At 63.0% G+C, this 56,178-nt stretch carries 55 protein-coding genes (1 of these 55 cut by a window edge); 16 read left to right on the forward strand and 39 right to left on the reverse strand.

Features of this window, described 5'->3' with window-relative positions:
- Positions 1 to 85 precede the first annotated feature (85 nt).
- Positions 86 to 1,270, forward strand: a complete 1,185-nt coding sequence (locus C9427_RS03645) for an amino acid aminotransferase (protein ID WP_107647924.1) — start codon at positions 86 to 88, stop codon at positions 1,268 to 1,270.
- On the opposite strand, the gene C9427_RS03650 is transcribed toward C9427_RS03645, so the two are convergent.
- Positions 1,267 to 2,079: a class I SAM-dependent methyltransferase gene (locus C9427_RS03650; RefSeq protein ID WP_107647837.1), complete on the reverse strand. Its 813-nt coding sequence runs from the start codon at positions 2,077 to 2,079 to the stop codon at positions 1,267 to 1,269. The genes C9427_RS03645 and C9427_RS03650 overlap by 4 nt on opposite strands.
- Positions 2,080 to 2,350: 271 nt before the next feature.
- Between C9427_RS03650 and mazG the strand changes: the two genes are divergently transcribed.
- Positions 2,351 to 3,175 carry a nucleoside triphosphate pyrophosphohydrolase gene (gene mazG, locus C9427_RS03655; RefSeq protein WP_107647838.1) on the forward strand — a complete coding sequence of 275 codons (825 nt, stop codon included), beginning with the start codon at positions 2,351 to 2,353 and terminating at the stop codon, positions 3,173 to 3,175.
- Between the two features lie 6 nt (positions 3,176 to 3,181).
- On the opposite strand, the gene hflX is transcribed toward mazG, so the two are convergent.
- The 5 genes from hflX to C9427_RS03680 form a co-directional block, all read right to left on the reverse strand.
- A complete protein-coding gene (hflX, locus tag C9427_RS03660; RefSeq protein ID WP_107647839.1) occupies positions 3,182 to 4,576 on the reverse strand; it encodes a GTPase HflX in 1,395 nt (464 codons plus the stop codon).
- Positions 4,577 to 4,822, reverse strand: a complete 246-nt coding sequence (hfq, locus tag C9427_RS03665) for an RNA chaperone Hfq (RefSeq protein WP_006202172.1) — start codon at positions 4,820 to 4,822, stop codon at positions 4,577 to 4,579.
- A 146-nt stretch (positions 4,823 to 4,968) separates the two neighbouring features.
- On the reverse strand, positions 4,969 to 5,832 hold the full coding sequence (locus tag C9427_RS03670; protein WP_107647840.1) for a D-amino-acid transaminase: 864 nt from the start codon (positions 5,830 to 5,832) through the stop codon (positions 4,969 to 4,971).
- Between the two features lie 103 nt (positions 5,833 to 5,935).
- On the reverse strand, positions 5,936 to 7,297 hold the full coding sequence (gene ntrX / locus C9427_RS03675) for a nitrogen assimilation response regulator NtrX (protein WP_097576294.1): 1,362 nt from the start codon (positions 7,295 to 7,297) through the stop codon (positions 5,936 to 5,938).
- Positions 7,287 to 9,575 (reverse strand): sensor histidine kinase NtrY-like, encoded by a 2,289-nt coding sequence (locus tag C9427_RS03680; RefSeq protein WP_167434240.1) that lies wholly within the window; start codon positions 9,573 to 9,575, stop codon positions 7,287 to 7,289. The genes ntrX and C9427_RS03680 overlap by 11 nt, the downstream gene beginning before the upstream one ends.
- Positions 9,576 to 9,982: 407 nt before the next feature.
- On the opposite strand from C9427_RS03680, the gene C9427_RS03685 reads away from it, so the two are divergent.
- A complete protein-coding gene (locus C9427_RS03685) occupies positions 9,983 to 10,780 on the forward strand; it encodes an MBL fold metallo-hydrolase (protein WP_245436969.1) in 798 nt (265 codons plus the stop codon).
- A gap of 12 nt (positions 10,781 to 10,792) precedes the next feature.
- Here the strand turns inward: C9427_RS03685 and C9427_RS03690 are convergent, their stop codons facing one another.
- From C9427_RS03690 to dusB, 4 genes are all read right to left on the reverse strand, one after another.
- Entirely contained in the window at positions 10,793 to 12,385 is a 1,593-nt protein-coding gene (locus C9427_RS03690; RefSeq protein ID WP_107647842.1) for a gamma-glutamyltransferase family protein, read from the reverse strand.
- Between the two features lie 239 nt (positions 12,386 to 12,624).
- A complete protein-coding gene (gene ntrC, locus C9427_RS03695) occupies positions 12,625 to 14,085 on the reverse strand; it encodes a nitrogen regulation protein NR(I) (protein WP_107647843.1) in 1,461 nt (486 codons plus the stop codon).
- Entirely contained in the window at positions 14,082 to 15,224 is a 1,143-nt protein-coding gene (locus tag C9427_RS03700; RefSeq protein WP_107647844.1) for a two-component system sensor histidine kinase NtrB, read from the reverse strand. Before C9427_RS03700 ends, ntrC begins: the two co-directional genes overlap by 4 nt.
- Positions 15,221 to 16,264 carry a tRNA dihydrouridine synthase DusB gene (gene dusB / locus C9427_RS03705; protein WP_107647845.1) on the reverse strand — a complete coding sequence of 348 codons (1,044 nt, stop codon included), beginning with the start codon at positions 16,262 to 16,264 and terminating at the stop codon, positions 15,221 to 15,223. The genes C9427_RS03700 and dusB overlap by 4 nt, the downstream gene beginning before the upstream one ends.
- Positions 16,265 to 16,403: 139 nt before the next feature.
- Between dusB and C9427_RS03710 the strand changes: the two genes are divergently transcribed.
- On the forward strand, positions 16,404 to 17,633 hold the full coding sequence (locus C9427_RS03710; protein ID WP_107647846.1) for a bifunctional 2-C-methyl-D-erythritol 4-phosphate cytidylyltransferase/2-C-methyl-D-erythritol 2,4-cyclodiphosphate synthase: 1,230 nt from the start codon (positions 16,404 to 16,406) through the stop codon (positions 17,631 to 17,633).
- Complete coding sequence (locus C9427_RS03715) at positions 17,630 to 18,139, forward strand: CinA family protein (RefSeq protein WP_107647847.1); 510 nt, start codon at positions 17,630 to 17,632, stop codon at positions 18,137 to 18,139. The genes C9427_RS03710 and C9427_RS03715 overlap by 4 nt, the downstream gene beginning before the upstream one ends.
- Here C9427_RS03715 and C9427_RS03720 read toward each other — a convergent pair.
- The 17 genes from C9427_RS03720 to C9427_RS35205 all read right to left on the reverse strand — a co-directional run bounded on the left by C9427_RS03720 (position 18,115) and on the right by C9427_RS35205 (position 31,874).
- Positions 18,115 to 18,573, reverse strand: coding sequence for a type II toxin-antitoxin system RatA family toxin (locus C9427_RS03720; RefSeq protein WP_107647848.1), 459 nt, complete (start codon positions 18,571 to 18,573; stop codon positions 18,115 to 18,117). The two genes, C9427_RS03715 and C9427_RS03720, sit on opposite strands and share 25 nt — an antisense overlap.
- Positions 18,574 to 18,585: 12 nt before the next feature.
- On the reverse strand, positions 18,586 to 19,551 hold the full coding sequence (gene lipA / locus C9427_RS03725) for a lipoyl synthase (protein ID WP_107647849.1): 966 nt from the start codon (positions 19,549 to 19,551) through the stop codon (positions 18,586 to 18,588).
- Between the two features lie 136 nt (positions 19,552 to 19,687).
- Entirely contained in the window at positions 19,688 to 19,945 is a 258-nt protein-coding gene (locus C9427_RS03730; protein WP_107647850.1) for a GlsB/YeaQ/YmgE family stress response membrane protein, read from the reverse strand.
- A 101-nt stretch (positions 19,946 to 20,046) separates the two neighbouring features.
- A complete protein-coding gene (gene lpdA / locus C9427_RS03735) occupies positions 20,047 to 21,492 on the reverse strand; it encodes a dihydrolipoyl dehydrogenase (RefSeq protein ID WP_107647851.1) in 1,446 nt (481 codons plus the stop codon).
- 18 nt (positions 21,493 to 21,510) lie between these two features.
- Entirely contained in the window at positions 21,511 to 22,149 is a 639-nt protein-coding gene (locus tag C9427_RS03740) for an SGNH/GDSL hydrolase family protein (protein ID WP_097576307.1), read from the reverse strand.
- Between the two features lie 129 nt (positions 22,150 to 22,278).
- Entirely contained in the window at positions 22,279 to 23,664 is a 1,386-nt protein-coding gene (locus tag C9427_RS03745) for a pyruvate dehydrogenase complex dihydrolipoamide acetyltransferase (RefSeq protein WP_107647852.1), read from the reverse strand.
- Positions 23,665 to 23,681: 17 nt separating this feature from the next.
- Positions 23,682 to 25,067 carry a pyruvate dehydrogenase complex E1 component subunit beta gene (locus C9427_RS03750; RefSeq protein WP_107647853.1) on the reverse strand — a complete coding sequence of 462 codons (1,386 nt, stop codon included), beginning with the start codon at positions 25,065 to 25,067 and terminating at the stop codon, positions 23,682 to 23,684.
- Positions 25,068 to 25,082: 15 nt separating this feature from the next.
- The gene (pdhA, locus tag C9427_RS03755) at positions 25,083 to 26,123 is read right to left on the reverse strand and encodes a pyruvate dehydrogenase (acetyl-transferring) E1 component subunit alpha (RefSeq protein ID WP_107647854.1); all 1,041 of its coding nucleotides are present in this window, start codon (positions 26,121 to 26,123) and stop codon (positions 25,083 to 25,085) included.
- Between the two features lie 194 nt (positions 26,124 to 26,317).
- The gene (locus C9427_RS03760; protein WP_107647855.1) at positions 26,318 to 26,641 is read right to left on the reverse strand and encodes an FtsB family cell division protein; all 324 of its coding nucleotides are present in this window, start codon (positions 26,639 to 26,641) and stop codon (positions 26,318 to 26,320) included.
- 243 nt (positions 26,642 to 26,884) lie between these two features.
- Entirely contained in the window at positions 26,885 to 27,130 is a 246-nt protein-coding gene (locus tag C9427_RS03765) for a hypothetical protein (RefSeq protein WP_107647856.1), read from the reverse strand.
- 67 nt (positions 27,131 to 27,197) lie between these two features.
- Positions 27,198 to 28,472, reverse strand: coding sequence for a phosphopyruvate hydratase (gene eno, locus C9427_RS03770; protein ID WP_107647857.1), 1,275 nt, complete (start codon positions 28,470 to 28,472; stop codon positions 27,198 to 27,200).
- Between the two features lie 386 nt (positions 28,473 to 28,858).
- On the reverse strand, positions 28,859 to 29,224 hold the full coding sequence (locus C9427_RS03775) for a PRC-barrel domain-containing protein (protein ID WP_097575798.1): 366 nt from the start codon (positions 29,222 to 29,224) through the stop codon (positions 28,859 to 28,861).
- Between the two features lie 87 nt (positions 29,225 to 29,311).
- Entirely contained in the window at positions 29,312 to 29,515 is a 204-nt protein-coding gene (locus C9427_RS03780; RefSeq protein ID WP_107647926.1) for a dodecin family protein, read from the reverse strand.
- A gap of 73 nt (positions 29,516 to 29,588) precedes the next feature.
- Positions 29,589 to 30,431: a 3-deoxy-8-phosphooctulonate synthase gene (gene kdsA / locus C9427_RS03785; protein WP_107647858.1), complete on the reverse strand. Its 843-nt coding sequence runs from the start codon at positions 30,429 to 30,431 to the stop codon at positions 29,589 to 29,591.
- On the reverse strand, positions 30,428 to 31,300 hold the full coding sequence (locus tag C9427_RS03790) for a VOC family protein (protein ID WP_107647859.1): 873 nt from the start codon (positions 31,298 to 31,300) through the stop codon (positions 30,428 to 30,430). Before C9427_RS03790 ends, kdsA begins: the two co-directional genes overlap by 4 nt.
- A gap of 42 nt (positions 31,301 to 31,342) precedes the next feature.
- On the reverse strand, positions 31,343 to 31,639 hold the full coding sequence (locus C9427_RS03795) for a Dabb family protein (protein ID WP_107647860.1): 297 nt from the start codon (positions 31,637 to 31,639) through the stop codon (positions 31,343 to 31,345).
- 100 nt (positions 31,640 to 31,739) lie between these two features.
- A complete protein-coding gene (locus C9427_RS35205) occupies positions 31,740 to 31,874 on the reverse strand; it encodes a hypothetical protein (protein ID WP_280954045.1) in 135 nt (44 codons plus the stop codon).
- A gap of 216 nt (positions 31,875 to 32,090) precedes the next feature.
- Here C9427_RS35205 and C9427_RS03805 point away from each other — a divergent pair, with 216 nt between their 5' ends.
- Both C9427_RS03805 and C9427_RS03810 read left to right on the forward strand, forming a co-directional pair.
- Positions 32,091 to 33,362 (forward strand): SAM-dependent methyltransferase, encoded by a 1,272-nt coding sequence (locus tag C9427_RS03805; protein WP_107647862.1) that lies wholly within the window; start codon positions 32,091 to 32,093, stop codon positions 33,360 to 33,362.
- A gap of 183 nt (positions 33,363 to 33,545) precedes the next feature.
- On the forward strand, positions 33,546 to 34,535 hold the full coding sequence (locus C9427_RS03810; RefSeq protein ID WP_107647863.1) for a glycerophosphodiester phosphodiesterase family protein: 990 nt from the start codon (positions 33,546 to 33,548) through the stop codon (positions 34,533 to 34,535).
- A gap of 47 nt (positions 34,536 to 34,582) precedes the next feature.
- Here the strand turns inward: C9427_RS03810 and C9427_RS03815 are convergent, their stop codons facing one another.
- Both C9427_RS03815 and C9427_RS03820 read right to left on the reverse strand, forming a co-directional pair.
- On the reverse strand, positions 34,583 to 36,562 hold the full coding sequence (locus C9427_RS03815) for a bifunctional 2',3'-cyclic-nucleotide 2'-phosphodiesterase/3'-nucleotidase (protein WP_107647864.1): 1,980 nt from the start codon (positions 36,560 to 36,562) through the stop codon (positions 34,583 to 34,585).
- Positions 36,563 to 36,693: 131 nt separating this feature from the next.
- Positions 36,694 to 37,959, reverse strand: coding sequence for an NAD(P)/FAD-dependent oxidoreductase (locus C9427_RS03820; protein WP_107647865.1), 1,266 nt, complete (start codon positions 37,957 to 37,959; stop codon positions 36,694 to 36,696).
- Between the two features lie 185 nt (positions 37,960 to 38,144).
- Between C9427_RS03820 and C9427_RS03825 the strand changes: the two genes are divergently transcribed.
- The gene (locus C9427_RS03825; protein WP_107647866.1) at positions 38,145 to 38,804 is read left to right on the forward strand and encodes a 5-formyltetrahydrofolate cyclo-ligase; all 660 of its coding nucleotides are present in this window, start codon (positions 38,145 to 38,147) and stop codon (positions 38,802 to 38,804) included.
- Between the two features lie 6 nt (positions 38,805 to 38,810).
- Here C9427_RS03825 and C9427_RS03830 read toward each other — a convergent pair whose 3' ends face one another.
- The gene (locus C9427_RS03830; RefSeq protein WP_006333495.1) at positions 38,811 to 39,284 is read right to left on the reverse strand and encodes an Lrp/AsnC family transcriptional regulator; all 474 of its coding nucleotides are present in this window, start codon (positions 39,282 to 39,284) and stop codon (positions 38,811 to 38,813) included.
- 158 nt (positions 39,285 to 39,442) lie between these two features.
- Here C9427_RS03830 and ald point away from each other — a divergent pair, with 158 nt between their 5' ends.
- Both ald and C9427_RS03840 read left to right on the forward strand, forming a co-directional pair.
- Complete coding sequence (gene ald / locus C9427_RS03835) at positions 39,443 to 40,558, forward strand: alanine dehydrogenase (RefSeq protein WP_107647867.1); 1,116 nt, start codon at positions 39,443 to 39,445, stop codon at positions 40,556 to 40,558.
- 197 nt (positions 40,559 to 40,755) lie between these two features.
- On the forward strand, positions 40,756 to 42,054 hold the full coding sequence (locus C9427_RS03840) for an outer membrane protein (RefSeq protein ID WP_107647868.1): 1,299 nt from the start codon (positions 40,756 to 40,758) through the stop codon (positions 42,052 to 42,054).
- Between the two features lie 234 nt (positions 42,055 to 42,288).
- On the opposite strand, the gene C9427_RS03845 is transcribed toward C9427_RS03840, so the two are convergent.
- The 3 genes from C9427_RS03845 to C9427_RS03855 form a co-directional block, all read right to left on the reverse strand.
- Positions 42,289 to 42,756, reverse strand: coding sequence for a DUF1203 domain-containing protein (locus C9427_RS03845; RefSeq protein ID WP_107647869.1), 468 nt, complete (start codon positions 42,754 to 42,756; stop codon positions 42,289 to 42,291).
- A gap of 103 nt (positions 42,757 to 42,859) precedes the next feature.
- Positions 42,860 to 44,299 carry an ROK family protein gene (locus C9427_RS03850; RefSeq protein ID WP_107647870.1) on the reverse strand — a complete coding sequence of 480 codons (1,440 nt, stop codon included), beginning with the start codon at positions 44,297 to 44,299 and terminating at the stop codon, positions 42,860 to 42,862.
- Between the two features lie 29 nt (positions 44,300 to 44,328).
- Complete coding sequence (locus C9427_RS03855) at positions 44,329 to 45,237, reverse strand: tagatose-bisphosphate aldolase (RefSeq protein WP_107647927.1); 909 nt, start codon at positions 45,235 to 45,237, stop codon at positions 44,329 to 44,331.
- A gap of 286 nt (positions 45,238 to 45,523) precedes the next feature.
- Here C9427_RS03855 and C9427_RS03860 point away from each other — a divergent pair, with 286 nt between their 5' ends.
- The 4 genes from C9427_RS03860 to C9427_RS03875 all read left to right on the forward strand — a co-directional run bounded on the left by C9427_RS03860 (position 45,524) and on the right by C9427_RS03875 (position 49,757).
- A complete protein-coding gene (locus C9427_RS03860; protein ID WP_107647871.1) occupies positions 45,524 to 46,429 on the forward strand; it encodes a sugar-binding transcriptional regulator in 906 nt (301 codons plus the stop codon).
- Positions 46,430 to 46,865: 436 nt separating this feature from the next.
- On the forward strand, positions 46,866 to 47,846 hold the full coding sequence (locus C9427_RS03865; protein WP_107647872.1) for an ABC transporter substrate-binding protein: 981 nt from the start codon (positions 46,866 to 46,868) through the stop codon (positions 47,844 to 47,846).
- A 101-nt stretch (positions 47,847 to 47,947) separates the two neighbouring features.
- Entirely contained in the window at positions 47,948 to 49,009 is a 1,062-nt protein-coding gene (locus tag C9427_RS03870; protein ID WP_107647873.1) for an ABC transporter permease subunit, read from the forward strand.
- Positions 49,002 to 49,757 carry an ATP-binding cassette domain-containing protein gene (locus tag C9427_RS03875; protein ID WP_107647874.1) on the forward strand — a complete coding sequence of 252 codons (756 nt, stop codon included), beginning with the start codon at positions 49,002 to 49,004 and terminating at the stop codon, positions 49,755 to 49,757. The genes C9427_RS03870 and C9427_RS03875 overlap by 8 nt, the downstream gene beginning before the upstream one ends.
- 43 nt (positions 49,758 to 49,800) lie before the next feature.
- Here the strand turns inward: C9427_RS03875 and dapB are convergent, their stop codons facing one another.
- From dapB to C9427_RS03905, 6 genes are all read right to left on the reverse strand, one after another.
- Positions 49,801 to 50,607 (reverse strand): 4-hydroxy-tetrahydrodipicolinate reductase, encoded by an 807-nt coding sequence (dapB, locus tag C9427_RS03880; RefSeq protein ID WP_107647875.1) that lies wholly within the window; start codon positions 50,605 to 50,607, stop codon positions 49,801 to 49,803.
- Positions 50,608 to 50,738: 131 nt separating this feature from the next.
- Complete coding sequence (locus C9427_RS03885) at positions 50,739 to 51,296, reverse strand: OmpA family protein (RefSeq protein ID WP_107647876.1); 558 nt, start codon at positions 51,294 to 51,296, stop codon at positions 50,739 to 50,741.
- 97 nt (positions 51,297 to 51,393) lie between these two features.
- Positions 51,394 to 51,957: a GNAT family N-acetyltransferase gene (locus C9427_RS03890; RefSeq protein WP_107647928.1), complete on the reverse strand. Its 564-nt coding sequence runs from the start codon at positions 51,955 to 51,957 to the stop codon at positions 51,394 to 51,396.
- A 5-nt stretch (positions 51,958 to 51,962) separates the two neighbouring features.
- Complete coding sequence (sseA, locus tag C9427_RS03895; RefSeq protein WP_107647877.1) at positions 51,963 to 52,829, reverse strand: 3-mercaptopyruvate sulfurtransferase; 867 nt, start codon at positions 52,827 to 52,829, stop codon at positions 51,963 to 51,965.
- A gap of 43 nt (positions 52,830 to 52,872) precedes the next feature.
- A complete protein-coding gene (locus C9427_RS03900; protein WP_107647878.1) occupies positions 52,873 to 53,616 on the reverse strand; it encodes an alanyl-tRNA editing protein in 744 nt (247 codons plus the stop codon).
- A complete protein-coding gene (locus C9427_RS03905; protein WP_107647879.1) occupies positions 53,616 to 54,650 on the reverse strand; it encodes a cysteine synthase A in 1,035 nt (344 codons plus the stop codon). The genes C9427_RS03900 and C9427_RS03905 overlap by 1 nt, the downstream gene beginning before the upstream one ends.
- Before the next feature lie 216 nt (positions 54,651 to 54,866).
- On the opposite strand from C9427_RS03905, the gene C9427_RS03910 reads away from it, so the two are divergent.
- On the forward strand, positions 54,867 to 55,688 hold the full coding sequence (locus C9427_RS03910) for an SDR family oxidoreductase (protein ID WP_107647880.1): 822 nt from the start codon (positions 54,867 to 54,869) through the stop codon (positions 55,686 to 55,688).
- Positions 55,689 to 55,760: 72 nt separating this feature from the next.
- On the forward strand, positions 55,761 to 56,178 hold the 5' portion of the coding sequence (locus C9427_RS03915; RefSeq protein ID WP_107647881.1) for an alpha/beta hydrolase. 557 nt of this gene lie beyond the right edge of the window; 418 of the gene's 975 nt are visible here — the first part of the coding sequence; it begins with the start codon at positions 55,761 to 55,763; its stop codon lies off the right edge, out of view.

The raw sequence follows: 56,178 nt of genomic DNA on the forward strand, positions 1-56,178 counted from the left end.
CACGGCATTCGGTCTGGCGCACATGAAACCGCTGGCGCAAGGCGGGCGATTTGCGTATCACTCCGCCGCCATTGGGACGATGTTGATGTTCGAAAACCTGCAACCAGCCCCCGCCGACAAGATCATTGCCCTGATCGGCCTCTATCGCGCCGATCCGCGCCCCGACAAGGTCGACCTCGGGGTCGGCGTCTACAAGGACCGCGACGGCAAGACGCCGGTTATGCGCGCGGTGCGCGAAGCCGAAAAGCGCCTGCTGCAGAGCCAGGATACCAAGACCTATCTCGGCCTTGCCGGCGACACCGGCTTCAACGCCGCGATGGCGAAGCTCACCTTCGGTCCCGCGGCCGACCTGGGGCGCATCCGCGCCGCGCAGGCGCCCGGCGGCTCCGGCGCGCTGCGGCTGGTGGCCGAGTTGCTCAAGCGGACCCGCTCCGACGCGACGATCTGGCTGTCCGACCCGACATGGCCGAACCACCCACCTGTGATGCGCGCCGCCGGCCTGCAGATCCGCGAATACCCCTATTTCGACGCTGCTTCCGGTGCGGTGCGCTTCGCCGACATGCTGACGGCGCTACGCGCTGCAAAGAGCGGCGACGTGGTGCTGCTGCATGGCTGCTGCCATAACCCGACTGGCGCCAATCTCGATACCGCGCAATGGACCGAAATCACTGATCTTGTCGTCGAGCGCGGCCTGCTGCCTTTCGTCGACATCGCCTATCAGGGCTTTGGCGAAGGTCTCGATGCGGACGCCGCCGGCCTGCGCATCATGGCCTCAAAAGTCCCCGAAATGGTCGTCGCCTCGAGCTGCTCGAAGAACTTTGCCGTCTATCGCGACCGTGTCGGGGCGGCGATGATCCTGGCCAAGGACGGCGCCCAGGCGGATGTGGCGATGGGCCAGATGCTGTCGGCGGCGCGCGCCATGTATTCGATGCCGCCGGACCACGGCGCTGCCGCCGTGCGCATCGTGCTGGAAGATGCCGCCTTGCGCGCCGACTGGGAAGCGGAACTGGAAGACATGCGGCTGCGCATGCTCAGGCTTCGCGTCCAGTTCGCCGAGGCGCTGCGGCGGCAGTCCAATTCAGACCGCTTCGATTTCGTCGCCAGCCATCGCGGCATGTTTTCCCGCCTTGGCCTGTCCGAGGCGCAGGTCGAGCGGCTGCGCGCCGAGCACGGCGTCTACATGGTCGGCGACAGCCGCATCAACGTCGCGGGCCTGCCCGAGGACGGGATGGACGCACTCGCCAAGGCGATCGTCTCGGTGCTCGACTAGACCACAGCCACGATTACATGGGCTTGAATTTTGGCAGCAACCTCGCCGCTGCCATGTCTGTCTGCAATCGCGGATGCTGCGTAGTCGGTTGCAGCGTCGAGTTTTCCTGCGTCCTTGGCCTCGATTTCGTTGCGAAGGAGAGTTCCCTGGCAATAAGCAACCGCCGGAAGGCGCGGCGAGGATGCACGGCTTTGTTCGGCTCTTGTCTCGATCACCACGCGGGAGAAACCCGCGTCCTCCAACTCGCTGCGGATCAGCGCCGTGTCGTGGTAGCCGTGCGGTGTGCGTGCCAGAAAGCGCGGCGGATCGTTCGGAAAAATCCTTGCGAGAGCATTCGTGACGTCATCCGCAAATACATTCTCCTCGATGCGATCCCATACGTTGAACAAAAAATGTCCTCCGGGCTTCAGGACTCGCCTGGTTTCGCGGTAGGCAGATGAGCGGTCGGGAAAGAACATCACGCCGAACTGACAGCAAACGAGATCGAAGGCCGCATTTTCAAACGGCAGCGCCAGCGCATCCGCCTGGCGCCATTTGATGCGACTGTCGGGCGCTTGTCGCGAAGCGGCGTAGTCGAGCATCGGCTGGTTAAGGTCGGTTACGTCATAGCTTGCGCGGGGGGACAGTTTTGGCGCCAATGCCCGGGTCACAACCCCGGTGCCCGCGGCGATCTCCAAAACGGCGGCTGGCGACAAGGACGCTGCTCGTCGTGCAAGATCTGTGGCGTACGGCTCGAAAATCAACGGCACCATATAGCGGTCGTAGTTTTCCGGAATCGAGCCAGCGAACACCTTGTCCGTTTCCAACATTGCTATCACCCGCCGTCCGTTTGATGGCTCGCGAGATCAGCCTATGATTGTAAGCGCTGGGTCGTTTTCAACCGGAAGGCGCTCAACGGCATGCGGTCATGTCGGCCATGGCTCCGCGAAAGCGGAAGCAAGATCAGGCTATTGAAATCCATCATACCAGTCGGGGCGGGTTTGAGAATAGCGCCCGTTCCGCACCGGCACCTGTGGACAATACCCCCTCGCAGGCCGACGGCATTGGCCCTACGCCGGCGCTCAGGCTAGCATCCGCCCGATGAAGCCTTCGAAAGACATCTCCCGGCTGATCGAGATCATGGCGGCGCTGCGGGCGCCGAAAACCGGCTGCCCCTGGGACATCGAGCAGGATTTTTCGACCATAGCGCCTTACACGATCGAGGAAGCCTACGAGGTGGCGGACGCGATCGCGCGCGGCGATCTCGACGATCTGCGCGACGAACTCGGCGATCTCCTGCTGCAGGTCGTCTACCATGCGCAAATGGCCGAGGAAGCCGGCGAATTCGCCTTCGGCGACGTGGTCCAGGCCATCACCACGAAAATGATCCGTCGTCACCCGCATGTCTTCGGCGATGAGAAGGCCCGCAGCGCTGGCATGGCCAAGGGCATGTGGGAAAAGATCAAGGCCGAGGAGAAGGCTGAGAAACGCAGCGCCCGCCTCGCGCGTGGACTCGACCCCGAAGACAACGGCAAAGGCTTTCTCGATAGCGTGCCGGTCGCCCTGCCCGCGCTGACCCGGGCACTGAAGCTGCAGGAAAAAGCGGCCCGTGTCGGCTTCGACTGGAGCGAAGCCACGCCTATCCTCGACAAGATCGAGGAAGAGATCGGCGAATTGCGCGAGGCGCTGGCCAAGGGCGCCACGGCGTCGATCAAGGATGAGTTCGGCGACATGCTGTTTGCCGTCGTCAACCTCGGCCGTCATCTCAAGCTCGATTCCGAAGCCGCACTCAGCGGCACCAACGAGAAATTCCGCTCGCGCTTCCACTATGTCGAGCAAGCACTGGAAGCGTCCGGGAACACGCTCGAAAAGGCGACACTCGACGAGATGGAGGCGCTCTGGCAGCAGGCCAAAAGCGCGAAATAAGCTGAATTACCCGTTGTTTTTACGGTGCAATCGGCTTTCGATCTCTTCACGCGCGCTTTGCGTCGCCCTGAGTGAGACGGTCACGCTGCCATCCTCATTGTCGACCCGCGAAACGACGTCGCCATTGCGATAGAGCCAGTCGACAAGGCCAAATTGAGCCGGCGTAAGCGTGATTGTCAGCGTTGCCAGCTCGCCTGATACTCTTGTCTCGATGATCGCCTTCAGCGCATCGATGCCTTCACCGGTGGCGGCCGATATGGCGATCGGCGGCGCCTTGTTGCCGTCGACCCCGTCTGCAAGCAACCGCGCCCGGTTGCCCTCATCGAGCCGGTCGATCTTGTTCCACACTTCGATGACGCGCTTGGTGTCGCCGGCATCGACGCCGAGATCGGCGAGGATGCGCTCGACATCCTCGGCCTGTGCTGTCGTGTCGGGGTCCGAAATATCGCGCAGATGGATGACGAGATCGGCCTCGACCACCTCTTCCAGCGTCGCCCGAAAGGCTGCGATCAGATGTGTCGGCAGGTCTGAAATGAAGCCGACCGTATCCGACAGGATGACCGGCGTGCCGTGCGGCAGGCGCACGCGGCGCAGCGTTGGATCGAGCGTGGCAAACAGCATGTCCTCGGCCAGAACCCCTGCTCCGGTCAGCCTGTTGAACAGCGTCGACTTGCCGGCATTGGTGTAGCCGACGATCGCCACCACCGGGAACGGCACCTTCTTGCGCTTGGCGCGGTGAAGGTCGCGGGTGCGCCGCACGGTTTCCAGCTCGTGCTTCAGCTTGATGATCTTGTCCTGCAGGACACGCCGGTCCGATTCGATCTGCGTTTCGCCGGGACCGCCGAGAAAGCCGGCGCCGCCGCGCTGGCGTTCAAGGTGGGTCCAGCTGCGGACGAGCCGGCCCTTCTGATAGTTGAGATGGGCAAGCTCGACTTGCAGCGTGCCTTCCTTGGTCCGCGCACGCTCGCCGAAGATTTCCAGGATCAGTCCGGTGCGGTCCAGCACCTTGGCGTTCAATTCCTTTTCGAGATTGCGCTGCTGCACCGGCGTCAGCGGGTGGTCGACAATGACCAGCTCGGCATGACGCTCTTTGACGATCTCCGCGAATTCCGCCACCTTGCCGCTGCCGAGCAAGGTCGCCGGGCGCGGGTCGTTGACGGTCACGACTGCCGTGTGGACCGGGTCGAGATCGATGGCGCGGGCCAAGCCGACCGCCTCGTCGTGTCGGGCCTCGGCTGAACGCGTCAGGCGCGGACGGTTCGTCTCGTCGTCGCCGCGCGGCTGTCGGGTAAGCACCGGCACAATGACGACAGCCCGGGTTGGACCCTTGGCCTCGGTCCCGGGCTGATGTGACGATTTTTTTCCGCGGACGCTGCGATCCGCGTCTTTCTCACGTGCCAATCAGGCGCCCTGGCTTTCCTCGCCATCGAACATCTGAACCGGCTGGCTCGGCATGATCGTGGAAATGGCGTGCTTGTAGACGAGCTGGGAATGGCCGTCACGACGCAGCAAAACACAGAAATTATCGAATGAAGTGACCACGCCGGTCAGTTTCACGCCGTTGATGAGGAAGATGGTGAGCGGGTTCTTGCTCTTGCGAACTGAGTTCAGGAACAGGTCCTGAAGGTTTTGCGATCGTTCCGCCATTGTTCTTGTCTTTCCGCCGATCCCCTTCGGTTTGCAGGCCAATGCGCCAAATTAACCGGCCCATGTCAAGCGTACAAACACCCTCTTGCCGTCAGTAACGACAAGCAGAACGAGATATATTGATGTTCATTCCACCTGTGCGGTTATCAGGCCGGACTTTTTTCCGCAACGTCAAAAAAGGCCTGCCGCAAGGAAAGTGTTATTGAGCCGGGATGGCCATTGGCCACGGGAACCCCGTCGATCGCCACGATCGGCATGGCGATCGTCGTCGCGGAACTGATGAAAGCCTCGCGCGCGGCCTTGGCTTCGGCGACCGAAAACCCCCGCTCCTCAATCGTCAGCCCCAGCTTGGCGGCCACTTCGAACAGCGTGGTGCGGGTGATGCCGCGCAGGATGCCGTGCTCGGCCGGCCGCGTCACCAGCACGCCATCCCTGGTGATGATCCAGGCGTTCGACGAGCCGCCTTCCTTGACGGTGCCATCGGCATCGACGAACCACGCTTCCTGGGCGCCGGCCTCCCTGGCCTTCTGCTTGGCAAGCACGTTGGGCAGCAGGCCGACGGACTTGATGTCGACGCGGTCCCAGCGATTCTCCGGTACGGTGATGACCTTGATCCCGCTCTCGGCCCGCTTGGCGGCGACTGCGGGGTCGGCCTTCCGGGCCGTCACCACCAGCGATGGCTTGGTGCCGGCCGCCGGGAAGACAAAGTCGCGGCTGGCGACACCGCGCGTCACCTGGAGATAGACCAGGCCGTTGGCGACATGGTTGCGGCGCACCACTTCGCGCAGGATGAGCGGCAATACGCGCTGCGTCACCGGCCAGTCGATCGAGAGCTCGCGCAAGGAACGGTCCAGCCGGGCGAGATGACGTGGCATGTCGACGATGAAGCCGCGCGCCACCTCGCAGACCTCATAGACGCCGTCCGCGAACTGATAGCCGCGATCCTCAATGTGCACACAGGCGTCGGCGTGAGCGACATAGCGCCCGTTCACATAGGCAATGCGTGGCATCTGTAGTCCCCTGGATGGTCCCGGCTTTCTTAAGCGATTCCGCCACCGGCGTAACCGACAAATGCGTGGGCCAGAAGCGGCAAGGCCCGCGACAGGCCAGCCGTCAGACGCCGAGCGACTTCAGCTTGCGATGCAGCGCCGAGCGCTCCATGCCGATGAATTCGGCGGTCTTCGAGATGTTGCCGCCAAAACGGTTGATCTGGGCGATCAGGTAGTCCTTCTCGAACTGTTCGCGCGCTTCACGCAAGGGCAGCGCCATAATGTGCTGGTCGGACTGGTTTGGCGTGCGCGGCATGACGTCGCCGATCTCGGCGGGCAGAAGATCGGCGGTGATCGGCGCATCGACATCGTCGCCGCGCGCCAGGATCATCAACCGTTCGACATTGTTGCGCAACTGGCGGACGTTGCCTGGCCAGTTGTGGGCCTGCAGCACGGCCAGTGCGTCGTCGCCGATGCGCCGCGGCCGGATACCGGCCTGACGAGCGATCTGCTTCATGAAATTGTCGACCAGATAGGGAATGTCCTCCCGCCGCTCGGCCAGCCCCGGCACCATGACCGGAACCACCGCCAGGCGGTGGTAGAGATCCTCGCGGAAACGGCCGTCGGCGATCATGGCCTCCAGGTTCTGCGAGGTCGACGAGATGATGCGGACATCGACCTTGACCCGCTTGGTGCCCCCTACCCGTTCGAACTGCTGTTCGACCAGCACGCGCAGGATCTTGTTCTGCGTCTCGCGCGGCATGTCGGCCACTTCGTCGATGTAGAGAATGCCGCGGTGCGCCTCTTCCAGCGCGCCGACCTTGCGTTCGACACCGTTCGATTCGGTGCCGAACAGCTCGACCTCCATGCGTTCGGGCGTGATGTTGGCGGCGCTCAGCGTGACGAAAGGCGCGCCCTTGCGCGCCGACAACGTATGGATGGCGCGGGCCGCGAGCTCCTTGCCGGAACCGGACGGGCCGATGATCATTACGCGGCTGTTGGTCGGCGCGACGCGCTCGATGGTCTGGCGCAACTGGCTCATCGCCGACGACATGCCAATCAGGTCGAAGGTCTCGCCGCTGCGCTGCTTGAGATCCGAAACCTCCCGTCTCAGCTTAGAGGTCTCCAGCGCACGCTCGGCGATCAGGATCAGCCTGTCGGCCTTGAAGGGCTTTTCGATGAAGTCGTAGGCGCCGCGGCGGATGGCGGAGACCGCCGTTTCGATATTGCCGTGGCCGGAGATCATCACCACCGGCAGGTTGGGGTGCATCGTCTTGATCTCGTCGAGCAACGCCAGCCCGTCCAGCCGCGAGCCCTGCAGCCAGATGTCGAGGAAAATCAGCCTCGGCGCCCGGTCGGCGATCGCCGCCAGCGCGCTGTCGGCATCGAATGCCGTGCGGGTTTCGTGACCTTCGTCGCTCAAAATACCGGCGACAAGTTCGCGGATGTCTTCCTCGTCATCGACGATGAGAATGTCAGACGCCATTACCGACCTTTTCAGTTTCTCTCTCGTTTTCCGTCCTGCCCTCGCCGCGCGGTGGCGCGGCAACGGCGGCTGGCGGCAGGATGATGCTGATCATCGCACCCCGCCCACCGTGGAAGTCCGCCGGCGCATCATGCAGTTCGAGCCGGCCGCCATGGTCCTCCACGATCTTCTTGACGATAGCGAGGCCGAGCCCAGTGCCCTTCTCGCGCGTCGTCATATAGGGCTCGAGCAGCCGCTGGCGATTCTCGCGCGGCAAGCCTTTGCCATTGTCGATGACATCGATGCGAATCGCGCCATTCTGGCGCCCGGCCTGAATCCGGATTATGCCGTCCGAACGATCCTTTTGATCAAGTCCGTCAATGGCCTCGGCTGCGTTCTTGATGACATTGCCGAAAGCCTGCGCCATCAGCCGGCTGTCGAAAGTGCCTTTCAGCGGCTCGTTGCCGAACACGCGCTCGAAAGTGATGTCGGCGCGGCTCACCTCGACGAGGAACGAGGCCTCGCGCAATGATTCGCGCAAGTCGAGGGACTTCATTTCAGGCTTGGGCATGCGTGCGAAGGCGGAGAACTCGTCGACCATGCGGCCGATATCCTCGACCTGCCGGATGATCGTGTCGGTGCACTGATCGAAAACCTCGCGATCCTCGGTGATGACCTTGCCGTAGCGGCGCTTGATGCGCTCGGCGGAAAGCTGGATCGGTGTCAGCGGGTTCTTGATCTCGTGGGCGATGCGCCGCGCCACGTCGGCCCAGGCCGACGAGCGCTGTGCCTGCACCAGATCGGTGATGTCGTCGACCGTCACCACATAGGATTTCTCCTCCGAACCGTCATCGCCAGCCTCGATCGTGATCTGCACGTTGAAGGTCCGCTCCGTGCCGGCGCGGTAGAAGGTCACCTGCTCGCGATAGACCGGTTTTCCCGACTTGCGGCCGATCTCGAAGACGCGGCCGACATGCGGCAGCACCGCGGAAAGGTTCTGCCCGAGTGTGGCGGTGGCCGATATGGCCAGCATCGTCTCGGCCGAGCGGTTAACGATGGTAACGATGCCATAGGGATCGACGCCGATGACGCCGGCGGTGACGCCGGCAAGCACCGCTTCCGAAAATCGCCGCCGCTCGTCGATCAGATCCTTGGCGGACAGGATCTCGTTACGCTGCGATTTCAGCTCCAAGAGCATCTTGTTGAAGGTATCGCCGAGCGAGGCGACGTCGCCATCGGAGGGCCGAACGGGCACGGCAACGTCGAGATTGCCGGTCGCCACCTCGTCGGCCGCGCCGATGAGCTGACGGATGGGCCGCACCAGACGGTCGGCGACCGCAATACCGGTCCAGATGGCGGACAGGATGATGATCAGCGTCAGCGACAAATAGGGCAGCGCGAAGGCCACTTGCGAGGTGCGGCGATTGTCTTCGAGGCCACGATATTCGTCGGCGTTGGACCTGACGATCTGCCGCGCCTTGATCACTTCGGGATCGACGAGGCGGATGGTGTAGAGATAGAGCCCTTCGATTTCGCGCAGCTTGACGATGGCGCCCATGATGTTGCGCGTCTTCGGCTCGATCAGCACCGGCCTGCCATCGGTGGCACTGGCGACGGCGCCTTCCGGTGGCTCCGGCATGGCAAAGTTCGCATCGGTCTTGGCGCTCATGACGAAGGAACCGTCGGGTTTGATGAGTGCGGCATGGGCCAGCGAACGGCCAATGGCTTCCTTGTTCATGAGATCGAGGAAACCGGTCCGGTCGAGACCGTAGAGCGTGCGCGACGCATCGAGGTCATAGGCCATCGACAGCGTCGTCCCCTGGAGATTGCGCGCGTTCTCCTGCACATAGGCGTCCGCAATCGACAGCGACGAATTGACGATCGTCTTGGTGCGGATTTCGAACCAGCGGTCGAGGCCGATGTCCAGCGTGATCGAGGCGATGATCGCCACCATGATGGCGGGAATTGCGGCGACCAGGGCGAACATCGCGACGATGCGCACATGCAGCCGCGACGCCGCCTTGCCGTGCCGGCGCGCCATCACGATGCGATGCACTTCGCGCCCGACCAGCGCGATCAGGAACAGGACGAAGGCGGCGTTGAGCGCGATGAGCGCCAGCGTCGTCCTTTCGTCCGGAACGATCGGCGTGGCGCCGACGAGAATCGCAAAGGAGATCGCCGCCGTGATCAGCGCGCCGGCGATCGCCACCACGCCGGGCAGCGCAAGCAGCCGGCGCCCTTCCCTCGGGCCGGGCTTGTTGAAAAGCCGTTCGCTCAGTGTCGGTGCCTGTGAAGCCATGTCGCCGTGTGGAGCCAATGATTGCGTCGGATCTATGCAACGCATTGTGGCGATTATGCAACAAGTGTGACCTGGACGGAAATCTTTCGGCGATTGATCCCCGGAAAAACGGCGTGGCACTATCGCATCGCGCAAGCTCGACGCAAGAAGAGCATAGGCTCCGGATGCCTATCGGAGCTATGCGCCGCAAGCGAATTGGATAGAATGGTCCCGATGCATCGCCAGGCGGGGCCGCTTCCATGAGAGCTGTCGATACGGCAGAGGTCATCTTTCTGGTCGATAACGCGACCGACAGTCTCTCGTCGAACCCTGGTTTCGTCGAGACCGAGTTCGCCAGCCATCGCCGTCGCGGCATGCAGTGGCTGTCCGGGAAATGCCTGTGCTGCGCCGCGCATGGGCTTTCCTGCTTGATCACCGCCAGGACCGGATCCGCCAGCCGCGCGCTGCTGTTCGACACCGGGCCAGAGGAATGGGTGTTTGAGCGCAATGTGGTGCGGCTCGGCGTCGATCTGGGGGAAGTTGGCGCGGTGATGCTGTCGCATGGTCACTGGGATCATGGGGGTGCAATGCCGCGCGCCCTCCAGATGATCACAATGAGCAATGGCGGGCAGCCGGTTCCGACCTACATGCACCCCGATATGTTCGCCTTACGCGCGACCAAATCCGCTGACGGGCAGTTTCGACCGATGGAGCTGGTGCCGAGCGTGGATGTCCTGTCCGGAAACGGCGCCGATGTCATCGTTACCCGAGACGAGCTGCTGCTTTTTGATGAGACGTTCTATGTGAGCGGCGAAATCCCTCGCGTGACCCGGTTCGAACGCGGGTTTCCCGGCCAGTATCGCCGGATCGCGACAGGCAGTTGGGAGCCGGACGAGGTAATGCCGGACGAGCGTTTCGTGGCGATCAACGTGGCCGGTAAGGGGCAAGTCGTCTTCACCGCCTGCTCGCATGCCGGCCTGATTAACGTTCTGACGCACGCCCAGTCACGGTTTCCGGATATCCCGCTCTATGGCGTGTTTGGCGGCTTCCACCTCTCCGGGATCACCGAGCCAATTATTCCGGAGACGGTCGAAGCGCTGGCGCAGTTTGACCTGCAATTGATATCACCCGGGCATTGCACGGGTTGGCGCGCCGTGAGCGCACTTGCGGCCGCCTATCGCGAGAGGGTCGTTCCATCCGCGGTCGGCAAGACGTTCATGCTTTGAGACTAGGCAAAGCTAGTAGCCCAACGCCATCCCATCCTTGCGGGGGTCGGACCCTCCAATCAGGACGCCGCGCTCCCAGTCAATCCGGATGGCCTGCGCGCCGCCGATGGCCCACCGGGGCGGTTGAACCTTGAAGCCGCGGCGTTCAAGTTCGGCACCGATGCGGGTGCGGATGGCTTCCTCGACCTCCACCGTCGCGGTAGCGGGCAGTGGAAAGAGGCGCGGCAGGTCAATGGCGGCCTGCAGATCGAGACCACAATCGTAGAGCCGGGATAACAGATGGGCGTGGCCCATGGCCTGATAGTGGCCGCCCATTACACCGAACGGCATGACGACGCGGCCACCCTCGGCGGCCATTCCCGGGATTATTGTATGCATCGGACGCTTTCGGGGGCCGACTTCGTTAGGGTGACCCGCCGCAAGCGAAAAGCTCTGGCCACGGTTATGGAACAACACGCCTGAGCGTGGCGCCATCAGCCCGCTGCCATAGGGACTGAAGATCGAATTGATGAAGCTGACCGCGTTGCGGTCGCGATCCACCACACAAAGATAGACGGTATCCTTGTGCTCGACGGTGTCGAACGACGGCAGCGGTTCGGTGACCCGATCGAAGGAAATGCCAGCGGCGAGGCGATCAGCAAGTGTGCTCGATAGCATGCGCTCGACGGTCCCATCCGACCCCGACGGATCGGCGACCATCGCGTCGCGCGCGGCGTAGGCGAGCCGTGTTGCCTCGAGGAGGAGATGCAGATCATCGGGGTCGAACGGGTCGTTGGACAGCGAGAAACGTGAGAGGATGTTCAGGATCAGGAGGGCGACGACGCCCTGGCCATTCGGCGGGCATTCGTAGATGGTGCGGCCGCGATAGGTTGTGGAGATGGGTGTAACGTAGTCTCCCGCAGCGCTGCCGAAATCGTCGAGGGTGTGATGGCCGCCGAGGCCTCGCAGATAGTCGACCATGTCCTCGGCCACGGCGCCGCGATAGAAGGCGTCTCGGCCATCGCGTGCGATCGCGTCGAGCGTATCCGCGAGCAAGGGCTGGCGCTGGACGCTGCCGACCGCCGGCGCCTCTCCCTCGACCAGGAAGGTGGCATGGGTGGTTGGGTCTGCCGCCAGGAGATCGCGCTGCAGGCCCAGGTCGGCGGCGACACGGGGCGTCAGTGCGGAGCCCTCGCGTGACATGGCGATTGCCGGCTGAAGGACCTCGGCCATCGGCATCCGGCCGAAGTCGCTCAAGAGGCGGCACCAGGCATCGACCGCTCCAGGAACCGTGACGGCATGAGGAGACGAGCGTTCGATTGCTGTCACACCCCCGGCGCGCAATGCGTCGCGGGTCAGGGCGGCCGGCGTTCGGCCCGAGCCGTTAAACGCGCGCATGTCGGTGGATCCTTCCACCGCTATCATTGCGAAACAGTCCCCGCCGACACCCGTCGAGCCCGCCTCGACGACACATTGAACCGCCACGGCCGCCACCGCGGCATCGATGGCGTTGCCTCCTGCCTTCAGGATCTCGATGGCCGTCAGGGTTGAGGCCGGATGCGAAGTTGCCGCCATCCCGTGACGGGCGACGGCCAGCGACCGACCAGGATCTTCGAAGTTACGCATGACGGCCCTCAAACCTTCCCGCCCATTTGCTTAGTCAGTCCCTTGGCGCCAGCGCAAGTGACTTTGGCCAGATGTCGCGCATTGAGTGGTGGGTGACAGCGGATACAGCTGTCTCACCTTCGCCATCGCGCTGGCTGGCTGCCAGAAGTGTGAGCCGGGTCTGGGCGTGAATTCGGCCGAGCGCGAACGAGCTTCCGCTTAGGTCGAACTCGGTCGTTCTGAGTGATTGGGCTTTGCCCCTAAGATTGCCTGGACGATTTGTAGACGTTGACGCCGAGTTCACGGATCTTCTTGCGCAGCGTGTTGCGGTTCAGCCCCAGCAATTCCGCGGCCTTGATCTGATTGCCGCGGGTCGCCGTCATCGAGGCCAGAACCAGCGGATATTCGACCTCGGAGAGAATGCGCTGATAGAGCCCGGCGGGCGGCAATTCGCCGGCAAAGGAAGCAAAATAGCGCTGCAGGAAATGCTCCACCGCCTGGCCTATGGACAGATCGTCGGGAATGAGATTGCCGCCACCGGGAACGACCGGCCGCTCGCCGGTCTTCAGTTCTGCCTCGATGATCTCGGCGGAAATCTCGTCCTGAGAGTAAAGCGCGGCCAGCCTGCGGACGAGATTTTCAAGCTCGCGCACATTGCCGGGCCAGGGATAGCGCTTCATCAGTTCGATGCCGCCGGTGGAAATGCGTTTTGTCTGCAAGCCTTCGCTGGCTCCGATCTTGAAGAAGTGCCGGACGAGGTCGGGAATGTCCTCGGATCGCTCGCGCAGCGCCGGCAGTCTGAGCGGCACGACATTCAGCCGGTAGAACAGATCCTCGCGGAACAGCCCCTGGTTGATCAGCGTGCGCAGATCCTTGTTGGTGGCGGCGACGATGCGCACATCGGTCTTGATCGGCGTGCGGCCGCCGACGGTGGTGTATTCGCCTTGTTGCAGCACGCGCAGCAGGCGCGTCTGGGCTTCCATCGGCATGTCGCCGATCTCGTCCAGGAACAGCGTGCCGCCCTCGGCCTGCTCGAAACGGCCGGTGGAACGGTTCTGCGCACCGGTGAAGGCGCCCTTCTCGTGCCCGAACAGTTCCGATTCGATCAGGTCGCGCGGGATCGCCGCCATGTTGATGGCGACGAAGGGGCCGCCGCGGCGGCGGCCATATTCGTGCAGCGCGCGGGCCACCAGCTCCTTGCCGGTGCCCGATTCGCCTGAAATCATCACCGTCAGGTCGGTCTGCATCATGCGCGCCAGCATGCGGTAGATATCCTGCATGGCGGCAGAGCGGCCGACCAGCGGCATCGTCTCCGGCGGCTCGTCCGCCCGCGCATCGATCTTCGGGCGCCTGGGCTCCGACAGTGCCCGGTTGACGATGTTGAGAAGCTCGGTCAGGTCGAACGGCTTGGGCAGATATTCATAGGCGCCTGTCTCGGAGGCGCGGATCGCGGTCATGAACGTGTTCTGGGCGCTCATGACGATGACCGGCAGTTCCGGCCGCGCCTTCTTGATGCGGGGCAGCATGTCGAAGGCGTTCTCGTCGGGCATCACCACGTCGGTGATGACGAGATCGCCCTCGCCCGCCGCCACCCAGCGCCACAGCGTCGAGGCGTTGGACGTCACGCGCACCTCATGGCCGACGCGCGAAAGCGCCTGGTTGAGGACCGTGCGGATGGCTGCATCGTCGTCGGCGACGAGAATATTGCCGCGAACCGTCATTTGCGGTCTCCTTCGCCATCATCGTCCGTGCCGAACGGCGTTTCTTTCCAAGCCGGCATCAGAATGCGGAAGGTGGTTCCGCGCGGCGTCGAATCGCATTCGATGATGCCGCCATGCTCGCCGACGATTTTCGCAACCAGCGCAAGACCGAGCCCCGACCCGTTCGGTTTGGTGGTGATGAACGGGTCGAACAGGATTGGCAGGATATCTTCGGAAACACCGGAGCCGTTGTCGCGCACGCAGAATTCCAGCGGCAGCGACACGCGGCCCTGCGATCCCGGAACGGAGACACGGATGCCCGGCCGGAACGCGGTCGACAAGGTGATCTCGCCTTGCGGATCGCTGCCAATGGCCTCGGCGGCATTCTTGACCAGGTTGAGGAACACCTGGATGAGCTGATCGCGGTTGGCGAAAACCGGAGGCAATGAAGGATCATAATCCTCCAATATCTTGATCCGACTGGCAAAACCGTTCTTCGCAATTGCCTTCACATGGTCGAGAACGACATGGATGTTGACGGGATAACGGTCGATCGGCCGCTCGTCGGAGAACACCTCCATGCGATCGACCAGCGAGACGATGCGGTCGGTCTCGTCGGTGATCAGCCGGGTCAGCGCGCGATCCTCGTCGGAAGCCGACAGTTCGAGCAGCTGGGCAGCGCCCCTGATGCCAGAGAGCGGGTTCTTGATCTCGTGGGCGAGCATGGCGGCAAGGCCAGTCACCGAGCGCGCGGCGCCGCGATGCGTCATCTGCCGGTCGATCTTGTCGGCCATCGACCGTTCCTGGAACATGACGACCACGGAGCCTGGGAATTCCGGCACCGGCGCGACATAGAGGTCAACCACCTTCTCGATTCCGAGGCGTGGCGACGACACGTCGACCCGGTATTCGTTGACCGGCGCCCGGCGCTCGCGCACCTGGTCGACAAGCGTCAGCAACGGACTGCCGAAAGGAATGAGCTTGGACAATGTGTTGCGGGCGAGCATGGTCGCGCTCGAGCGGAAGAAATCCTCGGCATCGGCGTTGGCGAAGGTGATGAAGCCTTGCTCATCGACCATGATCACGGGGCGACGGATGGTGTTCAGCACGATATGGGCGGCGTCCGCCATGTCCGTGTTCTGTGCGACGGTCGCGCTCATGCCGCGCTCCGCAGATCGGCTGGTTCCGCAGCGCTTTGGAACACGTCGTGCAGCCGAGCAATGACCTGTGCCGGCTCGAAAGAGGTAAGGATCGCCTTGCGCCGGCCGGAGGCGATGCTGGCGGCATGGCGATCGAGATACCAGCCAATGTGCTTGCGCGCCTGGCGCAGGCCACTTTCGATGCCGTAGAGCGCCAGCATGTCCTCGTAATGGGCAATGACGTAATCGGCGAGCGCTGGCGGACTGGCGGGAATGCCGGATGCCGTTTCACCAGCCGCCGTCGCCGCTATGCTGCCCGCTGTCCAAGGCGCGCCGTAATGCGCGCGGCCGACCATCACCGCATCGGCGCCCGACTGGTCGAGGATCATGGCCGCCTCGGCCGGCGAGCCGACATCGCCATTGGCGACGACCGGGATCGACACGGCCTGTTTGATGCGGGCGATGGCGCGCCAGTCGGCCTTGCCTTGGTAGAACTGACAGCGCGTGCGGCCATGCACCGTCACCATCTGGACGCCGGCCTGCTCGGCGCGTCGCGCCAGAACCGGTGCGTTGAGCGCGCTTTCATCCCAGCCGAGCCGCATCTTGACCGTGACCGGCACCTCGACGGCGCCGACCACCGCCTCGATCAGCGACAGCGCGTGGTCGAGATCGCGCATCAATGCCGAACCGGCATAGCCGCCGGTCACCTTCTTGGCCGGGCAGCCCATGTTGATGTCGATGATGTCGGCGCCCTCACCGGCGGCGATTCGGGCGCCCTCGGCCATATGCGCCGCCTCGCGGCCGGCAAGCTGGACCATGTGAACAGGCAGCCCGGAATGTCGGATGCGCAGATCGCAGCCGGCCCTGCCCCTGGCCAGTTCGCCGCTCGCCACCATCTCCGACACGACCAGCCCGGCGCCATGTGCGTAAGCGCGTTGCCGGAACGGCTCATCTGTTATACCGGACATGGGTGCGAGAAAGACGCGATTGCGGATTCTCAAGCCCCCGACGTCGAGCGGCAAAGCCAATTTGGTCAAGTCAAGTTTGCTCAAGTCAGGCATGCACAAAAACCAAGCATGTTCGATTGCTGCACATTCTCTAGCCAGAAGCAAGGCAATGTGCAACGCGGAATGACGCCACATTAAGGCGCATTTGGGAAAATGCTGGCCTTCGCTACAAGCCGCGACTAAGCCTCTCGCCATGACAGACGCAAGCGAAAAAACAGCCGACGCGGCAAACGACAAGGTGGGTGTGGTGATCGTCGCCGCCGGGCGCGGCGCGCGTGCCGGACAGGCCGACGGGCCGAAGCAGTATCAGCGCATCGGTGGCCGCGCCGTCATCGCGCGCACGCTGGAGACCTTCCTGTCGCACCCGAAAACAGGCCCTGTCGCCGTCGCCATCCATGCCGACGACCGCGACCTCTTCCGTCAGGCAGCGGGCGCCGATGCCGACCGGGTCATCGCCGTGATTGGCGGCGTGTCGCGCCAGGCGTCGGTCCGTCTCGGGCTGCTGGCGCTACGCGACCATGCACCGGGCCGGGTTCTCGTCCACGACGCCGTGCGCCCCTTCGTCGACGCTGCCCTTATCGACCGCACGATCGCCGCCATCGGCGAGCGCCAGGGTTCGCTGCCCGCTTTGCCGGTCGCTGATACGCTGAAACGCGAATCGGCCGCCGGCATGATCGAAGAGACCGTCCCCAGAACCGGACTTCATGCCGCGCAGACACCGCAGGGCTTTCCGTTCTGGCCGCTGCTTGCCGCCCATGAGAAAGCCCACCATCTGGGCAAGGCTGATTTCACCGACGATGCCGCGATCGCCGAATGGGCGCATATTCCGGTGAAGATCGTTGCGGGCTCACCGGATAATATCAAACTCACCTGGGCACGGGATATTGCCATGGCAGACCAGCGGCTTTCCGGCGAACGGCCGCGTTTTCCTGATATCCGCACCGGCAATGGCTACGACGTCCACGCCTTCGAACCGGGCGACCACGTCACGCTCTGCGGCGTCGCCATCCCGCATGACAAGAAACTGTCCGGCCATTCGGATGCCGATGTCGGCCTGCACGCGCTGACCGATGCGCTGCTCGCCACCTGCGGCGCCGACGACATCGGCACGCATTTCCCGCCGTCCGATCCGCAATGGAAAGGCGCTGCCTCGCGGATTTTCGTCGAACATGCGGCGAAGCTGGTGCGCGAACGTGGCGGGCGCATCGCCAATGCCGACATCACACTGATCTGCGAGGCGCCGCGCGTCGGCCCGCATCGCGCGGCGATGACCGCGACGCTTTCGGCGATGCTGGGAATCTCGCCGGACCGGATCTCGATCAAGGCGACAACCAACGAAAAGCTCGGTTTTGTCGGCCGCGAGGAAGGCATAGCGGCCATCGCAACCGCCAGCGTCGTATTTCCCGGCGACGTACCCGAATGAGCAACAGCGACCTCGCAAACGCCCTGCTCCAGGCATGCCAACAACGCGGCATCATGCTGGCGACGGCCGAGAGTTGCACCGGCGGCATGATCATCGCAGCACTCACCGACATTGCCGGCTCTTCCGCGGTGGTCGACCGCGGTTTCATCACCTATTCCAACGAAGCCAAGATGGAGATGCTCGGCGTTTCCGCCGCCACGCTTGAGGCGCACGGCGCCGTCTCGCGCGAGACAGTGCTGGAGATGGCGGCGGGCGCGCTAGCCCGCTCGCGCGCCCAGCTCGCCCTTGCCGTCACCGGCATTGCCGGTCCGGGCGGCGGGTCGGCGGAAAAACCTGTTGGGCTTGTCTGGTTCGGCGTTGCCGTGGCGGGCAAGCCGATCATTGCCGAACGCAAGCTGTTTGCCGACAACGGCCGCGATTTCATCCGCCGGGAAACGGTCAGGCACGCGCTGGAACTGGGCCTGCGCGCGCTCGACCAGGATCAGGCTGTCGGCGTTGAGCCGTAAATAATATCGGCGCGCTTCTCGAAGGCCTCGGAGAACATGCGAAAGGCGCGGTCGAACATGGTCCCCATCACCACGCCGAGAATGCGGCTCTTGAACTCGTAGTCGATGAAGAAGTGGACTTCGCAACCGCGATCGGCCGGATCGAAGCGCCAGACATTGCTTAGATATTTGAACGGCCCGTCGATGTATTTGACGTCGATGGTGTTCTCGTCGGGCTTTAGAAGCACCTGCGTGGTGAAGGTTTCGCGGATCGCCTTGTAGCCGATGCTCATGTCGGCGACGAGAATCGTGCGACCATCGCGCTCCTTGCGTGAGCGAACCGTCAGCGCCTCGCACAGCGGCAGGAATTGCGGATAGGTTTCGACGTCGGCGACCAGAGCGAACATCTGTTCCGGCGTATGGGTGACGCGGCGTGTGGCTTCGAATTTCGGCATGAAACCAGCGTGTTAGGCTGATTTTCTGAGCTGCGATTCGCGCGCCGCGCGCAGCCTGGCGAAATCGTCGCCGGCATGATGCGACGAGCGCGTTAGCGGGCTCGACGCCACCAGCAGGAAGCCCTTGGTCTTGCCGATCGTCTCGAAGGATTTGAATTCCTCCGGCGTGACGAAGCGGATCACCGGATGGTGCTTCTTCGACGGCTGCAAATACTGGCCGATGGTCATGAAGTCGACATTGGCCGACCGCAGATCGTCCATCAGTTGCAGAATCTCGTTCCGCTCCTCGCCGAGCCCGACCATGATGCCGGACTTGGTGAAGATCGAGGGATCAAGCTCCTTGACCCGCTGCAAGAGCCTGATCGAATGGAAATAGCGGGCGCCCGGCCGAACCGTAAGATAGTTCGACGGCACGGTTTCGAGATTGTGATTGAAGACGTCCGGCTTGGCCGCCACCACGATCTCCAGTGCGCCTTCCTTGCGCAGGAAGTCGGGCGTCAGGATCTCGATCGTCGTCAAAGGTGTCGCCGCCCGGATTGCACGGATGACCTCGGCGAAATGCTGCGCTCCGCCGTCGGCAAGATCGTCGCGGTCTACGGAGGTGATGACGACATGGCTCAGACCCATCTGCCTGACCGCATGCGCGACACGCGCCGGTTCGTCGGGATCGAGCGCCGTCGGTATACCGGTAGCCACGTTGCAGAAGGCACAGGCGCGCGTGCAGATCTCGCCCATGATCATGAAGGTCGCGTGCTTCTTTTCCCAGCACTCGCCGATATTCGGGCAGCCGGCCTCTTCGCACACCGTCACCAGTTTGTGCGATTTCACGATTTCACGCGTTTCGGCATAGCCCTTCGACATCGGCGCCTTGACGCGGATCCAGTCGGGCTTGCGCAGCACCTCCTGGTCAGGCTTGTGCGCCTTCTCGGGGTGCCGCAGGCGCGGCGCATTGGCGATCGTGTCGAGGACGGTGACCATCTGAAACCCGGTTCATTCGCGAGCGCCTTTCCGGCGTTCGCCTTGCAAAGTCATCTAGGACTTTTTGACCCAAAGAAAAAGGCCGTAGCTCTGCATGCCGCCACAGCCGTTTTCGCATGGCAAGAGTTGAGATCGATTAACGGCGAACCAGGCGTCCTACCCAGATCAGCAGACACGCGCCGATAAAACCGGTAATCAGATAAGCGATCCAGCCCGCGCCGAAGGCACCGATATTGAGCGCCTGCAGGATGGCGTTCAGCACGATCGCACCGACGATGCCAAGGATGATGTTCATCAAGATGCCGGTGTTGCTCTTCATGAACATCTCGGCAAACCAGCCTGCCAGCCCTCCGATGATGATGGCTGCTATCCAGCCCACGCCATTCACGTCCATATGCCCACTCCTCTGCTGACGGGTGAAAATGCATTCGGAAACGAACTACCTTGCGTCGAGTTCCCCGGGCGCTTGCGTGTGAGTCTCACCCGGCCAATTTATCATGCGTTCAGCGCGCGGCCATAGGCGTCGAGCACGCTTTCCTTCATCATCTCCGACAGCGTCGGATGCGGGAAGATGGTGTGCATCAGTTCTTCCTCTGTCGTTTCGAGGTTCATCGCGACGACAAAACCCTGGATCAGCTCGGTCACTTCGGCGCCGACCATATGCGCGCCGAGCAATTGTCCGGTCTTCTTGTCGAAAATGGTCTTGACGAAGCCCTGGTCCTCGCCGAGCGCGATGGCCTTGCCGTTGGCGGCGAACTGGAAGCGGCCGACGCGGATGTCCTTGCCATCCGCCTTTGCCTTGGCTTCGGTCAGGCCGACGGAGGCGACCTGCGGGTTGCAATAGGTACAGCCCGGGATCTTCAGCTTGTCCGTGGCATGTACGCCGGGGAAATTGGCGATCTTTTCGACGCAGACAACGCCCTCGTGCTCGGCCTTATGGGCGAGCATGGGCGGCCCGGCGACATCGCCGATGGCATAGATGCCGGGGACATTGGTCTTGCCGTAGCCGTCGACGACGATACAGCCGCGCTCGATCTTCACGCCGAGCGCTTCGAGACCGAGGTTTTCGATGTTGCCCTGCACGCCGACGGCCGAGATCATCCGGTCGGCGGTGATCTTCTCGACCTTGCCGTCCTTCATCTCGACATGCGCGGTGATCGAGTTGGCTGATTTCTCGACCTTGGTCACCTTGGCCTCGAGAATGATCTTCATGCCCTGCTTCTCGAACTGCTTCTGCGCGAATTTCGAGACTTCGGCGTCCTCGACCGGCATCACCGCCGGCAGAAGCTCGACCACGGTCACCTCGGCGCCCATGGTGCGGTAGAACGAGGCGAATTCGATGCCGATGGCGCCCGAGCCCATCACCAGCAGCGATTTCGGCATCTCCTTCGGCACCATCGCCTCGAAATAGGTCCAGATCAGCTTGCCGTCCGGCTCGATGCCGGGCAGCGCGCGCGGCCTGGCGCCAGTGGCCAGGATGATGTGCTTGGCCGTGTAGGTGCCCTCGCCCTTGACGCCCTTCGGCACCGGCGGCTGCGGCTCCATCGGCTTCTTGGCCGTGTTGGAAACCACGATCTCACCTGGTTTGGTGAGCTTGGCTTCGCCCCAGATGACGTCGACCTTGTTCTTCTTCATCAGGAAGGCGACACCGCCGTTGAGCCTGAGCGAAACCTTGCGCGAGCGATCGACCACGGCTGACGTATCGACGCTGACCTTGCCGTCGAGCTTCAGCCCGTAGTCCTTCAGATGATCGGAATAGTGCATGATCTCGGCCGAGCGCAGCAGCGCCTTGGTCGGAATGCAGCCCCAGTTGAGGCAGATGCCGCCAAGATGCTCACGCTCGACGATCGCCGTCTTGAAGCCAAGCTGGGCGGAACGCACCGCCGCGACATAGCCGCCAGGGCCGGAACCGATGATGATGACGTCGTAGTTCTCAGCCACGATTTTCTCCTTGATTCCCTAGAGTTCCAGCATGACGCGCACGAGCGGCGCCAGCGCCTGCCCGATTTTTCGCGTGTTCTCGGCATCGAGATGAACGCCGTCGAGCGGCGTGGTTTTGGCCACCGTGCCGGCGTCGAAGAAGCCGCAGCCGGCCTCGTCGGCAAGGGCGGAATATAGCGCCGCCAATCGCAGCGAGGCGTCATCGCCGCCGGCGAACATCTCCTTGAATTCGGCATTCTCCGTGCGGCTGACAGCGGGTGGTGCGACGATCAGGATCTGCGGCGCCGGCCAGTCGAAGGGGTAATCATGACCACGCACGATGTCGATCAGGCGCTGGATGCCCTGCTTGGCCGCGACCGGATTGCCATGGATCCACGGCTTCATGTCGTTGGCGCCGAGCATGATGACGATGAGGTCGATCGGCGCATGCGTCGTCAGCACCGTCGGCAGCATCCTTGCGCCGTTGCGGTCGGCGCCGGCCAGATGGTCGTCAAAAGCCGTGGTGCGGCCGTTCAGGCCCTCGGCGATGACCTCAACGCCGCCGCCCAGGGCCTTCCCCAGCACGCTCGGCCAGCGGTCTTCGAGCGGGTGGCGGTCGAGACTTGCCGCGTCATAGCCCCAGGTCAGCGAATCGCCATAGCAGAGAATTGTTTTCATGCGTTTGCCCAACTCCTGCCAAAGCCCGTCTGAGCGCGCTTGACCCGCCAGCGCACGAATGTGCCAGCCGAACCGGAAAGGATGAAGACGAAAAGGCTGGTGAAGAATTCCCGCACCGCCTTTTCCTTTCTAGACCAGCATGCCCATCGGGTTTTCGATCATGCGCTTGAAGGCCACAAGCAGTTCGGCGCCGAGCGCACCGTCGACGGCGCGATGATCCGTCGACAGCGTCACCGACATGATTGTCGCAATCTTGATCTCGCCATTCTTGACCACAGCCCGCTCCTCGCCGGCTCCGACCGCCAGGATCGTCGCATGCGGCGGGTTGATGACGGCGGCAAAGTCCTTGATGCCGAACATGCCGAGATTGGACACGGCGGTGGTGCCGCCCTGGTATTCCTCGGGCTTCAGCTTGCGGCTGCGGGCGCGGCTGGCCAGATCCTTCATCTCGTTGGAGATGGTGGACAGCGTCTTTTCGTCGGCGCGCCGGATGATCGGCGTGATCAGCCCGCCCGGGATCGACACGGCAACGCCGACATCGGCATGCTTGTGCTTGACCATGGCGCTATCGGTCCACGAGGCATTGGCATCGGGCACCGCCATCAGCGCCATTGCCATCGCCTTGATCACCATGTCGTTGACGGAAAGCTTGTAGGCCGGCACCTCGCCCTTGTCGCTCTTCTTCACTGGTGCCGCGGCGTTGATCTGCGTGCGCAACGCCAGCAGCGCATCGAGCTCGCAGTCGAGCGTCAGGTAGAAATGCGGGATGGTGCTCTTGGCCTCGACCAGGCGGCGCGCAATCGTCTTGCGCATATTGTCGTGCGGGACAAGGTCGTAGGAGCCTTCGGCAAACAGTTTCAGCACCTGTTCGTCCGGCATGGCTTTCGGCGCGGCGGAAGGAGCCGCCGGAGCGCCGGCTGGAGCTTTCGCGGCTGGCGCCGCCTTGACGCCGCCCGAAGAAATCGCCGCGTCGACATCGGCCTTGACCACGCGGCCATGCGGGCCGGAGCCCGTCACCGCGGAGACATCGACACCGGCTTCCCTGGCGATACGGCGGGCAAGGGGCGAGGCGAAGGTGCGCTCGCCGCTTGCGTGGCCGTTGGCCATCGTAGCCGCCTTGGGCGCCGGTGCGGCGGCCGGTTCTGCCTTCGGCGCTTCCGGCTTCGGTGTTTCGGCCTTCGGTGCTTCAGTTTTGGGGGCGTCTGTTTTTGGCGCCTCGGCCTTTGCCGGCGCAGCGTTGCCGCCACTCTTGGCGGCGGCACTTGCATCCTCGCCCTCGGCCGCGAGCACGGCGATCAGCGCATTGACCTTGACGCCTTCGGTGCCGGCCGGAACGACCAGCTTCGCGACCGTGCCCTCATCGACGGCTTCGACTTCCATCGTTGCCTTGTCGGTCTCGATCTCGGCGATCACGTCGCCCGGCGAAACCTTGTCGCCCTCCTTGACCAGCCATTTGGAAAGATTGCCCTCTTCCATCGTGGGCGACAGGGCCGGCATGGTGATGTTGATCGGCATTTTGTCCTCCGCCCTGCTCAGCGATATGTGACGGCTTTGACCGCCTCGACGACCTCGCCGACATTGGGCAACGCCAGTTTTTCGAGGTTAGCGGCATAGGGCATCGGCACGTCCTTGCCGGCGATGGTGATGACCGGCGCGTCGAGGAAATCGAAGGCGCGCTGCGACACCTGGTTGGCGATATGGTCGCCGACCGAATTCTGCGGGAAACCCTCCTCCACCACCACCAGACGGTTGGTCTTCTTGACCGAAGCAATGATGGTGTCGAAATCGAGCGGGCGGATGGTCCTGAGGTCGATGATTTCGGCATCGATGCCCATGCCACGCAATTCGGCCTCGGCCTTCACCGCATAGGTCATGCCGATGCCGAAGGAGACGATGGAGACGTCCTTGCCCGGTTTGTGGATGCGCGCCTTGCCGATCGGCAGCACGAAATCGTCCAGCTTCGGCACATCGAAGGAATGGCCATAGAGGATTTCGTTTTCGAGGAAGATGACCGGGTTCGGGTCGCGGATCGCTGCCTTCAGCAAGCCCTTGGCGTCGGCGGCGGTGTAAGGCATCACCACTTTCAGCCCGGGGATATGGCTGTACCAGGCGGCGTAGCACTGCGAATGCTGGGCGGCAACGCGGGCGGCCGCACCGTTCGGGCCACGGAAGACGATCGGCGCGCCCATCTGGCCGCCGGACATATAGAGCGTCTTGGCGGCGGAGTTGATGATCTGGTCGATCGCCTGCATGGCGAAGTTGAAGGTCATGAACTCGACGATCGGCTTCAGGCCGGCCATCGCCGCGCCGACGCCGACGCCGGCAAAGCCATGCTCGGTGATCGGCGTGTCGACGACGCGCCGGTCACCGAATTCCTGCAGCAAGCCTTGCGTGATCTTGTAGGCGCCCTGGTACTCGGCGACCTCCTCGCCCATCACGAAGACGTCTTCGTCGCGGCGCATTTCCTCGGCCATCGCATCGCGCAACGCCTCGCGCACCGTGGTCGAGACCATTTCGGTGCCGGCCGGGATATCCGGATCGGCGGCGATTTCGGTTCTCGGAGCGGCGGCAACGGGTGCCGCCGCCTCGCTCTTGGCCGCGGCAGGCGCCGGCGCTGCTTTCTCGGCTTCGGGAGGCTCTTCGCCGACGCCTTCGCCAGCCTTGTCGATATCCTCGCCGTCAACCGCAAGCACGGCGATCACGGCGTTGACCTTGACGCCTTCGGTGCCGGCGGGAACCACGATCTTGGCCAGCGTGCCTTCATCGACGGCCTCGACTTCCATCGTCGCCTTGTCGGTCTCGATCTCGGCGAGGACGTCACCGGCGACAATCTTGTCGCCTTCGTTCTTCAACCATTTGGAAACATTGCCCTCTTCCATGGTCGGCGAGAGAGCGGGCATGAGAATTTCGATCGGCATGTCCTTGCCCTCTCGTTACAATACGATGTCGGTCCAGAGCTCGGACGGATCCGGCTCCGCGTCGTTCTGGGCAAATTCAGCGGCGTCGGCGACGATGTCGCGGACCTCCTTGTCGACGGTCTTGAGTTCGTCCTCGGTGGCCCATTTCTTGTCGAGCAGCCGCGCCTTGACCTGCTCTATCGGGTCGTGCTCGGAGCGCATCTTCTGCACTTCTTCCTTGGAGCGGTACTTTGCCGGATCAGACATTGAATGGCCGCGATAGCGGTAGGTCTGCATTTCGAGGATCAGCGGCCCGTTGCCGGCGCGGCACCATTCGGTGGCGAGGTCGCCAGCGGATTTGACCGCACGCACATCCATGCCGTCGACCTGGATGCCGGGGATCTTGAAGGAGGCGCCGCGGTGCGAAAAGTCGGTCTCGGCCGAAGACCGCGAGACCGAAGTGCCCATGGCGTAGCGGTTGTTCTCAATGATGTAGATCACCGGCAGCTTCCACAGCGAGGCCATGTTGAAGCTTTCATAGACCTGGCCCTGATTGGCGGCGCCGTCGCCGAAATAGGTCAGCGACACATTGTTGTTGCCGCGATAGCGGTTGGCGAAGGCCAGGCCGGTGCCGAGCGACACCTGCGCGCCGACAATGCCGTGGCCGCCGTAAAAATGCTTCTCCTTGGAGAACATGTGCATGGAGCCGCCCTTGCCCCTGGACAGGCCGCCGCGGCGACCGGTCAGCTCGGCCATGACGCCGCGCGGCGACAATTCCATCGCCAGCATATGGCCGTGATCGCGGTAGGCGGTGATCATCTGGTCGCCATCGACCAGCGCCATCTTCATGCCGGTGACAACAGCCTCCTGGCCGATATAGAGATGGCAGAAGCCGCCGATGAAGCCCATGCCGTAGAGCTGGCCGGCCTTTTCCTCGAAGCGGCGGATGAGCAGCATGTGCCGGTAAGCGGCAAGCTCCTCGTCCTTGGTGAAATCAGCTGGCTTCGGGGCGGAAAGTCCCGACGATTTGCTATCGGATCTCGATTTGGCAGGCGCTTTTCTGGCGGCGGTGGCCATGCATCACTCCCTGTTGCGTCTCTTTGTGGACATTAGAGCAAGATGAAATCTGCTCTGAGGGAGATCAGTCCTCCCCACCGATTTGGAAGAGGCTAACATGCGAGAATGGGTTTCGCCATGCTGAAAAATGCATGGCTGGCATGCATCTAAGCGATTAAAATCGTTGAAAATATCGTCGATTAACTCGAATCAGGTTATCTGGCCTGCGACGGCAGCATGATGGTTATTTCGTCGGCATGGGACAGATTGAGCGCCTTGCGCGCCTGCTCGTCGAGCATGTCCTTTTCCAGCGTGCCTTCATGCATGAGCTGGACGCGGCGTTCCAGATCGACCCGGCGTGCCTTGACGGCGTCGAGCTTGCCCTGCAGATCCGCGGCCTGGGCCTCGAGCCGGTACTTGGAATAGATGCCGAACTCGCCGTGATAGGCGTGGAAACCGAAATAGGCCAGGAACGCCACGCAGAGCGAGGGAATGATCAGCCGACCGGTGTTTCTCTGCTTGTGCTGGCGTGTCCACATGGGTCCAAATCCTCGCAGCCGCGAACTCAAACGGCCAGCGTCTTTTTTCGCTCGATTGTGCTTAATGGACGGTTACGAACAACCGGATTTGGCAGTTTTGAAGCAAAAAGGCCGGGAATGTCCCCAGCCCCTAACTAAAGTGGAGTCGCGCAACCAGAGTGGTTGCTCCGCGACGGCATCATGGAGTTGGCCGCAGCAGCGGTATGGGGTGGCGCGCAGAGGCGTGCCGTCCCACCCAACTTGTCATCTTTCGAGCCGGTGCGATCGGAAGTGCCGGAAGACTATCCAGACCATAGGCAGCACCAATGCAGTTCCCAGTCCGACCATGATCCATCCCCAATCCTCACCGACATCCTGACAAATGAGCAGCGGGGTGGGTGTAGGCGGCGGCTCCGCCAGGCACTGGAAGAATTTGATCGCAGCGTAGATCAGCCAAGATCCGTAAGCTGCCATGAGCGCGGCAACGGAAATACCTAGTGCCCTGAGCATGAATGTCGTCCTTATACTCTATCGAGCATAATGAACGACAATCATGTTTCCGGATATATCTTTCGGATCAGCCTTTGACGATCGACCTGCCGGCGTAGTGCGCCTGCTTGCCGAGCTCTTCTTCGATGCGGATGAGCTGGTTATACTTGGCCATGCGATCCGAGCGCGACAGCGAACCCGTCTTGATCTGTCCGCAATTGGTGGCGACGGCGAGATCGGCGATGGTCGAATCCTCGGTTTCGCCAGAACGATGCGACATGACGGCGGTGTATCCGGCCTTGTGCGCGGTCTCGACGGCGTCGAGCGTTTCGGTGAGCGAGCCGATCTGGTTGACCTTGACCAGGATCGAATTGGCGACGCCCATGCGGATGCCGTCACGCAGCCGCGCCGTGTTGGTGACGAACAGATCGTCGCCGACGAGCTGGGTCTTCTTGCCGATGAGGTCGGTCAAGTACTTCCAGCCGTCCCAGTCGTCCTCGGCAAGCCCGTCCTCGATCGTGATGATCGGATAGTCAGCGGCGAGCTTGGCCAGGTATTTGGCCTGCGCCTTCGGATCGCGGGTCTTCCTCTCGCCTTCATAGACGTAGTTGCCGTCCTTGAAGAATTCGGTCGCGGCGCAATCGAGGCCGAGCGCGACCTCCTCGCCAGGCTTGAAACCGGCCTTTTCGATCGATTCCATGATGAAATCGAGCGCGGCCGGCGCGCTTTTCAGGTTCGGAGCGAAGCCGCCCTCATCGCCGACATTGGTGTTGTGACCGGCGTCCTTCAGCCTCTTGCGCAGCGTGTGGAAGATCTCCGAGCCCCAGCGCACGCCGTCACGCAGCGTCGGCGCGCCGATCGGCAGGATCATGAATTCCTGGAAATCGATCGGGTTGTCGGCATGCGCGCCGCCATTGATGATGTTCATCATCGGCACTGGCAGCACATGCGCCTTGGTGCCGCCGACATAACGGTAGAGCGGCAGGCCGGCCGCGTCCGCCGCGGCCTTGGCCACCGCCAGCGACACGCCGAGAATGGCATTGGCGCCGAGCCGGCTCTTGTTGGGCGTGCCGTCAAGCTCGATCATCGTCTGGTCGATATGGATCTGGTTCTCGGCCTCCATGCCGCCGATCGCCTCGAACAGCTCGCCGTTCACGGCCTCGACGGCCCCGAGCACGCCCTTGCCGAGATAGCGGGCGCCGCTGTCGCGCAGCTCGACCGCCTCATGCGCCCCGGTCGAGGCGCCGGACGGCACCGCGGCGCGGCCCATCGAACCATCTTCGAGCACGACATCGACCTCGACAGTCGGGTTTCCGCGGCTGTCCAGGATTTCACGCCCGACAATGTCGATGATGGCGGTCATTGTAATGTCCCCGATTGATCTGGCAAAGCGTCGCGCACGTCTTAGCCAAAGTGCCGCAAAAGGCAATCGGGGCGCTTGCAAATATTGCCGCGCCGCTTCCCCGGCCGATTCACGAAGCGCAAATCGCTGTCATCATAAGTCATGGCGGCGGGCCGGGTTCTCGGTTATGGTCGCGCTTGCGCGGGGCGAAACAGGAGGAGTTTCGCCATGTCCCAGTTGAGCGGTATCGTGAGTCTATTCCTGATTGCAGCTGCGTTCCTGACGTCATGCGACAGTCAGCAGCCCCAGCAGGGATCGTTGCCGGCCCTGCAGATCGCGGAATAGCTTTCATCGCATATGGAAAGGCCCCCGGCTGACGGGGGCCTTTCCGATTCAGCGGACTGAAGTCAGTGCCAGTAAGGCTCGACCTTGTAATAGTTGTACGAAGCGTCGCGTGCCGCCTCGCCGTCGGCGCCGGTCAGTTCGTTGATCGAATAGGCAGGCGCGGCTGTCAGTTGCTCCTTGGTGAAGGGCACGACGTAGCCGCCCTTGTCCTCGTCATAGTCGAGGCTCGCCCATGGCATGGCGTGGTATTTCTCGCCGATGCCAAGAAATCCGCCAAAGCCGATCACCGCGAACATGATGCCGTTCGACGTCTTGTCGAGCATGACATCCTCAATGTCGCCGATATGCTCGCCTTCGGTATTGTAGACCGACGTGCCGATGACGCGCGAAGCGGCAATGGCCTCGGTGTGCCCGGTCTGGGTTGTCATGGTATGCTCCTCTCTCGTTGTTGACGCTATGCGTTGACAATGAGGGGAGCGGACGAAGGTTCCAGACTTTCTTTGATGTCCGGCCAGCTACTCCGCGAGGATGAAGGTGACTTTCATGTTGACGCGGTAGGCGGAGATATTGCCGTTCTCAACGACGATCTTCTGGTCCTGAATCCATGCGCCTTCGACGTTCTTCAGGGTCTTGGAGGCGCGCGCAATTCCCTTCTCGATGGCGTCCTGAAAGCTCTTCTTCGACGATGATGTGATCTCGGTGACGCGGGCGACGGACATGGCTTCCTCCTGCAAGTGCTCATTTGCATGGCAAGAGTACAGCCGGCTGTTGGGGACCACAAGCGCGTGCGTTTCAACCCTTGGCGATTCGATCGAACGCCATCAGCCGTTCGAGCAATGCCGGCATGTCCTTTAGCGGCACCATGTTCGGGCCATCGGAAGAGGTCGAATTGTTTGGATCCTGGTGGGTCTCGATGAACACGCCGGCAACGCCTACGGCGACAGCCGCACGTGCCAGCGTCTCGACAAAGCGACGCTCGCCACCCGAGGAACCACCCTGCCCGCCCGGCTGCTGCACGGAATGGGTGGCGTCGAAAATCACCGGCGCACCGATCTCGGCCATGATCGGCAGCGAACGCATGTCGGACACCAGCGTGTTGTAGCCGAAGGACGCGCCGCGCTCGGTGACCAGCACATTGGCGTTGCCGGAACCGGTGATCTTGGCGACGACGTTCTTCATGTCCCAGGGAGCAAGGAACTGTCCCTTCTTGACATTGATCACCTTGCCGGTCCTGGCGGCGGCAACCAGCATGTCGGTCTGGCGCGACAGGAATGCCGGTATCTGCAGCACATCGACATGCGGCGCGACGATCGCGCACTGTTCCTCGGTGTGGACATCGGTCAGCACGGGGAGCGAAAACGTTTTGCGCAGTTCGTCGAAGACTGGAAGTGCTGCCTCCATGCCTGCGCCGCGCGTCGACGACAGCGAGGTGCGGTTGGCCTTGTCGTAGCTGGTCTTGTAGACGAGCCCGATGCCGAGCTTGCCGGTGAGCTCCTTCAGCGCACCGGCCATGTCGAAGGCATGCTGGCGCGATTCAAACTGGCACGGGCCGGCGATCAGCGCCAAGGCTGCCTTGTTGTCGAAGACGACATTGCCGACGGTTACCGACGAATTGGGGGCCAAAGGCTTGCTCATGGGATCTCCCGGAAAATGAAAACCGCGCCCTGTCCGGGCGCAGGCCGCACGACAATATCATTGCCGTCTATGTCGTGTTCGATGCAATTGGCTGCAAGGAGCGTTGCCACGGTATCCGTGCTGCGAACCGAAAAGACGACCCCCGCGAAACGGAGTTCCGACGGCGCACTGGCCGGCAGGCCGAAACGCGTTTCGAACGCAGCAGGCTCAAGCAGGGTCAAACCGGCGTTCGGCAAGCGAAACGCCATGTCCTCCTCCGCATCCGCCGCGACCGCCAACAATCGGCGCTGCTCGGATGGTCGGTTGCTGACCGCCACGACTTCGATGATGCCGGTTGCGCCGTTGGCATGGGCTTGCAACGCGGTACGGTCTACCTTGGGCGCGTTGATCCGCTCGCAAGCGAACAGCAACGCGTCCGTCGCCCCGGCTCCAGAGGCGAAGGCAAGTTTGAACGATGCCATGTCGCTCTTTCCCGCCGCGTCGGCAAAGGCACGCGAAAAGCTCAGCATGCCGCCCGCCGACAGGCCGGCTTCGACATAGCGCGCATGGTCGGCGCCGGCATTGCCGGTGCTGAGCACGATGGCCGAAAATCCCTCGTCGCCGCATCTGTCGCGAAAGGCGCGATCGCGCGCGACGAAGACGTTGCCAGCCGCGATCGCCTTCGCCGCCGCTTGCGCGTCGCCTACCGCCAGCGGCTCGAGATAGGTGCCATCTCCAAGGAAGACGCAGCAGTTTTCCGTTCCGAAAGGATGAATGCCGGTCGGCGCCACGACAAAGCCAAGCGAAGTGAGCCGCGCCCGCGCCACGTCGAGATTCGCGGTCGGCAGCACAAGATGGTCAAGCGGATGAGTGGGCGGCGTCTCGGTCATGCCGGCGCGGTTTGCACCATTCCGGGAGACGGTTCAAGCGTTTCAAACGCTTGCCGCCACCACGACATCGGCCGAATAACGCAATTCGCGCAATGGCCTGACCTGGCTGGTCGTCTTTGCATAGAGAGGATGCGCCTTATAGGCGGCAAGGGCTGTCTCATCCTCGAACTCGGCGTAGACGACCACGTCGATTTCGTCCGAGAGCGGGTCGACCTTGGTGTTGAGCGTTACCTCGAAAAAGCGGGAATGGGGGATCTTGCCCAGCGTCAGCAAGCCAGTGCGCACGGCCTCCACATCTTCTTTTTCGCGCGCGCTGAAGAAAACGATATGCCGGATCAAACCAGCCTCCCCGATCGATATGCAGGCGTGTTTTGTGCGGCCAAAACGATCGCGTCAACCGGCAACGATGTCGCGCCGGTGTTGCGCGGGGAAAGAAACCCTAGACGAAGCTGGTGGCGTAGTTCACGACGCGCGTTATCTCCCTGACGGTGTAGTCGAGATAGCGGCCCTGATTGTAGAGTCCGTCCCAGATAAGGAAGAAGGTGACGGCGGCGATGACGATGACATAACGCATGGCTAAACTATCGCATGAGAGTGGCTGCTGCTGCCAGAGTGATTCCGAGGTCGACCGGCGGCCCTCCCCAACATCTTGCCTCTTGAAGTTCCCTTTGATGACGTGAAAGATTGCGGCGGGATTCATCAGGGGGCGACGTTCGAACCTGGCGAATGAACTGCGAGAGTGTGGGAACCGGCCGTTTATGCCGGTTGCGCAGAAGTCCGGGGGCGTGACATGGCTTACAAGGAACAAAAGAACGTTGCTTTGGGCAGCGTTATATTGGGCGACGCGGTCAGGCTGGACGAAGTCAATTTCGCCGAAATCGTCAAGGGCCTGCCGGCCAAGGCGCGCATGGTGCTGTCGGCGGCGATGAACCTGCCGCGTGGTTCGCTCAAGGTGAGGATGCCGGACGGCCGCGCCGTCCTCGTCGGCGGCAAGGGGCCAGGTCCGGACGCCGAGCTGGTGCTGAAGAACTGGCGCTTGCCTTCCCGTGCCTTCACCGGCGGCACAATCGGCGTTGCCGAATCCTACATGGACGGCGATTGGGAAAGCCCCGACGTCACCAGTTTCCTCGAATTGTTCGTCGTCAATTCGGCCATCGGCGAGCGTGTCGCGGGCGGCGCCAGCTGGCTGATCAACACCGTCCAGCGCATCCGCCACTGGTTCAACGAAAACACCCGCACCGGTTCGAAGCGCAATATCTCGGCGCATTACGACCTCGGCAATGCGTTCTACAGGGAATGGCTGGATCCGAGCATGACCTATTCGTCGGCGCTTTATGCGACCGGCGCCAACGATCTGGAAAGCGCTCAGGCCGCCAAATACCGCGCCCTGGCCAAGGATACCGGGATTGGCAGGAAGGATCATGTGCTGGAGATCGGCTGCGGCTGGGGCGGCTTTGCCGAATTCGCCGCGCGCGAGATCGGCTGCCGTGTCACCGGCTTGACGATCAGCCGCGAGCAGCACGATTTTGCCAAGGCGCGCATCCAGAAGGCAGGACTGGCCGACAAGGTCGACATCAAGCTGCAGGATTATCGCGACGAGACCGGCACCTATGACCGTATCGCCTCGATCGAGATGTTCGAGGCGGTCGGCGAAAAATACTGGCCGGTGTTTTTCGGCAAGATGAAGACTTGCCTGAAACCGGGCGGCACGGCCGGCCTGCAAATCATCACCATCAACGAGGCTGCTTACGACACCTATCGCGCCCGTCCGGATTTCATCCAGCGCTACGTCTTCCCGGGCGGCATGCTGCCGACGCCGTCGATCCTGAAGGCGCTCGGCAAAGACCACGGCCTTGCTCATCTGCGCGAGCGCGTCTTCCCGGACGACTATGCCCGCACGCTCGCCGAATGGCGCCACCGCTTCCGGGCGTCATGGGAAAAGATCGTCCCGCTCGGTTTCGACGATCGCTTCAAGAAGCTCTGGGAGTTTTACCTGCACTATTGCGAGGCCGGCTTCCGCGCCAGCTACATCGATGTCCGCCAGGTGGTTTACAAGGCTTGAGAGCGTTCTGGCGGCTCACACCATTTCATTGCGCAGCACAACCTGCACCCCCCACGTGGGCGGTTTGAGGCCCGGCGGGCCACCGAGCGCCTTTTCCGTAATCTCGACATCGCCCTGCGATCGCCGTCAAAAAGTCAGATCACGCCGCAGGATGCGCCCGGCCTGCCAATCGGGAATCACATCATGCGCAAACGCACTATCTGCCTCCTCGTCGTGATCGCCGCTGCCGGCGGCGTCTGGTTCAACAACACATCGCTGTTGTCGAGCCGGCCGGCCGGCACCCCTTCGGTGCTTGCCCATCGCGGCTTGGCCCAGGATTTCGACCGCACGGATCTGGACGCCGACACATGCACAGCCGATCGCATGCTGCCGCCACGCCATGCGTTCCTGGAGAACACGATCCCCTCGATGGAAGCCGCCTTTGCGCTCGGTGCGGACGCGCTGGAACTCGATGTTCACCCGACTACCGACGGCAAGTTCGCCGTCTTCCACGATTGGACGCTGGATTGCCGCACGCAAGGCAAGGGAGAGACCCGTGCCCATGCGATGTCCGAGCTAAAGACACTCGATGTCGGCTACGGGTATACGGCGGATGGCGGCAAGACCTTTCCGTTTCGCGGCAAGGGCGTCGGCATGATGCCGTCGCTGGACGAAGTGCTGCGGCATTTCCCCAATCGCCGTTTCAACATCAACATCAAGAGCAACGACGCTGCGGAAGGCGAAGCGCTCGCTGCCTGGCTCGCAACGCTGGCGCCCACCGAACGCGCCGGCCTGACGGTTTATGGCGGCGACAAGCCGATTGCGGCGGTCAAGGCGGCGCAGCCGGACATACATACGCTAAGCCGTGCGTCGCTGACCCAATGCATCCTGCGTTATGCCGCGGTAGGCTGGAGCGGTTATGTTCCGGAAGCGTGCCGGCAGGGCACACTGCTGATCCCGATCAATGTCGCCCAATGGCTATGGGGCTGGCCCGACCGTTTTCTGGACCGCATGGATGCCGTCGACACCCGCATCTATCTGCTTGGCCCCTATGCCGGCGGTGGCTTTTCGCAGGGACTCGACGATCCCGGGCTGATCGACCAGTTGCCGGACGGCTATTCCGGCGGGATTTCCACCGACGCGCTGGACCTGGTCATGCCTGTCATCAAGCGGCGTTTCGCGCCGCCGGCGTGAAACGACAGATCCACGCCGCTTGGGAGTGGCGTGGGTACGGGCGACTTTCAAAGAAGGATGCGGTATTTCGCAAACCCGGCTTCGCCCTCGCCTGCCGGTTCGATCTTCAGCGACTTCACCTCAGCGATAAAATCCTTCGCCCTGGCGCCGGTCTCGAAGAGGACGCTGGTTCCGGGCAGCGGCGCAAACGACCAGTTGCCGTCCGCCGACGGGTTGATCGTGCCTTCGCTGACGACGTAGCGCACGATCACGTCGCGATTGGTGTCCGGCGCCTCGTAGATGATCTTCGACGCGTTGATATCGGGGAAGTTGCCGCCGCCGCCGGCGCGGTAATTGTTGGTGGCGACAACGAATTTCCCCGCTGGATCAATCGGTTTTCCGTCGAACATCAAGTCGACGATGCGGTTCGAGCCGGCATTGGCCAGCCCGCCCTTGGCGTCGTATTTCGGCGGCTGCGACAGGTCGATCCTGTAGGTGACGCCATCGATGACGTCGAAATTGTAGGACGGGAAATCGGTGTTGATCAGCGCCTGGTCGGCCTTGCCCGGTTCGATCCTGTTGAAGATGCCGGCCGACATCTCCAGCCATTCCTTCACCTGCGCCCCGGTGATTTCGACGGCGCGCACGGTGTTCGGGTAGAGATAGAGGTCGGCGACATTCTTGATGGCGATGTCGCCCACCGGAACGTCTGTATAGTAGTCGGCGCCGTTGCGGCCGCCGGCCTTGAAGGGCGCCGCCGCCGACAGCAGTGGCACGTCCTTCCATTGCGTGTTCTTGAGGATATCCCTGAGATACCAGGTCTGCGCCTGGCTGACGACCTGTATCGACGGATCGTCGGCGACCAGCGCAAAATAGGAATAGAGCGGCGCCGAGGTCTTGCCGACCGGTCGGCGCACATAGGCCAGCGTCGCCTGGTGGTCCTGCTCGAGCGCAGCGATGATGCGCTTGTCGTCTGCGACCGTCGGCTTGTTCTTGTTGTCGACCCGTTCATAGATCGGCCGCGCCTCGGAGGTCGCCGAGACGACACGCCACTTCGATCCGTCGCGCTCAAGCAACAGGTCGATCAGGCCCATATGCGAGCCCCAGAAACCGCCCATCACCGCAGGCTTGCCCTGCAGCGTGCCCTTTTCGGTATCGACCGCCTCAAGCGCCTGAAAATCCTTCTTGCCGGGGAAGACCAGATGCTGGTGTCCGGTGAACACGGCGTCGATCCCGTCGACGCCGGCGACGAAGAAGGAGGCGTTTTCCATCATGTCGCCCTGCTTCACGTCGATGCCGGAATGGGACAACGCGATGACGATGTCGGCGCCCGCCTCCTTGATCTCCGGCACCCAGGCCTTTGCGGCCTCGACGATGTCGCGCGTCTTGACGTTGCCTTCGAGGTTCTTCAGATCCCAGACCATAATCTGCGGCGGCACGAAGCCGATGATGCCGATCCTGATCGGCTGCTCGGCGCCCGAGCCATCCCTGATCTTCTTGTCAAGGATGACGTAGGGCTTGAGATAGAGCTTGTCGTCGCGGGGGTTGGCGGCAAGCCCGGTGCCGCGGATCAGATTGGCGCAGACGAATGGGAAATTGGCCCCGGCCAGCACCTTGTCCATGAACGACAGGCCGTAGTTGAACTCGTGGTTGCCAAGCGTCGAACACTCGTAACCGAGCAGGTTCATGCCCTTCATGATCGGATGCAGGTCACCATCCTTCATGCCCTTCTCATAGGCGATGTAGTCGCCCATCGGGTTGCCCTGCAGCAGGTCGCCATTGTCGATGAGCATCGCGTTGGTCGCCTGCTTGCGCACCGCATCGATCAGCGAGGCCGTCCGCGACAGGCCCAGTGTGTCGTTCGCTTTGTCGGCGTAGTAATCATAGGGCAGCACGTTCACATGGATGTCGGTCGTCTCCATGATCCTGAGATGCGCCTGGTTGGCCTGCGCACGGGCGGAGAACGGGTGCAGCATGATCAGTGCTCCCGTGGCGGCCGCGCCCGCAAGCAGTGAGCGGCGAGAGACGGGATGGAACCGATGAGACATTGTGTTCTCCTACGCCCATGACGCAACAAGGCCTGCCCGAAGCCAAGCTTCGCGCCGAAATCCAGCCGAGTCCAGAAGTCCAGTCCATCAAGAAAGGGTGACATGCGGATGAATGTCCGCCACCGGAGAGGTCAACCCTTGTCGTCGTCGCCCTGGGTGATCAGCCGCGCGCTGCGCTGGCCGGTGAGGTAGATCCACAGCCAGCTAAGCGAAACCGCGAGCCGGTTACGGAAGCCGATCAGGAAATAGATGTGCGCGAAGCCCCACAGCCACCAGGCCAGCCGGCCGGTGAGCTTGATCCAGCCGAAGTCGATGGCGGCGGCACGCTTGCCGATCGTCGCCAGGTCGCCGTCATGCCTGTAGCGGAAAGGACGCGGGGCTGTATCGCCGGCAAGCCGGGCCTTGATCGTCGCCGCGACATGCTTGCCCTGCTGCTTGGCGGCGGGGGCGACGCCGGGCACCATGCGGCCGTCGGGCCGCAGGACATGCGCGGCGTCGCCGATGACGAAAATCTCGGGGCTCCCCGGCGCGGTGAGGTCGGGTTCGACCAGCACCCTGCCCGCGCGGTCCGCCGCCGCGCCCAGCCATTCGGCGGCCGGCGAAGCGGCGACGCCCGCCGCCCACAGGATTGTCCGCGCCGGCAGTTGGGTGTCGCCGAAGACGACGCCCTCGGCATCGCAGCGCGTGACGGGCCGGCCGAGTTCTACCTCGACGCCAAGCCGCTCGAGCGCCTTCCTGGCGTAATCGGAAAGTTCAGGCGCAAAATTGGGCAGGATGCGCTCGCCGGCCTCGATCAGCACCACGCGCGTCTGCCGTGTATCGATGTTGCGGAATTCGCCGCGCAGCGTGTCGTGCGCCAGTTCAACAATCGTGCCGGCCAGTTCCACGCCGGTCGGCCCGCCGCCGACGATCGCCAGCGTCAGCAACGCTTGGCGTTTGGCCGGATCGGTTTCACGCTCGGCCTGTTCGAAGGCCAGAAGCATGCGCCGCCGAATTGTGGTGGCGTCTTCCAGCGTCTTCAGCCCCGGCGCGAACTGCTCCCATTCGTCATGGCCGAAATAGGCGTGCCTAGCGCCGGTGGCCAGCACCAGCGTGTCATAGTCGACCGCGCCGCCATCATCGAGCAGCACGCGTTTGCCGGCACGATCGACGCCACTGACATTGGCAAGCAGCGTCGTCACGTCCTTGCGCTTGCGCAGGAGATGGCGGATCGGCCAGGCGACCTCCGAGGTCGCCAGCGCCGTGGTCGCCACCTGGTAGAGCAGCGGCTGGAAGAGATGGTGGTTGCGCTTGTCGATCATGGTGATGCGCACCGGCGCACCGGCGAGCGCGCGGGTGAATTCGAGGCCGCCGAAACCCGCACCGACAACGACGACATGATGGTTGGCCTGGTTCATTCCTTTTCACCGGTGGCGAACAATTCACTGTCATTGATATAGGCATTTTGTGCAGCGCAACAACGCCCAGCATGGACGCCAGACATGAACGATTGCCCCGGACTCGCCGCTTGATGTCGTCAATGCACATGCCGCAGCTCGCACTCCTGAGATAGCCTCATCGAAACAGCATGCCGAGGTTAAGCATGGCCAATGAATGCGACGATGAAGGTCCGGCGCAATACGCCTCGCCGCCTTGCTTCCTGCATGAGCTCGACCCGGCATTCCGCACCCCCCTCTCCGACTGGACTGACGTAAGACGCTGGCGCAAAGCCGAGCGCGAGCGGCTGATCGCGGCTCGCCTGGCCATCGCCGCCGATGCAAGGGCGACAATGTCACGGCGGATCGCCGAAGGGCTCGACGCCGTGATCGGCGACATTGCCGGCCGCATGGTCAGTCTTTACTGGCCGTTCCGCGGCGAGCCGGACCTGCGCCCATGGATGGCATCGGTCAATGCACGCGGCGGGCGCACGGCATTGCCTGTGGTCATCGAGAAAGGGCAACCGCTGGTTTTTCGCGCCTACGTTCCGGGCGACCGTCTGGAAAAGGGTGTCTGGAACATACCGATCCCGGCCGAAGGCGACCCGGTGCTGCCCGATATCGTCATTTCGCCGATCGTCGGCATCGATCCCAATTGCTATCGCCTGGGCTATGGCGGCGGATTCTTCGATCGCACGCTGGCGGCGATGCCGTTCAAGCCATTGGTCATCGGCGTCGGCTACGAGTTGCAGCGCATCGCCACCATCTATCCGCAGCCGCACGACATCCCGATGGACCGGCTGGTGACGGAGGCGCCTGGAACTTAGCGAATCTCAGGCCATCTCCGGCTTCAGCCCCATTGCCGTCCGGTCGACGATCTCGCGCAAGGCGAAGGACGAGTTGATCTTCGTCACATGCGGCATGGCCGACAGCCATTCCTTGTGGATGCGCTCATAGTCGACGAGGTCCTTGGCGGCGATGCGCAGGATGTAGTCGTATTCGCCCGACATCAGGTGGCAGGACAGCACGTTCGGGCAGCGCTTTATCGCCGCCTCGAAATCCGACAGCGTCTTCTCGAACTGCCCCGACAGCGATATATGCACGATTGCCGTCATCTGGTGGCCGAGGGCGGCATTGGAGAGCCGGGCGTGGTAGCCGCGAATGGTTCCCGATTTCTCCAGATTGTCCAGTCGCCTGGAGCAGGCCGACTGCGACAGCCCGACCTTCTCGGCAAGTGCCGCATTGGGTATCCGCCCATCCTTCTGCAATGTCTCGAGAATGGCGATATCAATCCTGTCCAGCGGCATTTTTCGGGATTCCTGCGAAAAACCTGACATTTTGCGCAACGATTATCGAAGCGCGCACTTTAGCGCAAGCGCATTCGCAAACACTTGCGCAACGATTCGTGGTTCACTGTGTTCACACAGGGAACGAGCCCCCAAGGGCCGGATCAGGAGAAAAGAAAATGCGCGTCGGCTGCCCCCGGGAAATCAAGAACCACGAATACCGCGTCGGGCTGACGCCGGGCTCGGTCCGCGAATATGTCGCGCATGGCCATGAGGTGCTGGTCGAGACCGGCGCCGGCGCCGGCATCGGCGCCGACGACAATGCCTATCGCGCCGCCGGCGCGACCATCGCCAAGACCGCCGCCGACGTGTTCGCCAAGTCCGACATGATCGTCAAGGTCAAGGAACCGCAGCCCAACGAGTGGGTACAGCTCCGCGACGGCCAGATCCTCTACACTTATCTCCATCTCGCTCCGGATCCGGAGCAGACCAAGGGCCTGCTCGCCTCCGGCGTCACCGCCATCGCCTACGAGACCGTCACCGACGATCGCGGCGGCCTGCCGCTGCTGGCGCCGATGTCGGAAGTCGCCGGCCGCCTGTCGATCCAGGCCGGGGCGACTGCGCTGCAGAAGGCCAATGGCGGCCGCGGCGTGCTGCTCGGCGGCGTGCCCGGCGTGCTGCCCGGCAAGGTCACCGTGCTCGGCGGCGGCGTTGTCGGCCTGCATGCGGCTCGCATGGCGGCCGGCCTCGGTGCCGATGTCACCATCATCGACCGCTCGATCCCGCGCCTGCGCCAGCTCGACGATCTCTTTGCCGGTCGGGTCCATACCCGCTATTCCACCGTCGAGGCATTGGAAGAGGAATGTTTCTCCGCCGACATCGTCATCGGCGCCGTGCTGATCCCGGGCGCGGCAGCGCCGAAACTCGTTTCGCGCGAAATGCTGTCCGGCATGAAGAAGGGTTCGGTGCTGGTCGATGTCGCCATCGACCAGGGCGGCTGCTTCGAGACCTCGCACGCCACCACCCATGCCGAGCCGACCTACGAGGTCGACGGCGTCATCCACTATTGCGTCGCCAACATGCCGGGCGCGGTGCCGGTCACCTCGGCCCACGCGCTCAACAACGCGACGCTGCATTACGGCCTGCAACTCGCCGACAAGGGCCTGAAGGCGCTGGTCGATGACCATCATTTGCGCAATGGCCTCAATGTCCACAAGGGCAAGATCACCAACCGCGCGGTGGCCGAAGCCCTTGGCTACGATCTGGTCGAGCCGAAGGCCGTTCTCGCCGCCTGAACCCGCCCGGATTCTTCGATAGGGCCGCCGATTGTCTCGGCGGCTCATTTTTTCCACAAGTAATTTTAATGACTTAGAGCCCGTCGAGCCGGGTTTCCCGTTTTGCGTGCAATCAGGCTCTTCTGTGGCATTTTTGTTACAGCTACCGTAGCGGACGGGTGCTAGGAAGCTCGCGGGCTTCATCAAGGGCAAGGGCAATGATCAGCATAAAATCCGCAAAATCTCTTCTTCTCGGCGCAGCGTCCATTCTGGCGCTCGGCTCAGTCGCTCATGCCGCCGACGTGGTCGCGCCGGTAGAGACGTCCGGCTTCAACTGGAGCGGCATCTATGTCGGCTTTGGCGTTGGCGCCGGCGCTAACGTCCACGAGCTCAGCAGCGACTTCATTCCCGGCCTGTCGTTGAATGGCATCGGTGGCGAAGGCGTGTACGGTGAATTGACCGTTGGCTACGACTACATGGTGTCGCCGCGCTTCCTGATCGGCGGACTTCTGGACGCCCATGTCGGCAACATCGAAACCTCGCTCGACGTCGCCGGGTTCGATGCTTCGGTCAAGGAGACCTACGGTTTCGACGCTGGTCTGCGCGCAGGCTACCTCTTCACGCCAAACACGTTGGGTTACGTGCTTGGCGGTTATTCCTGGCAGAAATACAAGCTCGACACGAACGCCGGTTTTGATTTCGATTGGGATCAGAGCGGATATTTCGTTGGAGCCGGCGTTGAGACCGCCATCAACAGCAACTGGACGATTAAAACCGAATATCGCTATACGCGCTTCGGCACCAAGGACAACCTTCTTGCCGACCTCGGCGCGCCGGATGGAACCCTCAATCTCGACACGTCGCGGCATACGTTCCAGGTTGCGGCCAATTATCGCTTTGGCGCCCAGAACGGTGGTGCCGCCTCCTTTGAGGCCCCTGCCTACAACTGGACCGGATTCTACATCGGCGGCGCGGCTGGCGCGGGTGCATCGGTGCATCAGATCAACGTTCCACCGCTCGGCGACCTGGAATTCAACGGGCTCGGCGGCGAAGGTGTCTTCGGCGAGCTGAACGCCGGCTACGATCACGACTTCGGCAGCTGGGTGGCAGGCGTCATGGTCGATGCCCGCTACTCCGGCATGACTTCGGAGCTGAAGATCCCGGGTGGATCGATCAACCTCGATACCGATTACGGGTTCGATGTGCTCGGCCGTGTCGGTATGAAGGTCAACGAATCGACGCTGGCCTATGTGCTCGGCGGCTATTCCTGGCAGCATTTCGACCTGAATGCGTCTTCGCCCATCGGCGATATCATCGACTGGGGTTCCAGCGGCTTCTCGGTGGGCGGCGGTGTGGAAACGGCCCTGTCGAGCAACATGACCGTCGGGCTCGAATATCGTTATTCGCAGTTCGCCAAGAAGGATTTCTCGTCGGATATCGGGCTGCCGGATGACACCCTCACCTCCAAGCCTTCCTTCCACACCGTCCGTATCGGTGCGAAGTACAAGTTCAACTAAAACCGTCCAGGCAGCGGTCAAAGCCCGCCGGTCGTTCCGGCGGGCTTTTTGTTTGTTCGGAAGAGTGCGGAACGCGGGAGAATATGGGCAACAAAAAAGCGGGGTTTTTGCCCCGCTTCCTCTGCTGTCGAGATTTCCCGCCGGTTCATCCGCGGTCGGCAAATCGATCGACAATCACGTTCTAGCGCGGCATTGCGACAGGCGTGCGACAGAAGCGACCGACGACGATACCCGTCACGCCCGCTCGATCCGGCATTGATAGCAATTGTTGCGCGCCGAGCGGACATGGACGTAGGCGATGTCGTCGCGCTCGAACAAGGCCTCCGCCCGTGCCGCGATGGCGCCGGTCGAGATGACGCCGCCGCTGCCATAGACGATGCGGTCGTCGCTGCCGTAGCCGCGCACGATGTAGTCGGTGCTTTCGAGCATTTCGGGAAGCGTATCAACGGCGGCGGCACGCTCGCATTCCTCGGCGTGCAGGAAGATCGGTCCCGTCTCGGCGTAGGGCTGGAGCTCCGGAAACGGCCGGAAGGCGAGGATGAGATAGGGGTCGCCGGCGGCCACATTCTTCAGGCAATGGCGGCAAGGCACGCCGTCGCCATCGGAAATCTTGCGCTCCGGCGTCTGGCCGTAGGCATCCGGTCCGCCGCGCTGCAAGGCCCTTACGTCTTCAGTGGGCAAGGCTTTGAACTGGATGGTCATGGTGAAATCTCCGGTATCGTTGACCGGAAACTATGCTTGCCCGCCGGCACTTCCCACCCGATTCATGCCAAACGTATCGGGATCAGTCGAGATTACGCGCGGCTCAATCGCCGGCTTCAATGATGGCTTTCAGCCATTCCGTGATCGCATCAAAGTCGATCGGTTTCGTCGTATCGACGTCGAAAAGCGGTCCGCGCCGCAGCGGCTCGGCGCGCCTGGCCAGTTCGATCAGCTCGGGGATATAGGCAGCACCCGGATGGCCGGCGGGGCGCTGGTCGAGCCGGGCGCGATAGCGCTCGGCAAGAACCTCGCCGGGAGCGTGGCACCAGATTTCGGCGGTCTGTTCGACGCCCGCCTTTCGCAAATGGTCCTCAAGAATCTGGCGCGGCTGGAAGCCGAACCAGGCATCGACGATCACGGTTGTGCCAGCGGGCGCCTCGCCGACGACCGACCAGATCGCCTGGTAGCTGGCGCGGCCGAGCGTGCGGTTGAACTCGCGGTCGCCGCCGCCGAGCACTTCGAGGAACGGGTTCTTGACCGTATCGAGCGCAAGCAATGGCCATCCCATGCGGTCGGCGATGCCGCGCGAAACGGTGCTCTTGCCGCTGGCGGGGATGCCGTTGACGAGCACGGCGCGCCTGGCGCGGCCGAGTTGGGTCGGAGCCGGCGTCATGCCCGCCTCCCCCGCCAATGCCTGCAGGCCAGCGCCGATCACGCCGGCATCGTCGCCGAGCTGTGCCGGTTCCACCTTGCATTGGTACCAGGGCGCCAGCGCCGGCGCGCAGGCAAGCGCCTTGTGCGCCGCCCGGCCAAGGCCGCCGCCAAGCAGAACCAGATCGGGGTCGAGCACTGCAACGGTCGTGTCGATCGCGGCTCGCAGCGGCCTGGCCCAGGCTTCCAGTACCCCGCGCGCCTGGATATCGCCGGCCGCGTCACGGGCAAAAAGCTGATCGACCGAGACATCCGCACCGAGCCCGGCCCGCGCGATGTGCCGGCCGAGCGCCGTGCCCGAGCTGGTGGTTTCGACGCAGCCGCGCCGGCCGCAGGCGCAGGTCTCGCCGTTCACGTCGACGGTGATATGGCCGAGCTGGCCCGCCGTTGCCCGGCCCTGCATGATCTGCCGGTTCCGGGCGACGGCGCCGCCAATGCCGGTGCCGATCGTGAACATGACGATATCGCCATGGCCCCGGCCGGCGCCGAGCGCCATCTCGGCGACCAGCGCCATGTTGCAGTCATTGTCGACGACGACGGGCTTGCCGGCGATGTCTTCAAGCCGTTCGGCCAGCGAAACCGAAGCCAGGTTGACATAGCCGCCGGACAGCACCCTGCGAAGCCGCGCATCGACGCGTCCGGGGACGCCGATGCCGATGGCTGCAACCTCTGGGGCATCGAGCCGGCGCACCATCCCGGCGATGCGGGAGAGAACCAGTTCCGGGTCCGGCGCGCTCTTCTCGGAAATGCGGTCGAGGATTTGACCCGTGGCGGAAATACGGGCGGCACGCAGATTGGTGCCGCCAATGTCAATTCCGATGCTGAGGGGCATGACGTCCTGCCAGTGATCAAACGCGGATATCAGGCGGCTTTCTTTTGCCGGTAGTGTCCGATCACAGCCTGGATTTCGCGCAATCGCGGCACTGCGATGGTCTTAAGCCTTTCGCGCTGAATGTCACGGTCGAGCGAGATGCAGTCTTTCCACAGCGAACGGCCGGCGATGACACCCGACGCGCCGTTTTGCATGGCGATCTCGACCTGGCCAAGGAAGGTCGCGTGGTTGACACCGGCCGAAAGCACCGCCCACGGCACGTCGCCTGCTATTCTGGTGATGTTGGCGCAAGCCTCGGGTGTTCCAGGGTACGGAAGCTTCAGCACTTTTGCGCCGCACTCCAGTGAAATCCGGGTACCCTCTTCGACAAGCCAGGGCGTTTTGGCTGCATAGTCCTCGGGGCTTTCCCCTTCGAGCTGGTAGGTCAGGAACTCGACGACGAGCAGCAGGTCCTCCCGCCCGAAGTCTGCGATGCACTGGCGCAGGATGGCGATGTTGTGCGCATTGGCCTCAGGCTTGTCGGCCCTGAGATAGACCATGATCTTGCCGCCCGTGCCGCCCAGTTCGCGGACTCGGCGCGCGTCGATGCCGGGAACCAGGCGCGACAAGCGATAGCCGTCGGGGGAGACGTCAAAGCCGGAAGCGTCGAGGCCGATGAGCAGCGCCGTATCCCGGTTCAGCACGCCTTCGTCGACCACCCTCGGCACCGCGCACAGCGGGTCCAGCAAGACACAGGACGCGGCGCTGGCGAGGTAACGCGTGATGTCCGATTTGGTGTCGCCGAGCATGTCATTGGTGATCTTGGCCTGTTCGGCCGGATCCGACGCCAGCAAGGTCCGCATGCCGCCGCGCTGATCGCAGGCGATGGCCACCATGGCCCCGTCCTTGCCGCATATCTGCTGGTAGCCGCGCAACTCCGCGGTGGTCATCTTTGCCATGGTCTTCTGTCCGATGTTGGCGCCCATTCGCGAGGCGCGGATTCCGTGGAAACAAGATTGTTCAGTTTTTCCCGCTTGCCGGCGGAAAGATCTTTGCCGCTTTGCTACGCTATCGATTCGCCGGGAGAAGCGGCCTCGCCGACACTGCCGCCCGTTAGGACCTCAAGTTGCGAGTTTGCCGAATTTGCGCGATAACTCCCGTCGGCCTATGCTCGTGTAACACGTTGCTGAAAGGAATTGCAAGCTGTCTGCCCCTCCGATCCAGGACGCGACCGCATCGCGCACGATGCTGCACACGGTCGCCAAGCTGCACTACGAGGCTGAGATGTCGCAGGTCGACATCGCACGGCAGCTCGGCGTCTCCACGGCGACGATTTCGCGTCTGCTGCAAAGGGCGCGCGCCGAGGGGATCGTCCGGATCGAGGTTCTCGATCTGGCAACGCCCGAGGACATCACCAGGCAATTGATCGATGGGCTCGGACTTCGAGACGCGGCGGTGATCGAGACGCCGGCGGCGGGCGCACTGACGGCGCTTGCCGCTCCGCTCGGCGCGTTGCTCAAGCAAGCGCGGCTGGTGGCCGGCTCCGTGCTCGCCATCGGCTGGGGACGCGCCGTCCGCGAGGTGATCCGGACCGGCCTTCCGCGTATTCCCGGCGTCCACACCGTCGCTGCCACCGGCGGCATGCAGCAGCATGCGCCGCATTTTCAGATCAACGAGTTCGTGCGGCTCGCCGCCGAGGAATTGGGCGGAACGCCGCATTTCATCCATGCGCCCTATCTGCCATCCAGCGAGTTGCGTGAGGTCTTCCTTGGCGACGCGGCCATCCGCGATGCTGTCGCGCTATGGGACCGGACCGACGTCGCGATCGTCGGCATCGGCCTGCCGCACGCCATCAATCCGCCCGAGGCGAGTGCGGCCACATTGAGCGAGCAGGCCCTGGTTCATGCGGCGGGAGATGTCCTTCGGCATTACTTCGATGCCGAAGGCACCTTGATTCCCTGGGAAGGTGAGAGCCGGATGATCGCGATGTCGCCGGCACAGCTTCGCACGGTGCCGCTGGTGATCGGCGTTGCCGCGTCGCCGGAGAAAGCGACGGCAATCATCGGCGCCGCTCGCGCCAGGCTCATCAATGCCCTGACTACGGATACGAAGACGGCGCAGGCCATCCTTGAGGCTCTCGCGCCTCGATAGAGGCCGGCTCCGGGCGGAACCGTAGGTCCCCTGCGAGGAAATCGGTTGTGTCGCCGGGATGTCGGGGCAATAGTCCGCCCTGGAGGCCTGCAGAGCGCATCATATGCTGTCCGGTTTGAAAAGTCCGACGCCGCAAACTCGGAAAAACCGAGTTGCAATTTATTTCTGCAAAGTGTTACAACCAGAACGATCCGGCGTGCAAGAACGCCGGGCGACGCAGTTCCCACAGGCTTGCGGAGGCGAGTGAAGGGGAGCTGCGGCTCTTGTTCCGGTCGGTTCGACCGGCTGACCTATCGACCGGAGGGCGCTTGGGAGGAAAGCTGCCCGCGACAGCAAACAGGCGTTCCCCGGCCGTTGGGCAGCTTTTGCCTGAACGATTGACGGCCATTCCAATGTCACTTGCAACGGCAGATCTGCCAACAATGAGGAGGATGTCATGAAGAAGATTGTTGCCGCTCTCGCGGCTCTCGCCATCAGCGCCACGGCGCTGGTCGCTCCCGCGCTGGCGCAGGACAAGAAGTTCACCATTGCACTTATCCCCGGCCTCACGACCGATGGTTTCTATATCACCATGCGCAAAGGCGCCCAGGCGGCAGCCGACGCGCTTGGCGTGGACCTTGTTTTCCAGGGCGCCCCGGATTTCAATCCGGTAACCCAGGTCCCCGTGCTTGACGCGGTCATCGCCAAGAAGCCGGATGCCATCCTGATCGCGCCGACCGACAAGGTCCAATTGGTCGAGCCGCTGCGCAAGGCCAATGATGCCGGCATTCCGGTGATCACCGTCGACACTTTCATCGGCAGCGGCGTCTACCAGACCGGTGCCGGCGACGCGGATTTCCCGCTGTCCTATATCGCTTCGGACAACATTCTGGGCGGCGAGATCGCCGCGCGGGCATTGGCCACTGCCATAGGCGACAAGGGCAAGGTCTACGTTTCGAACGTCAAGCCTGGCATTTCGACCACCGATCAGCGTGAAGAGGGCTTCAAGAAGGAAATGGCGGCCAACCATCCCGGCATCACCGTTCTCGAGACCCAGTTCAACGACAACGACGCCAACAAGGCCGCCTCGCAGCTGCAGGCTGTGTTCGCACGCAATCCCGATCTCGTCGGCGTGTTCGGCGCAAACCTGTTCTCCGCGCTCGGCGCGGCGAATGGCGTCCAGCAAGCTGGGCAGACCGGCACCGTCAAGGTCGTGGCGTTCGACGCGCCGACCAGCATCGTCGACAATATCAACACCGGCCTGGTCGACGTTGCGATTGCCCAGCATCCCGCCGAGATCGGCTATTTCGGTGTCGTTTCGGCCTATGCGCACCTGACCGGCCAGTCGATCCCGGTTGCGATCGGCACCGGCTTCACGATCATGGACAAGGCGAACATCGCTGATCCGAACATCTCGAAGTACCTTTATTCCGAATGAGTCCAAACCAGCCTGGTCTCCTTCCGGCTTGCCGGGAGGAGACCAGCGCCGGGTCTCTAGGCCCCTGTTGACGGAGGCCGCGCCGCGGATCGGATATACCAATGACCTCAACATCACCAATCGAGCAGAGCGAAACCCATATCGCTCCTCAGGCCGACCATGGTGATCCGGCCAGGACCTGGCTCGGACGCATCGCCGAAGGGCGCGCCTGGCTGTTCCTCGCCGGCCTGATCATCTGTTTCGAGGTCTGGTCGAGGCTCGCCTTCGGCGCTACCTTCGTGCTCAACCCGTTCAACGTACAGTCCATTGCGATATTTGCGGTGGCGCCGTTGCTGCTTGCAACCGGACAGACATTCGTCATCATTTCGGGAGGCATCGACCTCTCGCTGGGCTTCATCATGGGCCTTGCCGCCGTCGTTGCCGCCCACGCCACGAACATGGCGGGAGCGGCAATTCCGCTGCCACTGGCAATGCTGGCGGGTATTCTGGCTGCCGTGCTCGTTGCCGGCGTGCCGGGTATCATCAACGGCCTCTTAATCTCGCGGCTGAGAATTCCGCCCTTCATCGGCACGCTCGGCATGTTCGGCGTGGCGCGCGGCGCCGCCTATCTCCTTGCCGGCGGCACGACGGTGCCGGTCCAGAACTCCTGGTTCGCGCTGCTCGGCAACGGCAAGTTCCACGGTGTGCCCTATCTTGTGATGATCACCGCAATCTTCGTCGTCGTGATGCATTACATCCTGAGCCAGACCCGGTTCGGCCAGCACAATTACGCCATTGGCGCTAATGTGCAGGCGGCGCGTCGCGCCGGCATCGACATCAGGGGCCATATCCTGCGCCTCTACGTGCTTTCGGCGATGTGTGCCGGCCTCGGTGGTGCGCTCTACGCTGCGCGCTTCACGGCGGGCGCGGCCCAGGCCGGCGAACCCTTGCTGCTCGACAGCGTCGCGGCGGTGGTGATCGGCGGCGCCAGCCTGTTCGGCGGGTCCGGTACGATCTTCGGCACGGTCGCCGGCGCATTGGTGATCGCGGTGATCCAGTACGGGCTGGTCTTCGTCAATGTCGAGCCGTTCTGGCAGTTCATCGCCGTCGGCCTCGTCATCATTATCTCCGTCCTTATCGACCAGGCGCAGCGCCGGTTCAGTGGAGCTCGCCAGGATGAATAGTTCCGAACAAACCACACCGCTTCTCGAAGTCCGGCACCTTTCCAAGCATTTTGGTGCCGTCCAGGCGCTCAACGACTTCTCCATGGCCGTGAGGCCGGGCGAAGTGGTGGCGCTGGCGGGCGACAACGGCGCCGGCAAGACCACGCTGATCAAGGCGATATCGGGGGTGTTTCAGCCGACGGCCGGCGAAATCCTGCTCAGGGGGCAGCCGGTGACCTTCGCGACGCCACAGGAGGCGCGCGAAAAAGGCATCGAGACGATCTACCAGGACCTGGCTTTGGCCGACAATTTGTCGATCGGCGCCAATATCTTCCTGGGCCGCGAACCGATGCGCAAGGCTTTCGGCTTCTTGCCGGTGCTGGACCGCAAGGCCATGGCCGTCGCCGCCAAGCAGACCATGGGACGGCTGGACTTCCATGTCAGCCGGCTCGATGCCCCGGTCAGCAATTTCTCCGGCGGCCAACGCCAGGCCGTCGCCATCGGCCGGGCGGTCTATTGGGACGCGCAGATCCTGATCATGGACGAGCCGACCGCCGCCCTTGGGGTGCCTGAGCAGCGCAAGGTCATCTCGCTCATCCACCAGCTCAAGGCGCAAGGGCGCGGCGTGATCTTCATCTCGCACAATCTGCAGGATATTTTCGCCGTGTCCGACCGCATCGTCGTGCTGCGGCGCGGCGTCCAGGCCGGTGAGCGCAAGATCTCAGACACCAACCATGATGAAGTCGTCAAGCTGATGGTTGGTGGGTAGCTGAGGCTATCGACGGATCGTGGCCAGACCGCCGCGCTCCATGCTAGTCCATCAATGCATCGAGACCGCGCACCAGCCCGGTAACTTGCAGCACGCGCCGGACGGCGAGCAGCGTTCCGGCCACGTAGGGTGCCGCGGACGAGCCGGCATCATGGCGAATGGTCAGCCTTTCGTCGGGCAGCCCAAACAGCGCCTCGCAGGACAGGATGTAGGACGGCAGGCGAAGCGCGTGCACCTGCACCCCCTCACCGGCTCCAACCGCGGCGCCGCGTGTTCCGGGCACGCCCGTCACTTCCGAGACTGGTCTTGCCGTCGAAGCCTTGCGGACATCCGCCAGCGCCTCGGCAAGCTCGCGCGCGGTGCCTGACGGGGCGTCGGGCTTCTTGGCGCTGGCATAGTCGATGACCTCGACATCGGGCACGTATTTCGCCGCCATCAGGGCGAACCGCTTCATCAGCGTGGCGGTGATCGAAAAATTGCCGGCGGCAATCACGCCGACCCGGTTGGCGCGTGCCGCGGCATCGATCTCGGCATAATCGGCGGCGCCAAGCCCCGATGTGCCGATCACCACATGTCGCCCCTTGGAGATCGCCAGCAGCGCATGATCCTTCACCACATGCGGCTTGGTATAGTCGACCAGCACATCGGACGGCGCCTCCAGCGCCTCGGCCAGCGAAGCGGAAACGGTGACGCCATTGGCTGGCAGGCCAACCAGCAGGCCGGAATTCTGCCCCGCACCGCTGCGCGAAACCGCTCCGGCCAAATTCATGTCACCTTGCGCCGAGATCGCCGGCACCAGCGCCTTGCCGACCCAGCCGGTCGCCCCGGCCATCACCACTCGTATCGTCATCGCCTGGTCCTCCAATCGCGCCTTGAAACGACCAGCGATATGGAAAGAGCCCGGCTCATTCAAGCCAGGCTCTTTCTTGAGTGTTGATCCAGACGCCGCGCAGGCGGTCGGATCACTGGACTCAAGCAGGCTTATCTTATGAAATCGTCGAAGCGGCGCAGCGTCACCCGGCGATTGCGCCAGTTCTCGTTCTGCGTCTGCACCAGCAGGAACTCCTCGCCATAGCCAACCGTTTCGAGCGCATGGCCCGGCACGCCGAATTCGCGCACCAGCGTGCGCTTCAGCGACGCGGCGCGCTGCTCGGACAGGATCTGGTTCGACTGGAAGGAACCGACGGCGTCCGTATGGCCCTCGATCAGAATGCGGGCGCCGCGGTCACGCCGCAGGATGCGCCGCAGTGCGTCGGCGATGTTTTCGATCTTGCCGTACTGCGACTCGGAAATGGCCGCCGAGCCGAAGGCGAAATTGATCGACTGGATATCGATCGAGCGGGCCATGCGCCGCAGATCCGGCCGGCGCTTGAATTCGCGAATGGTAACGCGCTGGTTCGGGCGCAGCTTCACCTTGGGCGCCGCTTCGAGTTGCCGCTCGATCGTGGCGGCCGAAGGGGTCGTCGCCTGGGCGGCGGCAAGGGTCGGCATGGCAAGCGCCGCAATCAGCACGGCGGCAAAGGTGCGTCTGGTCAGCATGTCTTTCTCCTTCGGCCCTGCTCTGATGGCCGCATTGATGGTGCCGACAAGATGCCAGAGGCAGTCTGAAGCCTCGATGAACGAAAGGTTCAGTTTTTCAGGGCCGCATGACGCTGGCCGAGCGCTCGGCGAAAGCCATCGGATGCACGATCTCTTTCTTCTGCGCCACCGGCGCGAAGCCGAGTTTCTGATAGAGCGGCAATGCCGCCGGATGGTCGAGCGTGCAGGTCTGTACCGTTACCCGCTTCGGCCCGTGCGACCAGGCGGCGGCGATCGCCGCCCCCAGGAACCAGCGGCCGATGCCTTGTCCGGTCGCATGTTCCATCATGCCGAAATAGGCTAGCTCCACCTCTTCCGGCAGATGCGGCTTGAGGTCGAAGAAGCCGGCCGGCGCGCCGTCGAGATAAAGCACCCTGATGTCGCGGTCCTCGCGATGGATGCCCGCCGAAAGCTCTTCGTCGTTCAACCTGAGAACATTGACCCAGTGCCATTTGCGTCCCACCCGATCCATCAGATAGCGATAGAAGTGCAGCGGAATGTTCTTGGTCTTCAGCAGCGCGATCTGGCGGTTGTACGGCGCTGGCGGCGAATAGGCCGGCGGTACATGCATTTCGAGAAACGTCACCGTGACGTCGATGTCTTCCACCACTCCGTTTTCCATGGCCGTCATTCCTTGCCCGTCAAGGCGGGGCCCGTCACGACAGGCGTGTCGGAAAGTCCGCCCCACTCCGTCCATGAACCGTCGTAAAGCCTGTTGTCGGTGTGGCCAAGCGTCTCCAGCGCCAGCGTGATCGCGGCCGCGGTGATGCCTGAACCGCAAGAGGTGACGACCGGCTTCGACAGATCGATGCCGGCTCCCTCGATCACCTTGCGCAAACGATCCTTCGACAACAGTTCGCCGTTCTCGGCGAGCACCGATGACGGCAAATTGTTCGCTCCAGGCATATGACCGGAGCGGATGCCTGCGCGAGGTTCGGGCTCAGTGCCGGCAAACCGGCCAGCGGACCTTGCATCGGCGATCTGGCTCTCCTTCGTCTCGACGATGCGGCGCATATCGGCAAGGCTGGCGACACGCTTGGCATCGAAGTCGGCGTGAAACACGCAAGGCGCTGTCTTCGTCGGCTCCGCCGTCACCGGTCGTCCCGCCGCTTTCCAATGGTCGAAGCCGCCGTCCAGTATGTAGACCTGGAACACGCCCATGACGCGGAACATCCACCAGGCGCGCGGCGCTGAGAAAAAGCCCGGACCGTCATAGACGATAATGGTGTCGTCAGCCGAAATGCCCATCGCGCCGACATACTGGGCGAAATGCTGCGGCGAAGGCAGCGTGTGCGGCAAGGCCGAATCAGGGTCCGATATCGCATCCTGATCAAGGAAGCGGGCGCCCGGAATATGTGCCGCCTCATATTCGGCGCGCGCGTCCCTGCCTTGCGCCGGCAGATACCAGGACGCATCGACGATGGTCAGGCCCGGTTCGTGGAGACGAGCCTGCAACCAGTCCGCATCGACGGTGAAAGGGCTGTCTTCGGCCATTTTCGTTCTCCCGCTTCGCCCCAGGCGGAGCTTCTGTATTTTATCAAGCTGCCGGCATCGGTCCAAAGCGTATACGGAAGCGCCGGTTCTCGCGGCCCTTCTTCTCGATCTTGCCGATATGGATCTCGCCGACTTCACCAGTGCTCTTCACATGGGTGCCGCCGCAAGGCTGGCTGTCGATCGAGGCGTTGTCGCCAATGCAGACCAGGCGGATTTGGCCGGTGCCGACGGGCGGCCGCACATTCTTGGATTTGACCAGACCAGGATTGGCCGCCAGTTCCTCGTCCGATATCAGCCTGACAAAGATCGGATGGTCGGCCCGCACCAGTTCCATCACCTTTGCCGTCACATCTTCCTTGGTAAAGCCGGCATCCGGGATGTCGAAGTCGACGCGGCTGTCGTCCTCGGAAACCGCGGCACCCGTGATCGGGAACGGGCAGACGACGGTGAGCAGGTGGCAGGCCGCGTGCATGCGCATCAAAAGATGCCGCCGCCGCCAGTCGATGGCGAGCTTGACCCGTTCGCCGACGGCCGGCGCCGGCTGGTCGGGCGCCGGCACATGGATGATCTCGTCCTTGGTCTCGCCGGTGATGGTGGCGGCAATCGCGATCACGCTACCGTCGGCGCGCTCGAGCGCACCCGTATCCCCTGGCTGTCCACCCGACGTGGCATAGAAGATGGTGCGGTCGAGAATGATGCCGCCGCGCTCGTTGATGGCGACTATGGTGGCGTCGGCGGTGCGCAGATAAGCATCGTCGCGAAACAGCGCCTGCGTCTTATAGGACATCACGCGACCTTTTCGAACGGTACCGAAATGTCGGCTTTCTCTTCCATCCAGCCCGGCACCGGCAGCTGCTTTTCGCGCAGGAACTGCGGGTTGAACAGCTTCGACTGATAGCGCGTGCCGTAGTCGCAGAGGATGGTCACGATGGTGTGGCCGGGACCCAGCTCCCGCGCCAGCCGGATCGCGCCGGCAATATTGATGCCGGTCGAGCCACCGACGCAGAGCCCCTCCTCCTGGATCAGGTCGAAGACGATGGGCAGCGCTTCCTCGTCGGGTATCTGGAAGGAAAAATCCGGCGTGAAGCCTTCGAGGTTGGCGGTGATCCGCCCCTGCCCGATGCCCTCGGTGATCGAGCTGCCCTCGGATTTCAATTCGCCGCTGGTATAGAAACTGTAGAGCGCGGCGCCCAGCGGATCGGCGAGCGCGACCTTGATGTCCTTGCTCTTGGCCTTCAGCCCGAAGGCGACGCCGGCCAGCGTGCCGCCGGACCCAACGGCGGACACGAAACCATCGACCTTGCCGTCGGTCTGGTTCCAGATTTCCTGCGCAGTGGTGCGGATATGGCCGTCGCGGTTGGCGACATTGTCGAACTGGTTGGCCCAGATCGCACCATTCGGCTCGGACCGGGCCATCTGCGAGGCCAGGCGGCCCGACAGTTTCACATAATTGTTGGGGTTCTTGTAGGGAACCGCGGGCACCTCTATCAGTTCGGCGCCGAGCAGTTTGATCGTGTCCTTCTTCTCCTGGCTCTGCGTGTCGGGAATGACGATCACGGTGCGGTAGCCGAGCGCCTTGGCGACCAGCGTCAAGCCGATGCCGGTGTTGCCGGCCGTCCCCTCGACGATGACGCCGCCCGGTTTCAAAAGCCCACGCTGCTCGGCGTCGCGGATGATGAACAGGCCGGCGCGGTCCTTGACCGACTGGCCCGGGTTCATGAATTCGGCCTTGCCCAGAATCTCGCAGCCGGTTGCTTCCGAGGCCTTGTTGAGGCGGATCAGGGGCGTGTTGCCGATCGCTTCAATTACAGAACGTGGCATATAGGTTCCTTTATGCGTGCGGCGAGACCCTAGAAACCCACCGCTTCGGTTTCAAGGCAAGATTTCATCTGGTCCAGTCGCATTTCCGGCACTGCAATTCCCTCAAACCGGATACCGCGCTCGGGCGTCCATTTAAACCTTGTCTGGAAAAGCACTCTTTTCATTCGATTTCTTCGTCGCTAGAGCACAAGCTAAGAAAGAGTCGCAGGACACGGCATGACACTCTACCGGGCCAACCCGAAGCACGGCGTCGCCTGGATCACGGGCGGCAGCAGCGGCATCGGCCGCTCACTGGCCAAGGATCTCGCAGCCCAGGGCTATTCCGTCGCGGTGTCGTCGCTCGACGACGATCCGATCGACACGCTTGTTGTCGAGACGGCGCAGATGCCGGGCCGCGTCACGGCCTATCCCTGTGACGTCACCGACGAGAAGCGCATGGCAAGGACGGTCGCGGCTATCGAGAAAGATCTCGGCCCGATCGTGCTCGCCGTCTTCAATGCCGGAAACTACATCGCGACGCCGGGCGAGGATCTTACCGTGCGCGGGTTTCGCCAGTCCTTCGAAGTCAATTATTTCGGCATCATCAACGGCCTGGTGCCGGTTGTCGAACGCATGCGCGTGCGTGGGCGCGGCCACATCGTGCTGGTCGGTTCGGTCACCGCCTATTTCGGCTGGCCGACCACGGCGGCCTATGGCGGCACCAAGGCGGCGATCAACATATTGGCGGAGTCGCTCAAATATGACTTCGACAAGATGAACGTCCGCGTCCAGGTGATGAATCCGGGCTTTGTCGACACGCCGCTGACCGAGAGGAACCTGCTGCCGATGCCCGGGCTGATGCCCGTCAACCGTGCCTCGCGGCGCATGGCGCGCGGCATCAACTCCGGCGGCTTCGAAGTCACCTTCCCGCGCCGCCTGAGCTGGGGGCTGAAACTGCTCAGCATCCTGCCCAGACCGGTCTGCCGGTGGGTCATCAGCACTGCGACGCGCTGGAAGTCGCGGCCGCTGAATTTCGACCGCAAGCCACCGAACGAATAAACTGTCCACAGGGTACGAGTTGCCTGGTTGCAATCGCGGCCATAGGTTGAGAATTGTTGTTTGGAGTCTGCGATGGGGCGACGGATCGTGCTCGCGGTGCTGGGTCTTGTCGTCATCCTTGTCCTGGCCGTCCTGCTTGGCCCGCGTGTGCTGGTCGACACCACGATCCGTTTCGATCCTTCGGTGATCGGAGACGATCCGCAGGCCTATCTGGCGCGCAAGGAAGCCGCCGCGCCTGATATCCGCGACGGGCTGGAGAAGGAAATCATCTGGGCAAACCCGATGGTTCACGCCAGGACGAAGCTTTCAATCGTCTACATCCACGGATTTTCGGCATCGAAGGGCGAGGTCCGTCCGCTGCCTGACGAGGTCGCCGACCAGCTCGACGCCAATCTCTTCTACACCCGCCTCACCGGCCATGGGCAGGACGGCGCCGCGATGGCTGAAGGCAGCGTCAACGCCTGGATCAACGACTTCGAGGAAGCGCGCG

Origin of the sequence: Mesorhizobium helmanticense, assembly GCF_003034915.1 — a bacterium.
GTDB lineage: Bacteria > Pseudomonadota > Alphaproteobacteria > Rhizobiales > Rhizobiaceae > Mesorhizobium > Mesorhizobium helmanticense.

Excerpts from the sequence above, each read along its gene's own strand:
- C9427_RS03645 (WP_107647924.1), top strand. The coding sequence starts at position 86 with ATGTTCGAAAACCTGCAACCAGCCCCCGCCGACAAGATCATTGCCCTG.
- C9427_RS03650 (WP_107647837.1), bottom strand. The coding sequence starts at position 2,079 with ATGTTGGAAACGGACAAGGTGTTCGCTGGCTCGATTCCGGAAAACTAC.
- mazG (WP_107647838.1), top strand. The coding sequence starts at position 2,351 with ATGAAGCCTTCGAAAGACATCTCCCGGCTGATCGAGATCATGGCGGCG.
- hfq (WP_006202172.1), bottom strand. The coding sequence starts at position 4,822 with ATGGCGGAACGATCGCAAAACCTTCAGGACCTGTTCCTGAACTCAGTT.
- C9427_RS03670 (WP_107647840.1), bottom strand. The coding sequence starts at position 5,832 with ATGCCACGCATTGCCTATGTGAACGGGCGCTATGTCGCTCACGCCGAC.
- ntrX (WP_097576294.1), bottom strand. The coding sequence starts at position 7,297 with ATGGCGTCTGACATTCTCATCGTCGATGACGAGGAAGACATCCGCGAA.
- C9427_RS03680 (WP_167434240.1), bottom strand. The coding sequence starts at position 9,575 with ATGGCTTCACAGGCACCGACACTGAGCGAACGGCTTTTCAACAAGCCC.
- C9427_RS03690 (WP_107647842.1), bottom strand. The coding sequence starts at position 12,385 with ATGCGTAACTTCGAAGATCCTGGTCGGTCGCTGGCCGTCGCCCGTCAC.
- ntrC (WP_107647843.1), bottom strand. The coding sequence starts at position 14,085 with ATGACGGTTCGCGGCAATATTCTCGTCGCCGACGACGATGCAGCCATC.
- C9427_RS03700 (WP_107647844.1), bottom strand. The coding sequence starts at position 15,224 with ATGAGCGCGACCGTCGCACAGAACACGGACATGGCGGACGCCGCCCAT.
- dusB (WP_107647845.1), bottom strand. The coding sequence starts at position 16,264 with ATGCCTGACTTGAGCAAACTTGACTTGACCAAATTGGCTTTGCCGCTC.
- C9427_RS03710 (WP_107647846.1), top strand. The coding sequence starts at position 16,404 with ATGACAGACGCAAGCGAAAAAACAGCCGACGCGGCAAACGACAAGGTG.
- C9427_RS03715 (WP_107647847.1), top strand. The coding sequence starts at position 17,630 with ATGAGCAACAGCGACCTCGCAAACGCCCTGCTCCAGGCATGCCAACAA.
- C9427_RS03720 (WP_107647848.1), bottom strand. The coding sequence starts at position 18,573 with ATGCCGAAATTCGAAGCCACACGCCGCGTCACCCATACGCCGGAACAG.
- lipA (WP_107647849.1), bottom strand. The coding sequence starts at position 19,551 with ATGGTCACCGTCCTCGACACGATCGCCAATGCGCCGCGCCTGCGGCAC.
- C9427_RS03730 (WP_107647850.1), bottom strand. The coding sequence starts at position 19,945 with ATGGACGTGAATGGCGTGGGCTGGATAGCAGCCATCATCATCGGAGGG.
- C9427_RS03740 (WP_097576307.1), bottom strand. The coding sequence starts at position 22,149 with ATGAAAACAATTCTCTGCTATGGCGATTCGCTGACCTGGGGCTATGAC.
- C9427_RS03745 (WP_107647852.1), bottom strand. The coding sequence starts at position 23,664 with ATGCCGATCAACATCACCATGCCGGCCCTGTCGCCCACGATGGAAGAG.
- C9427_RS03750 (WP_107647853.1), bottom strand. The coding sequence starts at position 25,067 with ATGCCGATCGAAATTCTCATGCCCGCTCTCTCGCCGACCATGGAAGAG.
- pdhA (WP_107647854.1), bottom strand. The coding sequence starts at position 26,123 with ATGGCCACCGCCGCCAGAAAAGCGCCTGCCAAATCGAGATCCGATAGC.
- C9427_RS03760 (WP_107647855.1), bottom strand. The coding sequence starts at position 26,641 with ATGTGGACACGCCAGCACAAGCAGAGAAACACCGGTCGGCTGATCATT.
- C9427_RS03765 (WP_107647856.1), bottom strand. The coding sequence starts at position 27,130 with ATGCTCAGGGCACTAGGTATTTCCGTTGCCGCGCTCATGGCAGCTTAC.
- eno (WP_107647857.1), bottom strand. The coding sequence starts at position 28,472 with ATGACCGCCATCATCGACATTGTCGGGCGTGAAATCCTGGACAGCCGC.
- C9427_RS03775 (WP_097575798.1), bottom strand. The coding sequence starts at position 29,224 with ATGACAACCCAGACCGGGCACACCGAGGCCATTGCCGCTTCGCGCGTC.
- C9427_RS03780 (WP_107647926.1), bottom strand. The coding sequence starts at position 29,515 with ATGTCCGTCGCCCGCGTCACCGAGATCACATCATCGTCGAAGAAGAGC.
- kdsA (WP_107647858.1), bottom strand. The coding sequence starts at position 30,431 with ATGAGCAAGCCTTTGGCCCCCAATTCGTCGGTAACCGTCGGCAATGTC.
- C9427_RS03790 (WP_107647859.1), bottom strand. The coding sequence starts at position 31,300 with ATGACCGAGACGCCGCCCACTCATCCGCTTGACCATCTTGTGCTGCCG.
- C9427_RS35205 (WP_280954045.1), bottom strand. The coding sequence starts at position 31,874 with ATGCGTTATGTCATCGTCATCGCCGCCGTCACCTTCTTCCTTATCTGG.
- C9427_RS03805 (WP_107647862.1), top strand. The coding sequence starts at position 32,091 with ATGGCTTACAAGGAACAAAAGAACGTTGCTTTGGGCAGCGTTATATTG.
- C9427_RS03810 (WP_107647863.1), top strand. The coding sequence starts at position 33,546 with ATGCGCAAACGCACTATCTGCCTCCTCGTCGTGATCGCCGCTGCCGGC.
- C9427_RS03815 (WP_107647864.1), bottom strand. The coding sequence starts at position 36,562 with ATGTCTCATCGGTTCCATCCCGTCTCTCGCCGCTCACTGCTTGCGGGC.
- C9427_RS03820 (WP_107647865.1), bottom strand. The coding sequence starts at position 37,959 with ATGAACCAGGCCAACCATCATGTCGTCGTTGTCGGTGCGGGTTTCGGC.
- C9427_RS03825 (WP_107647866.1), top strand. The coding sequence starts at position 38,145 with ATGGCCAATGAATGCGACGATGAAGGTCCGGCGCAATACGCCTCGCCG.
- C9427_RS03830 (WP_006333495.1), bottom strand. The coding sequence starts at position 39,284 with ATGCCGCTGGACAGGATTGATATCGCCATTCTCGAGACATTGCAGAAG.
- ald (WP_107647867.1), top strand. The coding sequence starts at position 39,443 with ATGCGCGTCGGCTGCCCCCGGGAAATCAAGAACCACGAATACCGCGTC.
- C9427_RS03840 (WP_107647868.1), top strand. The coding sequence starts at position 40,756 with ATGATCAGCATAAAATCCGCAAAATCTCTTCTTCTCGGCGCAGCGTCC.
- C9427_RS03845 (WP_107647869.1), bottom strand. The coding sequence starts at position 42,756 with ATGACCATCCAGTTCAAAGCCTTGCCCACTGAAGACGTAAGGGCCTTG.
- C9427_RS03850 (WP_107647870.1), bottom strand. The coding sequence starts at position 44,299 with ATGCCCCTCAGCATCGGAATTGACATTGGCGGCACCAATCTGCGTGCC.
- C9427_RS03855 (WP_107647927.1), bottom strand. The coding sequence starts at position 45,237 with ATGGCAAAGATGACCACCGCGGAGTTGCGCGGCTACCAGCAGATATGC.
- C9427_RS03860 (WP_107647871.1), top strand. The coding sequence starts at position 45,524 with ATGCTGCACACGGTCGCCAAGCTGCACTACGAGGCTGAGATGTCGCAG.
- C9427_RS03865 (WP_107647872.1), top strand. The coding sequence starts at position 46,866 with ATGAAGAAGATTGTTGCCGCTCTCGCGGCTCTCGCCATCAGCGCCACG.
- C9427_RS03870 (WP_107647873.1), top strand. The coding sequence starts at position 47,948 with ATGACCTCAACATCACCAATCGAGCAGAGCGAAACCCATATCGCTCCT.
- C9427_RS03875 (WP_107647874.1), top strand. The coding sequence starts at position 49,002 with ATGAATAGTTCCGAACAAACCACACCGCTTCTCGAAGTCCGGCACCTT.
- dapB (WP_107647875.1), bottom strand. The coding sequence starts at position 50,607 with ATGACGATACGAGTGGTGATGGCCGGGGCGACCGGCTGGGTCGGCAAG.
- C9427_RS03885 (WP_107647876.1), bottom strand. The coding sequence starts at position 51,296 with ATGCTGACCAGACGCACCTTTGCCGCCGTGCTGATTGCGGCGCTTGCC.
- C9427_RS03890 (WP_107647928.1), bottom strand. The coding sequence starts at position 51,957 with ATGGAAAACGGAGTGGTGGAAGACATCGACGTCACGGTGACGTTTCTC.
- sseA (WP_107647877.1), bottom strand. The coding sequence starts at position 52,829 with ATGGCCGAAGACAGCCCTTTCACCGTCGATGCGGACTGGTTGCAGGCT.
- C9427_RS03900 (WP_107647878.1), bottom strand. The coding sequence starts at position 53,616 with ATGTCCTATAAGACGCAGGCGCTGTTTCGCGACGATGCTTATCTGCGC.
- C9427_RS03905 (WP_107647879.1), bottom strand. The coding sequence starts at position 54,650 with ATGCCACGTTCTGTAATTGAAGCGATCGGCAACACGCCCCTGATCCGC.
- C9427_RS03910 (WP_107647880.1), top strand. The coding sequence starts at position 54,867 with ATGACACTCTACCGGGCCAACCCGAAGCACGGCGTCGCCTGGATCACG.